General features: G+C 72.3%; 55 protein-coding genes and 2 pseudogenes (1 of these 57 running past the window's edge). 23 read left to right on the top strand and 34 right to left on the bottom strand.

The annotated features are described in order from the left end of the window. Together ACZ7OO_RS12720 and ACZ7OO_RS12715 are read right to left on the bottom strand one after the other, a co-directional pair. Nucleotides 1-1,165: the 5' portion of an IS701 family transposase gene (locus ACZ7OO_RS12720; protein ID WP_471504222.1), read on the bottom strand. The gene continues 2 nt to the left of window position 1, outside the view; 1,165 of the gene's 1,167 nt are visible here — the first part of the coding sequence; the start codon lies at nucleotides 1,163-1,165; the stop codon is cut by the window's left edge — 1 of its three bases falls inside, at nucleotide 1. Nucleotides 1,166-1,446: 281 nt separating this feature from the next. Further along, on the bottom strand, nucleotides 1,447-2,058 hold the full coding sequence (locus tag ACZ7OO_RS12715; protein ID WP_471504221.1) for a TetR family transcriptional regulator: 612 nt from the start codon (nucleotides 2,056-2,058) through the stop codon (nucleotides 1,447-1,449). Between the two features lie 203 nt (nucleotides 2,059-2,261). On the opposite strand from ACZ7OO_RS12715, the gene ACZ7OO_RS12710 reads away from it, so the two are divergent. Continuing rightward, nucleotides 2,262-3,011 carry an SDR family NAD(P)-dependent oxidoreductase gene (locus ACZ7OO_RS12710; protein ID WP_471504219.1) on the top strand — a complete coding sequence of 250 codons (750 nt, stop codon included), beginning with the start codon at nucleotides 2,262-2,264 and terminating at the stop codon, nucleotides 3,009-3,011. Between the two features lie 310 nt (nucleotides 3,012-3,321). On the opposite strand, the gene ACZ7OO_RS12705 is transcribed toward ACZ7OO_RS12710, so the two are convergent. After that, nucleotides 3,322-4,047 carry an HAD family hydrolase gene (locus ACZ7OO_RS12705; RefSeq protein ID WP_471504218.1) on the bottom strand — a complete coding sequence of 242 codons (726 nt, stop codon included), beginning with the start codon at nucleotides 4,045-4,047 and terminating at the stop codon, nucleotides 3,322-3,324. Further along, nucleotides 4,044-4,730, bottom strand: coding sequence for a ScbR family autoregulator-binding transcription factor (locus ACZ7OO_RS12700; protein WP_471504216.1), 687 nt, complete (start codon nucleotides 4,728-4,730; stop codon nucleotides 4,044-4,046). The genes ACZ7OO_RS12705 and ACZ7OO_RS12700 overlap by 4 nt, the downstream gene beginning before the upstream one ends. A 115-nt stretch (nucleotides 4,731-4,845) precedes the next feature. Between ACZ7OO_RS12700 and ACZ7OO_RS12695 the strand changes: the two genes are divergently transcribed. Beyond that, entirely contained in the window at nucleotides 4,846-5,775 is a 930-nt protein-coding gene (locus tag ACZ7OO_RS12695; RefSeq protein WP_471504214.1) for a ScbA/BarX family gamma-butyrolactone biosynthesis protein, read from the top strand. On the opposite strand, the gene ACZ7OO_RS12690 is transcribed toward ACZ7OO_RS12695, so the two are convergent. From ACZ7OO_RS12690 to ACZ7OO_RS12640, 11 genes are all read right to left on the bottom strand, one after another. Continuing rightward, nucleotides 5,735-6,496, bottom strand: coding sequence for an HAD family hydrolase (locus tag ACZ7OO_RS12690; RefSeq protein WP_471504212.1), 762 nt, complete (start codon nucleotides 6,494-6,496; stop codon nucleotides 5,735-5,737). The two genes, ACZ7OO_RS12695 and ACZ7OO_RS12690, sit on opposite strands and share 41 nt — an antisense overlap. 101 nt (nucleotides 6,497-6,597) lie before the next feature. Next, entirely contained in the window at nucleotides 6,598-8,316 is a 1,719-nt protein-coding gene (locus tag ACZ7OO_RS12685; RefSeq protein ID WP_471504210.1) for a 3-hydroxyacyl-CoA dehydrogenase family protein, read from the bottom strand. 35 nt (nucleotides 8,317-8,351) lie between these two features. Further along, complete coding sequence (locus ACZ7OO_RS12680) at nucleotides 8,352-9,317, bottom strand: aldo/keto reductase (protein ID WP_471504208.1); 966 nt, start codon at nucleotides 9,315-9,317, stop codon at nucleotides 8,352-8,354. A gap of 71 nt (nucleotides 9,318-9,388) precedes the next feature. Then, nucleotides 9,389-10,624, bottom strand: a complete 1,236-nt coding sequence (locus tag ACZ7OO_RS12675; RefSeq protein ID WP_471504268.1) for a beta-ketoacyl-[acyl-carrier-protein] synthase family protein — start codon at nucleotides 10,622-10,624, stop codon at nucleotides 9,389-9,391. Between the two features lie 5 nt (nucleotides 10,625-10,629). After that, nucleotides 10,630-10,893: an acyl carrier protein gene (locus tag ACZ7OO_RS12670; protein WP_471504206.1), complete on the bottom strand. Its 264-nt coding sequence runs from the start codon at nucleotides 10,891-10,893 to the stop codon at nucleotides 10,630-10,632. An 88-nt stretch (nucleotides 10,894-10,981) separates the two neighbouring features. After that, a complete protein-coding gene (locus ACZ7OO_RS12665; protein ID WP_471504204.1) occupies nucleotides 10,982-12,001 on the bottom strand; it encodes a beta-ketoacyl-ACP synthase III in 1,020 nt (339 codons plus the stop codon). Continuing rightward, nucleotides 11,998-14,001, bottom strand: a complete 2,004-nt coding sequence (locus ACZ7OO_RS12660) for an FAD-dependent monooxygenase (RefSeq protein ID WP_471504202.1) — start codon at nucleotides 13,999-14,001, stop codon at nucleotides 11,998-12,000. The genes ACZ7OO_RS12665 and ACZ7OO_RS12660 overlap by 4 nt, the downstream gene beginning before the upstream one ends. 127 nt (nucleotides 14,002-14,128) lie before the next feature. Then, nucleotides 14,129-15,169: a 3-oxoacyl-ACP synthase gene (locus ACZ7OO_RS12655; protein ID WP_471504200.1), complete on the bottom strand. Its 1,041-nt coding sequence runs from the start codon at nucleotides 15,167-15,169 to the stop codon at nucleotides 14,129-14,131. Beyond that, complete coding sequence (locus tag ACZ7OO_RS12650; protein ID WP_471504198.1) at nucleotides 15,166-16,215, bottom strand: AfsA-related hotdog domain-containing protein; 1,050 nt, start codon at nucleotides 16,213-16,215, stop codon at nucleotides 15,166-15,168. Before ACZ7OO_RS12650 ends, ACZ7OO_RS12655 begins: the two co-directional genes overlap by 4 nt. 169 nt (nucleotides 16,216-16,384) lie before the next feature. After that, nucleotides 16,385-16,606, bottom strand: a complete 222-nt coding sequence (locus ACZ7OO_RS12645) for an acyl-CoA carboxylase subunit epsilon (RefSeq protein ID WP_471504196.1) — start codon at nucleotides 16,604-16,606, stop codon at nucleotides 16,385-16,387. Further along, nucleotides 16,603-18,147, bottom strand: coding sequence for an acyl-CoA carboxylase subunit beta (locus ACZ7OO_RS12640; RefSeq protein WP_471504266.1), 1,545 nt, complete (start codon nucleotides 18,145-18,147; stop codon nucleotides 16,603-16,605). Before ACZ7OO_RS12640 ends, ACZ7OO_RS12645 begins: the two co-directional genes overlap by 4 nt. A 301-nt stretch (nucleotides 18,148-18,448) precedes the next feature. On the opposite strand from ACZ7OO_RS12640, the gene ACZ7OO_RS12635 reads away from it, so the two are divergent. Next, nucleotides 18,449-19,396, top strand: a complete 948-nt coding sequence (locus tag ACZ7OO_RS12635; RefSeq protein WP_471504195.1) for an ACP S-malonyltransferase — start codon at nucleotides 18,449-18,451, stop codon at nucleotides 19,394-19,396. Between the two features lie 178 nt (nucleotides 19,397-19,574). Here the strand turns inward: ACZ7OO_RS12635 and ACZ7OO_RS12630 are convergent, their stop codons facing one another. Then, entirely contained in the window at nucleotides 19,575-20,531 is a 957-nt protein-coding gene (locus tag ACZ7OO_RS12630; protein WP_471504193.1) for an LLM class F420-dependent oxidoreductase, read from the bottom strand. Between the two features lie 158 nt (nucleotides 20,532-20,689). On the opposite strand from ACZ7OO_RS12630, the gene ACZ7OO_RS12625 reads away from it, so the two are divergent. Then, nucleotides 20,690-21,325 (top strand): diguanylate cyclase, encoded by a 636-nt coding sequence (locus ACZ7OO_RS12625; RefSeq protein ID WP_471504191.1) that lies wholly within the window; start codon nucleotides 20,690-20,692, stop codon nucleotides 21,323-21,325. Nucleotides 21,326-21,350: 25 nt separating this feature from the next. Here the strand turns inward: ACZ7OO_RS12625 and ACZ7OO_RS12620 are convergent. The 4 genes and pseudogenes from ACZ7OO_RS12620 to ACZ7OO_RS12605 all read right to left on the bottom strand — a co-directional run. Next, a pseudogene (locus ACZ7OO_RS12620) lies at nucleotides 21,351-21,617 on the bottom strand (Ppx/GppA family phosphatase); the annotation flags it as partial. Between the two features lie 25 nt (nucleotides 21,618-21,642). Beyond that, nucleotides 21,643-22,665, bottom strand: coding sequence for an iron-containing redox enzyme family protein (locus tag ACZ7OO_RS12615; protein WP_471504189.1), 1,023 nt, complete (start codon nucleotides 22,663-22,665; stop codon nucleotides 21,643-21,645). Beyond that, on the bottom strand, nucleotides 22,662-22,883 hold the full coding sequence (locus tag ACZ7OO_RS12610; protein WP_471504187.1) for a CDGSH iron-sulfur domain-containing protein: 222 nt from the start codon (nucleotides 22,881-22,883) through the stop codon (nucleotides 22,662-22,664). The genes ACZ7OO_RS12615 and ACZ7OO_RS12610 overlap by 4 nt, the downstream gene beginning before the upstream one ends. Next, nucleotides 22,867-23,544, bottom strand: a complete 678-nt coding sequence (locus tag ACZ7OO_RS12605; RefSeq protein WP_471504185.1) for a HemK2/MTQ2 family protein methyltransferase — start codon at nucleotides 23,542-23,544, stop codon at nucleotides 22,867-22,869. Before ACZ7OO_RS12605 ends, ACZ7OO_RS12610 begins: the two co-directional genes overlap by 17 nt. A 335-nt stretch (nucleotides 23,545-23,879) precedes the next feature. Between ACZ7OO_RS12605 and ACZ7OO_RS12600 the strand changes: the two genes are divergently transcribed. From ACZ7OO_RS12600 to ACZ7OO_RS12590, 3 genes are all read left to right on the top strand, one after another. Then, complete coding sequence (locus ACZ7OO_RS12600) at nucleotides 23,880-24,362, top strand: flavin reductase family protein (protein WP_471504184.1); 483 nt, start codon at nucleotides 23,880-23,882, stop codon at nucleotides 24,360-24,362. 117 nt (nucleotides 24,363-24,479) lie between these two features. After that, nucleotides 24,480-25,589 carry an enolase C-terminal domain-like protein gene (locus ACZ7OO_RS12595; RefSeq protein ID WP_471504182.1) on the top strand — a complete coding sequence of 370 codons (1,110 nt, stop codon included), beginning with the start codon at nucleotides 24,480-24,482 and terminating at the stop codon, nucleotides 25,587-25,589. 18 nt (nucleotides 25,590-25,607) lie between these two features. Next, nucleotides 25,608-27,356: a glycoside hydrolase family 15 protein gene (locus ACZ7OO_RS12590; protein WP_471504180.1), complete on the top strand. Its 1,749-nt coding sequence runs from the start codon at nucleotides 25,608-25,610 to the stop codon at nucleotides 27,354-27,356. 46 nt (nucleotides 27,357-27,402) lie between these two features. On the opposite strand, the gene ACZ7OO_RS12585 is transcribed toward ACZ7OO_RS12590, so the two are convergent. Continuing rightward, nucleotides 27,403-27,735: a helix-turn-helix transcriptional regulator gene (locus ACZ7OO_RS12585; RefSeq protein WP_471504178.1), complete on the bottom strand. Its 333-nt coding sequence runs from the start codon at nucleotides 27,733-27,735 to the stop codon at nucleotides 27,403-27,405. A gap of 125 nt (nucleotides 27,736-27,860) precedes the next feature. Here ACZ7OO_RS12585 and ACZ7OO_RS12580 point away from each other — a divergent pair, with 125 nt between their 5' ends. Then, nucleotides 27,861-28,604, top strand: coding sequence for an ANTAR domain-containing protein (locus tag ACZ7OO_RS12580; RefSeq protein WP_471504176.1), 744 nt, complete (start codon nucleotides 27,861-27,863; stop codon nucleotides 28,602-28,604). Nucleotides 28,605-29,103: 499 nt separating this feature from the next. On the opposite strand, the gene ACZ7OO_RS12575 is transcribed toward ACZ7OO_RS12580, so the two are convergent. Continuing rightward, nucleotides 29,104-29,280, bottom strand: coding sequence for a hypothetical protein (locus ACZ7OO_RS12575; RefSeq protein ID WP_471504174.1), 177 nt, complete (start codon nucleotides 29,278-29,280; stop codon nucleotides 29,104-29,106). Between the two features lie 189 nt (nucleotides 29,281-29,469). On the opposite strand from ACZ7OO_RS12575, the pseudogene ACZ7OO_RS12570 reads away from it, so the two are divergent. Continuing rightward, nucleotides 29,470-29,556: pseudogene (locus ACZ7OO_RS12570) on the top strand (nitroreductase); the annotation flags it as partial. Nucleotides 29,557-29,753: 197 nt separating this feature from the next. Beyond that, complete coding sequence (locus ACZ7OO_RS12565; RefSeq protein WP_471504172.1) at nucleotides 29,754-30,545, top strand: COG4705 family protein; 792 nt, start codon at nucleotides 29,754-29,756, stop codon at nucleotides 30,543-30,545. 27 nt (nucleotides 30,546-30,572) lie between these two features. On the opposite strand, the gene ACZ7OO_RS12560 is transcribed toward ACZ7OO_RS12565, so the two are convergent. From ACZ7OO_RS12560 to ACZ7OO_RS12540, 5 genes are read right to left on the bottom strand one after another with little or no spacing between them, the layout of a single operon-like run. Then, nucleotides 30,573-31,952, bottom strand: coding sequence for a sensor histidine kinase (locus ACZ7OO_RS12560; protein WP_471504170.1), 1,380 nt, complete (start codon nucleotides 31,950-31,952; stop codon nucleotides 30,573-30,575). Beyond that, nucleotides 31,949-32,611, bottom strand: coding sequence for a response regulator transcription factor (locus ACZ7OO_RS12555; protein WP_471504168.1), 663 nt, complete (start codon nucleotides 32,609-32,611; stop codon nucleotides 31,949-31,951). The genes ACZ7OO_RS12560 and ACZ7OO_RS12555 overlap by 4 nt, the downstream gene beginning before the upstream one ends. Continuing rightward, on the bottom strand, nucleotides 32,565-33,353 hold the full coding sequence (locus ACZ7OO_RS12550) for a phosphatase PAP2 family protein (RefSeq protein ID WP_471504166.1): 789 nt from the start codon (nucleotides 33,351-33,353) through the stop codon (nucleotides 32,565-32,567). Before ACZ7OO_RS12550 ends, ACZ7OO_RS12555 begins: the two co-directional genes overlap by 47 nt. After that, on the bottom strand, nucleotides 33,350-33,955 hold the full coding sequence (locus ACZ7OO_RS12545; protein ID WP_471504164.1) for a phosphatase PAP2 family protein: 606 nt from the start codon (nucleotides 33,953-33,955) through the stop codon (nucleotides 33,350-33,352). Before ACZ7OO_RS12545 ends, ACZ7OO_RS12550 begins: the two co-directional genes overlap by 4 nt. Beyond that, nucleotides 33,952-34,638 (bottom strand): DedA family protein, encoded by a 687-nt coding sequence (locus tag ACZ7OO_RS12540; RefSeq protein WP_471504162.1) that lies wholly within the window; start codon nucleotides 34,636-34,638, stop codon nucleotides 33,952-33,954. The genes ACZ7OO_RS12545 and ACZ7OO_RS12540 overlap by 4 nt, the downstream gene beginning before the upstream one ends. A 109-nt stretch (nucleotides 34,639-34,747) precedes the next feature. Here ACZ7OO_RS12540 and ACZ7OO_RS12535 point away from each other — a divergent pair, with 109 nt between their 5' ends. Both ACZ7OO_RS12535 and ACZ7OO_RS12530 read left to right on the top strand, forming a co-directional pair. After that, nucleotides 34,748-35,119, top strand: a complete 372-nt coding sequence (locus tag ACZ7OO_RS12535; RefSeq protein ID WP_471504161.1) for a BlaI/MecI/CopY family transcriptional regulator — start codon at nucleotides 34,748-34,750, stop codon at nucleotides 35,117-35,119. After that, nucleotides 35,116-36,045 (top strand): M48 family metalloprotease, encoded by a 930-nt coding sequence (locus ACZ7OO_RS12530; RefSeq protein WP_471504159.1) that lies wholly within the window; start codon nucleotides 35,116-35,118, stop codon nucleotides 36,043-36,045. The genes ACZ7OO_RS12535 and ACZ7OO_RS12530 overlap by 4 nt, the downstream gene beginning before the upstream one ends. A gap of 33 nt (nucleotides 36,046-36,078) precedes the next feature. Here ACZ7OO_RS12530 and ACZ7OO_RS12525 read toward each other — a convergent pair whose 3' ends face one another. Beyond that, nucleotides 36,079-36,816, bottom strand: a complete 738-nt coding sequence (locus tag ACZ7OO_RS12525) for a polysaccharide deacetylase family protein (RefSeq protein ID WP_471504158.1) — start codon at nucleotides 36,814-36,816, stop codon at nucleotides 36,079-36,081. After that, on the bottom strand, nucleotides 36,813-38,207 hold the full coding sequence (locus ACZ7OO_RS12520) for a glycosyltransferase (protein WP_471504156.1): 1,395 nt from the start codon (nucleotides 38,205-38,207) through the stop codon (nucleotides 36,813-36,815). The genes ACZ7OO_RS12525 and ACZ7OO_RS12520 overlap by 4 nt, the downstream gene beginning before the upstream one ends. A 167-nt stretch (nucleotides 38,208-38,374) precedes the next feature. Between ACZ7OO_RS12520 and ACZ7OO_RS12515 the strand changes: the two genes are divergently transcribed. The 7 genes from ACZ7OO_RS12515 to ACZ7OO_RS12485 all read left to right on the top strand — a co-directional run bounded on the left by ACZ7OO_RS12515 (nucleotide 38,375) and on the right by ACZ7OO_RS12485 (nucleotide 43,904). Continuing rightward, nucleotides 38,375-38,788: a BlaI/MecI/CopY family transcriptional regulator gene (locus ACZ7OO_RS12515; protein ID WP_471504154.1), complete on the top strand. Its 414-nt coding sequence runs from the start codon at nucleotides 38,375-38,377 to the stop codon at nucleotides 38,786-38,788. A gap of 4 nt (nucleotides 38,789-38,792) precedes the next feature. Then, a complete protein-coding gene (locus tag ACZ7OO_RS12510; protein ID WP_471504152.1) occupies nucleotides 38,793-39,812 on the top strand; it encodes a M56 family metallopeptidase in 1,020 nt (339 codons plus the stop codon). A 135-nt stretch (nucleotides 39,813-39,947) separates the two neighbouring features. Further along, nucleotides 39,948-40,886 (top strand): ABC transporter ATP-binding protein, encoded by a 939-nt coding sequence (locus ACZ7OO_RS12505; protein ID WP_471504150.1) that lies wholly within the window; start codon nucleotides 39,948-39,950, stop codon nucleotides 40,884-40,886. Next, the gene (locus ACZ7OO_RS12500; RefSeq protein WP_471504148.1) at nucleotides 40,883-41,722 is read left to right on the top strand and encodes an ABC transporter permease; all 840 of its coding nucleotides are present in this window, start codon (nucleotides 40,883-40,885) and stop codon (nucleotides 41,720-41,722) included. The genes ACZ7OO_RS12505 and ACZ7OO_RS12500 overlap by 4 nt, the downstream gene beginning before the upstream one ends. Before the next feature lie 18 nt (nucleotides 41,723-41,740). Next, nucleotides 41,741-43,030, top strand: coding sequence for a sensor histidine kinase (locus ACZ7OO_RS12495; RefSeq protein WP_471504146.1), 1,290 nt, complete (start codon nucleotides 41,741-41,743; stop codon nucleotides 43,028-43,030). Beyond that, a complete protein-coding gene (locus ACZ7OO_RS12490) occupies nucleotides 43,027-43,695 on the top strand; it encodes a response regulator (protein ID WP_471504144.1) in 669 nt (222 codons plus the stop codon). The genes ACZ7OO_RS12495 and ACZ7OO_RS12490 overlap by 4 nt, the downstream gene beginning before the upstream one ends. A 50-nt stretch (nucleotides 43,696-43,745) precedes the next feature. Further along, nucleotides 43,746-43,904 (top strand): hypothetical protein, encoded by a 159-nt coding sequence (locus ACZ7OO_RS12485; RefSeq protein WP_471504142.1) that lies wholly within the window; start codon nucleotides 43,746-43,748, stop codon nucleotides 43,902-43,904. Here the strand turns inward: ACZ7OO_RS12485 and efeB are convergent. The 3 genes from efeB to ACZ7OO_RS12470 all read right to left on the bottom strand — a co-directional run bounded on the left by efeB (nucleotide 43,890) and on the right by ACZ7OO_RS12470 (nucleotide 48,588). Continuing rightward, a complete protein-coding gene (gene efeB, locus ACZ7OO_RS12480) occupies nucleotides 43,890-45,167 on the bottom strand; it encodes an iron uptake transporter deferrochelatase/peroxidase subunit (RefSeq protein WP_471504140.1) in 1,278 nt (425 codons plus the stop codon). The genes ACZ7OO_RS12485 and efeB overlap by 15 nt on opposite strands. A 59-nt stretch (nucleotides 45,168-45,226) precedes the next feature. Further along, entirely contained in the window at nucleotides 45,227-47,251 is a 2,025-nt protein-coding gene (gene efeU / locus ACZ7OO_RS12475; protein WP_471504138.1) for an iron uptake transporter permease EfeU, read from the bottom strand. 491 nt (nucleotides 47,252-47,742) lie between these two features. Beyond that, nucleotides 47,743-48,588, bottom strand: coding sequence for a DUF1206 domain-containing protein (locus tag ACZ7OO_RS12470; protein ID WP_471504136.1), 846 nt, complete (start codon nucleotides 48,586-48,588; stop codon nucleotides 47,743-47,745). A gap of 195 nt (nucleotides 48,589-48,783) precedes the next feature. On the opposite strand from ACZ7OO_RS12470, the gene ACZ7OO_RS12465 reads away from it, so the two are divergent. The 3 genes from ACZ7OO_RS12465 to ACZ7OO_RS12455 all read left to right on the top strand — a co-directional run bounded on the left by ACZ7OO_RS12465 (nucleotide 48,784) and on the right by ACZ7OO_RS12455 (nucleotide 50,603). Then, on the top strand, nucleotides 48,784-49,152 hold the full coding sequence (locus ACZ7OO_RS12465; protein WP_471504134.1) for a DUF6479 family protein: 369 nt from the start codon (nucleotides 48,784-48,786) through the stop codon (nucleotides 49,150-49,152). Nucleotides 49,153-49,318: 166 nt separating this feature from the next. Beyond that, the gene (locus tag ACZ7OO_RS12460; RefSeq protein ID WP_471504132.1) at nucleotides 49,319-49,879 is read left to right on the top strand and encodes a hemerythrin domain-containing protein; all 561 of its coding nucleotides are present in this window, start codon (nucleotides 49,319-49,321) and stop codon (nucleotides 49,877-49,879) included. Nucleotides 49,880-50,090: 211 nt separating this feature from the next. Next, complete coding sequence (locus ACZ7OO_RS12455) at nucleotides 50,091-50,603, top strand: hypothetical protein (protein ID WP_471504130.1); 513 nt, start codon at nucleotides 50,091-50,093, stop codon at nucleotides 50,601-50,603. Nucleotides 50,604-50,630: 27 nt separating this feature from the next. Here the strand turns inward: ACZ7OO_RS12455 and ACZ7OO_RS12450 are convergent, their stop codons facing one another. Beyond that, on the bottom strand, nucleotides 50,631-52,160 hold the full coding sequence (locus tag ACZ7OO_RS12450) for an FAD-dependent oxidoreductase (RefSeq protein ID WP_471504128.1): 1,530 nt from the start codon (nucleotides 52,158-52,160) through the stop codon (nucleotides 50,631-50,633). A 296-nt stretch (nucleotides 52,161-52,456) separates the two neighbouring features. Here ACZ7OO_RS12450 and ACZ7OO_RS12445 point away from each other — a divergent pair, with 296 nt between their 5' ends. Then, entirely contained in the window at nucleotides 52,457-53,035 is a 579-nt protein-coding gene (locus ACZ7OO_RS12445; RefSeq protein ID WP_471504127.1) for a DUF4232 domain-containing protein, read from the top strand. Nucleotides 53,036-53,142: 107 nt separating this feature from the next. On the opposite strand, the gene ACZ7OO_RS12440 is transcribed toward ACZ7OO_RS12445, so the two are convergent. After that, nucleotides 53,143-53,493 carry a MerR family transcriptional regulator gene (locus ACZ7OO_RS12440; RefSeq protein WP_471504125.1) on the bottom strand — a complete coding sequence of 117 codons (351 nt, stop codon included), beginning with the start codon at nucleotides 53,491-53,493 and terminating at the stop codon, nucleotides 53,143-53,145. Between the last annotated feature and the right edge of the window lie 693 nt (nucleotides 53,494-54,186).

Genomic DNA, 54,186 nt, shown 5'->3' with positions numbered 1-54,186 from the left:
AGCCGCCGCCCGGGGCCAGGCACGCCTCGTGCCCGAGCCTGCGGTGCGCCGAGGCGATGGAGACCAGCGTGGCGTGGCGGTGCCAGCCGGGGTAGGACCGGCCCGCGAAGTCGTGCAGGCCCAGCTCGGCCTCCGTGGCTCCGACCGGTGAGGCCGTGGCGGAGCCGATGACCGCGAGGGCGCGGGCGCGCCACGCCGGAGGCAGGTTGGTCAACCAGATCCGGTCGGGCCGTGGGCCTGCGGTGGTCCAGACGCCGACCAGCAGGGCCGGCCGGGACTGAGCCGTCAGCAGCACCCGCACGGTGCCGAGCCGGGGCCGCCCGGGGGCGAGGGAGGTGGCGGCGGCCGGGCGGGCGTGCCGCCGCAGCAGGTCGCCCGCCGTCCGCGCCGGCGGCACATGGCCCGCGTTCCACGGCCCGGCCGTGGGTTCCGGGGCCGCGTGGAGTGCCCCCGCATCGACCGGGTGGGGGTCGGCGGCCGGGGCGAGCGACAGAGGCAGGGTGTCGGGGACGGCCACGATCCAGTCCAGGCCGCGGGCCCCCAGGCCCTCGATCACGGCCACGGCGTCGATGTGACCTTCGGTGTGGACGACCACCGGCGGCATCCCGGGGGTGATCCGGGCCAGTTGGTCGGCGAGGGCGAGGCACAGCTCGGCCGCGGTGGCGTGGCCGGTGACCTCGGGGATGCGGGCCTGGTGCCGCAGCGCGGCGTCCTCGGTCCAGCGCCGCGGCAGGTACAGCCGCCAGTCCACGGAGAGGTCGCCGAGGTCGCCGGAGAGGAACGCGCCGACCGCGAGCTGGCAGTTGACGGTCCGTCCGAAGGCGGGCACGAAGCGCCGGTGGACGCCGGCGGACAGCTCGCCCCGCTTGGGAATGACCACGGGGGAGAGCGTCCAGGCGTGCGCGGCGGTGTGCTCGGCGACCCAGCGGGCGAGTTCGGCGCGGACCGGGCGCCATTGCCAGGCGCTGTCGTTGACGAACTGCTGGAGGGACTGGGGCGCCGTCGGGGACGGCGTCACCGAGGCCGCTATACGCCGCAGCGACTTCTTGCCCTGGGTGGTCAGCAGTCCTTTCAAGTAGACGCCGGCCCACCGCCGTTGGTCGGCCCGCGGCAGCTGGGCGAAGAGCCGCTGGGCCGGCGGGACGTGCTCTGTGGCCGGATGCATGGACGGACTCCTCTCCCCCGGTCAGCCGCAAATATACAGAACATTCTCTATGTTTCCAGCCCGGACTCCGGGGCGACGGCGGCGAGGAAGATCGGGCGACGGCGCACACAAGGGCTCCCAACTGCGGCGGGAGGGGCGCGGCGGGCGGCGGAGCGGGGGCGGAAAATTCCGTACGGGGCAGGAAGCGCGCCGAGCGGCGCGATACGGCCGGTGTGCGGAACGGCGCGTTCAGTGAGGGCGGTTGGGCCGGGACGAGACGTTCCGCCGGGCCCGGGGAACCGTCAGCCCTCGTCCGGACCGGCGCCGGCCGAGGGAGTGAGAAGGGTGCCCAGCGCCTTCAGAGCCTGGGCCAGACTCTCCTCGGGGCCCTCGCCGGTGATGGTGCGCAGTGCGTCCGGGGCGGTTGCGGCGGCTTCGACGCCCAGCAGGACATGGGAGAGAAGGGAGGCGGCCGCCAGCGGGGTCAGCCCGCCGCCCAGGCGCTCCTCGCGCCAGGCCCGCTCCAGCGCCTGGCGCAGGCCGGGGGCCCAGGAGTCGTACCAGCCGTGGTCGGCGGCGTGTCCCTCGCGGGTGAGCCGGGCGGCCGCGCGGATGCTCTGGGTGGTGCGCAGGGCGTCGGCCAGCGTCAGCACCTCGTCGAGCACGCCCTGCAGCCCCGGCGTGGAGGCGGTACCGAGGATCACCTCGCGGGTGGCTGTCGTGCCGGCCTCCTGGACGGCGTCCGCCAGGGCCGACTTGCTGGAGAAGTGGAAGGTCAGCGCGCCCATGGTGACACCGGCCGAGGTGACGATCCGGTGCAGGGAGGTGCCGTCGTAGCCGTGCTCGGCGAATTCCGCGGCCGCGGCCCTGACGATCCGCTGCCGGGTCTGCTCAGCCCTCTCCTGCCTCGCCACCTGTGCTCGCACCTCCTCCCGCTCCCGTGCGCCGCGGCCGGCCCGCGACGGCACCACCATAGGTCAAGGAATTCCCAAGAGATCCGGAAAACGAGCAGCTCGGAACGTTCTTGGCAGGTTGGCCGGTAAGGACTGCCCAATCCGGCTGACGGCCTGCCCGGGCGCCTGTTTGACTGGCCGTCATGATCGAACGAGCGTGCGCAATGAGCGACCGGGTAGTCATGATCACCGGAGCTTCCTCGGGCATCGGCGCGGCGGCGGCACGGCTCTTCGCCGAACACGGCGCGGCCGTCGTGCTCACGGCCCGCCGCGAGGAGCAACTCGCCTCGGTGGCCAAGGAGATCGAGGCCGAGGGTGGCCGGGCGGCGTATGTCCCCGGGGACATACGCCGGGGCGAGGACGTCGCCCGGGTCGTGGACACCGCGGTGGAGCGCTTCGGCCGTCTGGACGCCGCCTTCAACAACGCCGGCCACGCCACGCTCGGCACCGATCTGCACGAGATGTCCGACGACGACTACGACACCGTCATGGACGTCAACGTCCGGGGCGTGTGGAACTGCATGCGCCACCAGATCCGCGCCATGCTCGCCGCCGGTGGCGGCACGATCGTCAACACCGCGAGCGTGGCCGGCCTCATCGCCACGGGCGTGGGCGCGCCCTATGTGGCCGCCAAGCACGCCGTGATCGGCCTGACCAAGGCCGCGGCGGCCTCGTACGGGGACCGGGGCATCCGGGTCAACGCCCTTGCCGTGGGCAGCACGCTCACCGAGATGATGGAGTCGGTCGTCGAGCAGATGCCCGGCGTGGAACAGTCGTTCTTCGCGCGTGCCGTCCAGAAGCGGTTCGCCGCCCCGGTCGAGGTGGCACAGGCGGCGCTGTGGCTGAGCACCGGCGCGTCCTCCTTCGTAACCGGCGCGACCATCCCGGTCGACGGGGGCACACTGGCCGTCTGAGCTGCCGTACGCCCACCCGGGCACGCCGACGGACCCTCGACGCGCCCCGGCGGGCCGGCCACGCACGCCAACGGGCCACCCGGGCTTACCGGCGGGCCGTCCGAGCAGCCAACGGACCATCCGCGCATGCCGGCGGACCGTCCGCGCACGCCGGCGGGCCACCCGGGCTTACCGGGCGGGCCGTCCGAGCAGCCAACGGCCTATAGCCAACGGACCATCCGCGCATGCCGGCGGACCATCCGCGCAAGCCGGAGGACCCGTCCGCGGCCCGCTTCAGCGAGGCGCTCGGGCGGGTCGGGGTGGGCAGGTTCTAACGGGTGGTGGGTGTCAGCTCTCCGGCCATCGCGGGCCACAGCGTGGCGGCTGTCGTTTCCTCGTCCACCGTGCGCAGCAGCGCGTCGTCGATCTCGTCCAGCTTGTTCACGAGATGGCGTGTCCCGGCCTGTCGCATCAGCTCGGCCTGGTGGCTGTGCTCGAACCGGCTGGGGCGGCCGATGAACGGTGCCCCGAGGGCCCTCGCCGCCTCGGCGACCCGGGCCACGTCGTCGATGAAGAGCACCTGGCCGTGCTCCAGCCCGAAGTGCGCGGTGATCTCCCGCAGTCCGGGGCGCACGTCGTTGGTGCAGATGTAGCGGGGAGGGGTGAACAGCCCGGCGTAGGCCCCGAGGTGCTCGTCGAAGTGGGACTTGTCCAGGCCGCCGTAGCAGACCAGGCCGAGCCCGGCGGCGCGCAGCCGCCGCAGCAGCGCCCCGGCTCCCTCGTCGACCTCCACGGGGTGGTCGACGAGGTAGGCGGCGCGCTCCTCGAAGTAGGCGGCCAGGGCCTCCTCGCCGGTCAGTGCCTGCGGTACCGCCGCCGCCATGGCGCGGCCGGCGTCGGCCTGCCGCTGCGAGAAGACACTGCGCTCGACGTCGGCCGAGTAGGTGCCGCCGCGGCGGGTGACGAACCGGTGGATGAGCGGGCTGAAGGTGTCGCTCAGCAGGACGCCGTCGATGTTGACGGCGGCCAGTCTCAGCTTGTTCAGTCGGTCGGTCATGATCGGGTTTCCTCCCCCTGGTCGGGCGCGCTCACGGACGTCCACAGGGACAGAGCGCGCTCCTCGCTGTTCTCGATGACGTCGAGAGCCGAGTCGGTGGCGATGCCGGGCAGCAGCAGGCGCCACATGTTCGCCGTGCGGCGGGGCAGGTCGGTACGCCTGGAGACGACCTGCGCGTACTCCTGCATGCCGGTGCACGCGCCGACGATGAACTCGGCCAGCTCGTCGATGCGTACGTGCTCGCGCAACTCGCCGTGGGCGCGCGCCACTTCCAGACAGTCGGCGAAGCTGCGGGCCCAGACCGTGTACGGCGTGGCGTCCTGCAGGCCGAAGGCGGCCTGCTCGCCGGTGAGCCGGACGCCGGCGCGCAGCATCGGGTCGGCCTGGAGCGAGTGCGACCAGATGAGGGTGATGTCCACCAGGCGCTGCAGGCCGGTCGTGGGCACATGCGGCTCGATGGTGCCGCGCTGGGCGTTCATCACCTCCATCGCGAGGTTCTGCTTGTCCTTGAAGTGGAAGTACAGCGCCCCCGCGGTCACGTCCGCACGCTGCAGGATCTTGTTGATCGCGGCGCCTGCGTAGCCGTACTCGTCGAAGACCTCCGCGGCCGCCTTCAGGAGCTGTTCTCGGGTGTGAATCGCGCGCTCCTGCTTGGGCGCGCGATTCGTGTTCGCTCGTGCCATGGCTGCATCCCGGTCTCGACAAGAAAAAGAACGTCCTCTATGTTACTGGCTGTGGCGCGCCTCCGCCACTACGGGGAGGCAGCGCATGTCGACGCGGGAAATCAGGGGGATTCCAATGAACGACATGGTGACGGCTGCTGTTTCGAGACCGGTCCGGGTCGCGAAGGACCTCGTCCACAAGCACGACGTCGGCCAGGTACTGCTCTCGGGCCTGAAGCGCCTGGCGGAGGACGAGTTCCTGGTCGCGGCGGACTGGACGGACACCGGCGGCCTCATGGCCTGCGGGGACCGCCGCGAGGACAGCGCCGTACTGCTCACGGAAACGATTCGGCAGGCCTTTCCGCTGCTGTCGCACGCCGGTTACGACGTCCCGTTCGGCCACCGTCTGCTGTGGAGCGAGTACCGCTACACGCTGAACCTCAGGACGCTGTGCGAGGAGGGCATCGGCGGCCGGCCCGATCTGCACGTCCGCTGCCACGACGTGGTCCGCCGCCGCGGCCGGGTCTCGGCCCTGTCCCTGGACATCACCGTGCTGCGCGACGGCGACCAACTGGCGACCGCCCACACCCGGTTCACCATCCAGCCGCCCGCCATCTACGAGCGGCTGCGCGGCTCCCACGGCGACGCCCACCGCATGCTGGAACTGGCCCGCAGCCGCCCGCTGCCGCCGCCGGTCTCGGGCGCCGGCGCGGAGTTCCGGAACGCGGTGCTCTCCCCCACCGACGCGAAGGACCGCTGGCAGCTGCGGATCGACACCCACCACCCGATGTACTTCGACCACCCCAGCGACCACGCCCCGGGCATCCTCCTGCTGGAGGCGGCCAAACAGGCCGTGCGCACCCTGCGGCACCCCCGGGTGGGCGTCGCCGAGGCGATGGAGACCGTCTTCCACCGCTACGTCGAACTCGACTCCCCCTGCTGGGTGGACGCCCAGCAGCTGCCGGACGACCAACTCGGCCGAGCACGCTTCCTGGTGACCATGCATCAGGACGGTCAGCTGTGCTTCACCGCGCTGGTGTCGGTCGCCAAGGAGCCGGTCGGCTGATGTTCCCGGCCCGGCCCACCCCCGGCAGCGTGTCTCCGCCCACCCGGGCGACATGGGCGCCGAGCACCATGTCGTCGCCGACGGCGACGGGGCGGCCCACGGAGCGCAGGAGGTCGAGGTCGGAGGCGTGATCGGCGTAGGCGGCGGCGCGTGACGGGGACACCGCGCGCCGCCGCATCAGCGTGCGTGCCAGCCGGCCCTTCTCGACGCCGATGACCGGGTGTTCCACCAGACCCGTGCAGTGACCGCCCACGTACTGCGGCTCGCTGCACAGGATCTCGTCGGCGCCGAGCAGGTCCGCGACCGGCTCCAGACACGGCCGGAACGAGCCCGACACCAGCACGATCAGCGCGCCCTGCGCCCGGTGCCGGTGCAGGGCGGACACCACCGGCGGGTGCAGCAGCGTGCCGCCCGCGAGCTCCGCGTCGAACCAGGCGCGGCCGTGCGCCATCAGCTCCTCGCGCGGACGGTCCGCATAGAGGCGGTAGTACTCGCGGTTGGTGACCAGCCGTGAGACACCCGCCGCCGACCTGCGCCGCAGCGTGCCCGCCGCCTCCTCGTAGGCGGACGGCGGCAAACCGCGCTCGCGGTAGTGGAACTCCAGGAAGCGGAACATGCTCTTCACGGTGATCAGCGTCTCGTCGACGTCGAAGAAGGCGATCTCGACAGGGGCGTTCGGTGCGCCGGGGACAGCGGACATCGCGCCGGGAACAGCGGACATGGGGTACGGCCTTCCGTGCGGGTGACATGGGAGCGGACGGTCGGGACCGGGCGGCGCCCTTCCCCCCTCGGCGAGAGTGGGACGGCCGCCGCCCGGCGGGATCAGACAGCCGCGGGGAGCTGCGCGGCGGCACGGGAGGACAGATAGGTGCGGGTGCCCTTGCCGGGCGTCTTGCGGCCCAGGTGCCCCGCGGCCACCAGCTGCTTCAGCAGCGGGGCCGGCTGCGGTGTCCGGCAGCGCGGGTCGGCGTGCAGACGGCGCTGCACCTCCAGGGCCACATCGGCGCCGACCATGTCGAGCAGCCGTACCGGACCGAGCGGCTGGCCGCCCACGGCCCGCGCGGTCGCATCCAGCGCCGCGGTGGTCGCCTCGTCCGCGTCAAGCAGTTGGAGAGCCTGGTTCAGATACGGGAAGAGCAGCGCATTGACGATGAACCCGGCCCGGTCGCCGCACCGCACGGTCTGCTTGCCGAGCCGTTCGGCCACCGCGCGGGCACGGGCCAGACTGTGCTCGCTTGTGCCCTTCGCCGGGACCAGCTCCACCAGCCGCATCATCGGAGCCGGGTTGAAGAAGTGCAGGCCCAGCACGTCCGCGGGGCGGCCCGCGGGCTCGGTGCACGCGGCGACCGGCAGGCTGGAGGTGGACGTGGCCAGCAGGGTGCGCGGCGCGCAGACCGCACCCAACTCGGCGAAGAGCCGCCGCTTGACCTCCAGGTCCTCCACCACGGCCTCGACGACGATGTCCGCCCCGCCCAGCACCGAGCGGTCCGCGGTCGCCGTGCAGCCGGTCCCGCCGCCCTCCCCGTCCGCGCCGGTGCGCCGCAGTGCGAACTCCACGCGCTCCGCGGCCGCTTGCGCCGCTTCCTCGGTCCGGGCCAGCAGCGTGGTGTCGAAGCCGCCGCGCGCGAAGGACTCCGCGATCCCGGTGGCCATGGTCCCTGAGCCCACGACCACCACCCGGCGGCCGGGCGGGGCGGTCGGCTCCGCCGGGCGGCGCGGCCCCGCGCCCCGGTCGTAGCAGTGGAAGCCGCGGCCCGTCTTGCGGCCGAGGGTGCCCCGGGCGATCAGTTCGTCGAGCACCGGCGCCGGCGCCGCGTGCCCGTCGGCCGTCTCGGCGAGGCGGGAGAGCAGGTCGCGTGCCGTGTCCAGGCCGATCGCGTCCAGCACGGCCAGCGGACCCTCCTGCCAGCCGCAGCCGAGCCGCACCGCGGTGTCGACGTCGGCCGCGGTGGCGTACCCGTCGTGGACCATCCACGCGGCCCGGTTCAGCAGGCCGAGCAGGAGACCGGGGGCGAGCGAGCCGGGCCGGTCCACGACCTGGTGCACGGTGATCCCGGCCGCCGTCAGGATCCGGTCCACCCGCTCGGCCGCGGCGTCGCCGGCGCCGGGAGCGCGGGCGACCTCCGCGGCGTCCAGGCCGTCCGCGCGCAGGAAGCGCAGCGCGAACAGGTCCGGGCCCGCGGCCTCCTCGAGGTCGGCGAGGGGCGTGGTCAGCGCGGTGGTGAGCACCGGGGTGCCGGGCCTCAGACACCGGCGCACCTTGGCCAGCACCAGCCGCTTCAGCGCCGCCGGTTCCGGTACGGCCTCGATGACCAGGTCGGCGTCGGTGACCCCCGCCGGGAAGCGGGTCACCGTGCGGGGGCGCTCGGGCGGGCTCAGCTCCCAGGCGCGGACCAGGGCCGCCGGATCGTCGTCGACGCCGACGACGGTGAGCCCCGCACCGGCCAGCCGGCGCACCAGGGTCAGTCCGGTGCCGCCCAGACCGACGACGGCCACGGTGTACGGGGACGGCACGGGGGTGCCGTCTGGATGATCGGGCATGGTGTGCTCCTGCTTGTCGAGGGGAGGGCGTGCGGTCAGTAGCGGCTGCCGGTGGGGGCGGGGGCGGTGTCCAGGTCCCGTAGGTCCTGTGCGGTCAGGCGCAGGGCGGCCGCGGCCAGGTTGTCCGTCAGATAGCGGGGCTGCTTGGTGCCGGGGACGGGCACGACATGGCCGCCCTGGGCGAGGGTCCAGGCCAGGGCGACCTGGGCGGCGGTGGCGCCGTGCCGGGCGGCGACCTTCTCCACCGTGTGCGTGATGCGCAGGTTGGCGCCGAACGCCGTACCCGTGAAACGGGGGTTGGTGGCCCGGAAGTCGCCGGCCTCGAAGTCGTCGGGCCGGGTGTAGCGGCCGGTGAGGAAACCCCGGCCCAGCGGCGCGAACGGCACGAACGCGGCACCGTGCGCGGCGCACCAACCGGAGATCCCGGTGTCGGGGTCGAGAGGTTCCCGGGTCCACAGGGACAGTTCGGACTGCACCGCCGCCACCGGATGCACACGGTGGGCGGCGTCGGCCTGCTCCCGGGTCACCTCCGACAGCCCGAGGTGGCGCACCTTGCCCGCGCCGACCAGTTCGGACAGCGCGCCCCAGGACTCCTCCAGCGGTACGGCGGGGTCGACGCGGTGCAGGTAGTACAGGTCGATGACGTCGACGCCGAGCCGCCGCAGGGAGGCGTCGGCCGAGCGCCGGATGTGCTCGGGCGAACCGTCCCGGCTCAGGGTGCGGGTGGCGAGGTCGTCCACGACGATGCCGGTCTTGGTCGCGACCACGGCGTCGCCACGGCGGCCGGCGACGGCGCGGCCGACGAGGGTCTCGTTGTGGCCCTCGCCGTAGGCGTCGGCCGTGTCCAGCAGGACCGGCCCGGCGTCCAGGGCCTGCCGGATCACCGCGACCGAGACCGTGTCGTCGCGCTGGGACTCGGCATAGCCCCAGCTCATTCCCATGCACCCGAGGCCGATGGGGTGGACGTCGAGTCCGGTCGGGCCGAGGCTACGCGTGGTCACGTGAACTTCCTTTCTGCAGGAGGGGGATCGGAGGGGACGGAGAGGGCCGGGGTGCGTACACCCCGGCCCCGTCAGGCCGCGGCGGTGAGGACCAGGGCGGCGTTGTGCCCCCCGAACCCGAGGGACGTGCTCGCGGCGACGCTCATCCGCCCGTGCCGCGCCGAGCCGGTGACGACGTCGATGTCGACGTCGATCGCCGGGTCCAGCGACGCCACGTTGGCGGTGGGCGGCACGGCGCCGTGGTACAGCGCCAGCGCGGTGTACGCCGCCTCGACGGCACCCGCAGCGGCGAGGGTGTGGCCGGTGACGCCCTTGGTGGAGGTGACCGCCGCGCGGTCGCCGAGCACCGAGTGCAGGGCACGGGCCTCCGTGAGGTCGTTCATCGGGGTGGAGGTGCCATGCGCGTTGACGTGCTCCACTTCGTCGGGGAGCACTCCGGCGTCGTCAAGGGCGGCCCGCAGCGCCCGTGCCAGGCCCTCACCCTGCGGATGCGGGGCGGTGGCGTGGTGCGCGTCGGACGTGGCGCTGAAGCCGGCGATGTCCGCATAGCGCCGGGCGCCCCGGGCGGTGGCGTCCGCGCACCGTTCGAGTACGAGGATCGCCGCGCCCTCGCCGGCGACGAAGCCGTCCCGGTCCGCCGCGAACGGGCGGGACGCCGCGGCCGGTTCGTCCGTACGGCCCGACAGGGCGCCCATCCGGGACAGCCCGTTGAGCGTGCCGGGGCTGATCGCCGACTCGGTCCCGCCGGCCAGCACCACGTCGCACAGCCCCGACAGCAGCCATTCGCGGGCCGTGCCGATCGCGGACGCCCCCGACGCGCACGCGGTCGCCGTGACCAGGCTGGGGCCGTGGATACGCAGGTCCATCGCGACGTATCCGGCGACCATGTTGACCATGCTCATGGGGATCATCAGCGCCGACACGTCCTCGGGGGTGCCCTCGGAGTACGTGCGCAGCTGCTTCTCCAGGGTGGCCGCGCCGCCCAGGGAGTTGCCGATGACCACACCCACCCGGGTGCAGTCCCAGGATCCGGTGTCCAGGCCGGAGTCGGCGACCGCCTGCCGGGCACCGACCACGGCGAGCTGGGTGAAGCGGTCCAGCTTCCAGGCGGTGCGCCGGCCCAGCTCGGCCGTGGGATCGAAGCCGGGGACCCGGCAGGAGATGTCGACCCTCTCGCCCTTGAGTTCGGGGTCGGTGGCCGCGGCGGAGACGCCGGACAGCACACGTCGCCAGTTCTCCTCCACCCCTATGCCCGCCGGGGTGACCAGGCCCATGCCGGTGATCGCGACTCCGCGACCCCGGGCCACGCCGCTCACGCCTGATCCGCCTTCGCGCGGATCACGGCGACGGCCTCGTCCAGGGTGAAGGAGGACTTCAGCTCGCCCTCCTGCAGCACGATGTCCATCTCCTTGCGCAGTATCAGGCTCAGCTCCACGAGGATCAGGGAGTCGATCTCCAGCTCGTCGAAGGTGGCGCCGGAGAGCAGCTCCGCCTCGTCGAGGCCGAACTTCTCACTGATCAGGGCGGAGACGCGGTGCTTGAGGGACTCCTGGGTCCGGATGACGGGAGTGCTCATGATGGTTTCCTCTCGATTGTTCGTTCTCGGTGATCTCGGTGGTTGGTCCGGGTGGTTCCGGTTGGTTGTCCGGGTGGTTGCGGTGAGGTCAGTCGGTTTCCAGGGCCGGCCAGACGAGCGCGGCCGAGCCCCAGGTGAGGCCGCCGCCGAAGCCGGTGAGGAGCACCCGGTGGCCGGGCTGCAGCCCGCCGTCGGCGGCGGCGTCGCGCAGGGCGAGCGGGATCGAGGCGGCCACGGTGTTGCCGACCCGGTCCAGGTTGGCCACGATCTGCTTGTCCTCGAGGCCGAGTTGCTCACCCACGGCGTTGAGGATGCGGATGTTGGCCTGGTGCGCCACGACCTTGTCCACCTCGGCGGGAGTCCAGCCGACCCGGTCGAGGAGGGTCTGCGAGGAACGGCTCATGTTCAGCACGGCCTGGGTGAACACGGGGCGGCCGTCCATGGTGAAGAAGTGTTCCCCGGTGTCCGGGGGTCCGGGCGTGGAGCGCTGCCGGGAGCCTCCGGCGCGCACGGTGATCAGGTCGGCGCCCGAGCCGTCGCTGCCCAGGTCGAAGCCGAGCAGCGCGCCCGGCTCCCCCGCCTCGCCCGCCCGCAGGACCACGGCTCCGGCCCCGTCGCCGAAGATCGCCCGGGTGGTGCGGTCGGCCGGGTCGAGGATGGTGGAGAAGGTGTCCGCCCCGATCACCAGGGCCCGTTCGGCGACCCCCGCGGTGATCATGGAGGCCGCGGTGGCCAGCGCGTACACGAACCCGGTGCACACGGCGGACACGTCGAAGGCGGGCACCGTCCCGAGCCCGAGCCGGTGGGCGACGTCCGGCGCGGTGGCCGGGCACGGCCGGTCGGGCGTACTGGTGGCCAGCACCACCAGGTCCACACCGGCTGCGGTGTCCCCGCCGGTCCGGCGGGCCGAGTCGAGGGCGTCCTGCCCGGCCGCCACCGCGAGGTCGGAGGTGGCTTCGCCCGGGGCGACGACATGACGCCGGCCGATCCCGGTACGGGTACGGATCCACCGATCGGAGGTGTCGAGCTGCTCCGCCAGCTCCTCGTTGGAGACGGCCGTCGCCGGCAGCGCACCACCCAGACCGCACAGGACCGCGACGCGGCTCACGAGGCCAACTCCTCGACCTCGGGACCGGCCCCACGGGCGGAGGGCACTACCAGGGCCGTCAGCTGGGCGGCCGCGGTGACCGGAACATCCGGGGTGACCGAACCGGCCGGAGTGACCGAACCCGCCGGAGTGACCGAGGCGGCCGGGGCATCCGGGACCGCCAAGGCCCTCGCCACAGCCGGAACATCCGGGGTGACCGAACCCGCCGGAGTGACCGTGGCGGACGGACCCGCCGGGGCATCCGGGACCGCCAAGCCCCTCGCCACAGCCGGGGCACCCGGGGTGCCCGGACCGGCCGGGTGGACCGGCGCGGACGGACCCGCCGGGGCATCCGGGACCACCGAGGCCCTCGCCGCGGTCGGGGCGTCCGGTGTGCCCTCGGCACCCGGTGCACCCGCGGCCGTCGGCGCGGAGTTGCCGTTCGCCCGGAAGCTGCTTCCCGCCCTGCGCAGTGCTGTACGGACGGCCGTCGGCTCAGGGTCGACGATCGCCGCCACATGGCCGTCGGGGCGGAGCACGAGAGCCTTCGGGGTGGTGCCGAGCAGGGGGGTGAAACCCGGCCAGGCAGAGATGTCCCGTACCGGTACACCGTCGGGGACGGCCGTCGAGAGGGACTGGCGGGCGGCCACCCAGGTGGCGTCCTGGCGTTCGCCGGCCCAGAGCAGCAGCGTCATCCGCGCCGGGTCGATCGAGGGCCAGCGTTCGGCGCCCGGCTGGGGGGCGTCGTGTGCGGCGAACACCGGCAGCCGGTCGCCGACGCGGATCCTGCGGGTCAGCCCCGGCAGCGTGTCGCGCAGGGACTCGGCCGGCCGGTAGCTGACGTCGTGCTGCGCCATCAGTGGGGCCCCGAACCGCTGGAGTACCCCGGTCCGGTGGGCCAGCCGTACGGTGGCGTCGCGCAGGGCCAGCTCGTGGCGCCGCTTGAACAGCCCCCAGCTGGTCTGCTTGGCGGTGGTCAGCACGATGCGCTCGGCGGCCAGGTGACGGTCGCTGTCGTAGGTGTCGAGGATGCCCGGTTCGAAGGCGCCCTTGACCACGCCGGCCAGCTTCCAGGCGAGGTTGACCGCGTCCTGGATGCCGGTGTTCATCCCCTGCGCGCCGGCCGCACTGAACACATGGGCGGCGTCGCCCGCGAGGAAGACCCGGCCCGCGCGCATGGTCTCGGCAACCCGGCGCCGCGCGCGGAAGATGGTGGACCAGTCGAGCTCGCCGACGATGCCGGGCCGCGGGGAACGCTCGTCGAGGAACCGCTGGAACAGCTCCGGCGGCGGCCCCTGCTCCTCGCGCCAGTCCGGCACGCTGATGGCGAGCCGGTACTTGCCGCCGCCGAAGGGGGCGATGCCCAGGGCGCCGGAGCGGGAGTAGCAGTACACCAGCGCGTGCTGGTCCAGGTCACCGGCCGCGGGACCGTCGCCGATGGCGAAGAGCACATCGTTGCCGGTGCCCAGCAGCTCGATCCCGGCGAAGCGGCGCACCGCGCTGTGCGCGCCGTCCGCGCCGACCACCCAGTCCGCCTCGATCCGCTCGGCGCGCCCGTCGGCCCGGCGCACCTCGGCGACCGGCCGGGGCCCCGAGGTGTCGAGCCCGGTGAGGGAGCCGAACTCGATCTCGCCGCCGTACGCGGCCAGCCGGGTGCGGATCACCTCTTCGGTGGTGTCCTGCGGGACGACCACGCCGAAGGGGTACGGGGTGTCGGCGAGCCGGCTCATCTCGATGGCGCCGAGGTGCCGCTTGTCGGAGTAGTACTGCACCGAGTCCAGCCGGTTGCCCAGCTCGATCAGCGGCTCGGAGGCGCCGATACGGCCGAGGAGTTCCAGGCTGCGCGGCCAGACGACGCTGGCCCGGGAGTGCTGGACGGGGCCGGCGGCCGAGTGGTCGATCAGCCGGACCGCGACACCCTGCGCGAGCAGTTCGGTGGCGAGTACGAGTCCCACGGGGCCGGCGCCCACGACGAGGACGGGACGCCGCGCACCGGGGCCCTCGCGCTGAGGGAACGTCATGACAGTCCTTTCATCGAGATTCGAGTAAGCGAAGAAGAAGCGAGGGGGAAGCGAAGGGGGAAGCGAAGGGAGGAGCGAGGGGGAAAGCGACCAGAGGGCACAGGGGACGGCGGGCGGGCCCGCGGGGTCAGGTCCGTCGCACCACGACCGCGCTCCAGGTGAACCCGGCGCCCGCGCTCAGCACCGCGGCGTACCCGCCGCGTTCGAGGCGGTGCGGGCCGGTGTCCGCGGCCAGGGCGGCCAGGTTGGACAGCAGGTCGCCGGCGCCGAGGTGGCCGGTGTTCTCGCCCAGGTCGGCCACAGGCGCGTCGGTGACCTCGGCGACCGCGGGGCCGTACACGTCCCGTGCGGTGGCCCCGCCGAGCCGCGGCAGCAGTACGGCGGTCAGCCGCCGATCCCCGGTGCCGATGCCGGCCTCGGCCAGCGCGGCGGCCAGCACGGCCGTGGTCTCCCGGCGCAGCCGGTCCAGGAACCGCGCCTTGCCGTGCTCGCCGAGGAACGCCTTCTTGGTCCTGCGGGCGTCCACGGCCGCGCCGCGGGTGTGCGGTGCCGGGTGGAAGGCGCCGGTGTCACGGTGTGCGCTCTCCAGCTCGGGCGCGGCCCGGGTGTGCAGGGCGCACAGGGCGAGCGCGTCCGCCGGGACGCCGGCGGGTCCGGCGCCGACGACGGCCGCGGTGGCGCCGTCGCCGTACCAGACGCCGTAGTCACCGCTCCAACGGTCGAAGCCCGGCGGTGCGAAACGGTCGGCGGTGGTCACCAGGACCGGGCCGTCGCCGGGCCGCGCGGCGAGCTGGTGCACCGCCGTGCGCAGGGCCGCCGCCGCGCCGTTGCACATCTGCTGGACGCCGGCCGGGATCGCGTCCAGGGCGCCGGTCCGGGCGGCCACATAGTGCGCGGGCGACCAGAAGTCGTGGCCCTGGTAGTACGTCCAGGCGTGCAGGACGGCGGTGAGGTCCCCGGCGGGGACACCGGCCCGGGACAGGGCGTGCCGGGCAGCACGCACCGCCATCTCGGGGGCGGACAGGTCGGGGGAGACGGGCAGTTGCCCGTAGCCCATCGCGTCCGCCTCCTCGGCGGTCACCCGGCCGGCGGCCAGCGCGTCCACCGTCTTCTCGGCGGTCGGCGGCAGCCACTCGGCGGGCGCGAGCCATATGCCGTCGGGGGTCATACGCACTCCTCGCCGTCGAGCAGCGGGACGCCCGTCGACGCGGTGGTGGTGTGCATCTGCCCGGAGGCGATGATGTCGCCGTCCTGCTCGAAGTCGATGTGGAAGGTCCTGAGGTCCGGCAGCATCAGGCTGAGGTTGTCCTCGTGCGCGTACGGCTCGGTCTTGCGGATGTGCACCGTCGTGGGGGCGTCGAGCTCGGCGTAGCGGGTGAAGGAGAACTCGAAGCCGGCGACCGTGCTGCGGCTGACCGACGCGCCCCACAGGTCGGACACGCCGAGCAGGCACAGCTGGCGGGCGGCCTCCATGAGCACCATGCCGGGCACGTGGTCCTGGCCGTGGTCGAACATGCTGCGGTTCTCCAGCGGGACCCGTACGGCCGCGGAGGCGTTGTCGCTGCCCACGGTGGCGGAGCTGAGGACCACGTTCGCCGGGTCGCTGCGGCCGACCAGGTGCGGGGCGACGTACGCGGTCTGGCGCGGCAGGTCCTGGAACGGCACCAGCGGCCGGCCGCGGCCCCGCAGCCGGACCGCGTCGTAGACCTCGGCGGGGATGTAGCCGACGTCCATGCGAACGAAGCCGAGGCAGCGCTGGGCGAGTTTCATGTCGATGCCGAAGGACAGCCGGCGCACGTCGCCGGGGGTGCCGCGGCGGTTGGTCGTGCGGACCGAGATGCGCAGCTCGCCGGGCCGCTCCTGCTGCGGGAGGGTGAGCAGCCCCGGCAGCTCCATCGACCAGTTCCGCAGCAGGAACTTGCTGCTGCGCGAGACCCCGGCGTACTCGTGGCCGCCGTAGGTCTCGGCCTGCCGGCAGCACTCGAGGAGCAGCATCGGGTCCGGGGTGCCGAGCCGGGAGGTGTGCTCGGTGTAGTAGGCGTGCAGCGGGGGCAGTTGGGCGGCGGCGAGATATTCCTCCTCGCCGGTCTTGCGGGCGTCGGTGAGAAACACCTCGGAGAGCGCCCAGCGGTGCAACAGAGAACGGTCCACGGTGCGCATGAATTCGAGGTTCGCGGCACCCGGAAGGCAGGTCTTCTTTTCGGCAGGCGTCATTTTCTTCGTCCTCCTGATGAGGCGCGAGTCGGAGTCAATTCCCTTTTCTCTCGCGTGATTTCATTGTCGAGGCAGGTCGCACATCGCTCACTAAAAGCGAACTCAAAGGGCTCAGAGGGCTCAGAGGGCTCAGAGGGCCCAGAGGGCGGGCGGGCCCGGCAGCCGCCTCCTAGCCAACCCAGGCGAGCGGGCTGCGGTAGCCGTTGCCGGCCCGGTCCCAGGTCGCGCGGGGCGCGCAGGGCTCGGCGGTGTCGTCGGTGGCCTCGGCGCGCGCCCGCAGGGCGGTCAGCACGGCGACCAGTGCGGCCAGTTCGTCCGGGCTCGGCTCGCCGCGCACCACGCGGAAGGCGGCCTCGCGCAGCACGTCGGCCGGGGTCGGTGCGGCCCTCACAGCGGGGTGATCCCGTGCTTGCGCTGCGGCAGCGCCCGGTGCTTGGTGCGCAGCATGGCCAGCGAGCGGGCCAGCACCGCGCGGGTCTCCCCCGGTTCGACGACGTCGTCGACCAGGCCGCGTTCGGCCGCGTAGTAGGGATGCATCAGCTCGGCCTTGTACTCCTGGACCATCCGCGCGCGCATCCCCGCGGGGTCGTCGGCGTCGGCGATCTGCCGGCGGAAGACGACGTTGGCAGCCCCCTCGGCGCCCATCACCGCCACCTCGTTGGTGGGCCAGGCGAAGGACAGGTCGGCGCCGACCGAGCGGGAGTCCATGACGATGTAGGCGCCGCCGTAGGCCTTGCGCAGGATCAGCTGGATGCGGGGGACGGTGGCGTTGCAGTACGCGTACAGCAGCTTCGCGCCGTGCCGGATGATCCCGTTGTGCTCCTGGTCCACGCCGGGCAGGAAGCCGGGCACGTCCAGCATGGTGACCAGCGGAATGTTGAAGGCGTCGCACAGGGAGACGAACCGGGCGGCCTTCTCGCTGGCCTTGATGTCCAGCACTCCGGCGCTGGCGATGGGCTGGTTGGCGATGATGCCCACCACGTGCCCGTCGATCCGGGACAGGGCGCACACGACGTTGACCGCCCAGGTGGGGTGCGTCTCGAAGTACTCGCCGTCATCGACGATCTCCTCGATGACCTCCCGCACGTCGTAGCCGCGCGAGGGGTCGGCCGGGACGAGGTCGGTGAGCCGGTCGGTGCGCCGGTCCGCCGGATCGTCACAGGGCAGCACGGGCGGGGCCTGCCGGTTGTTGGACGGCAGATACGACAGCAGGTGGCGCACGTCCTGAAGACAGGTCGCCTCGTCGTCGTACGCGAACGCGGCCACCCCGGACACCGAGGCGTGCACGTCGGCGCCGCCCAGCTCGTCCATGCTCACCTGCTCGCCGGTGACCGCCCGCACGACGTCCGGGCCGGTGATGAACATCTGGGACACGCCCCGGACCATGAACGTGAAGTCGGTCAGCGCCGGCGAGTAGGCCGCGCCTCCCGCGCACGGGCCGAGGATCACGCTGATCTGCGGGATGACGCCCGAGGCACGGGCGTTGCGGCTGAAGATGCCGCCGTATCCGGCGAGCGCGGTCACTCCTTCCTGGATGCGCGCACCCGCGCCGTCGCAGAGGCTCACCACCGGGGCGCCGGACGCCTCCGCGAGGTCCATCAGCTTGTGGATCTTCGCCGCGTGGGACTCGCCGAGCGCGCCGCCGAAGATACGGAAGTCGTGCGCGTAGACGAAGACCTGACGGCCGTCGACGGCGCCCCAGCCGGTGACGACACCATCGGTGTGCGGCCTGCGGCGCTCCAGTCCGAAGCCGGTCGCGCGGTGCCGGCGCAGTGCCTCCAGCTCGGTGAACGACCCCTCGTCCAGCAGGAGTTCGATGCGCTCGCCGGCGGTGAGCTTGCCTCTCGCGTGCTGCGCCTCGGTCGCCCGCTGTCCGGGGCCGGCGTGCACCTCGGCACGCAGCCGCCGCAACTCCTCCACGCGCACATGCATGCCGTCGGGACGCTCGGGCTCCGACTCGGCAGGCGGCGGCACCGGGCTTTGTGCCACGGGCTTTTCGACCACGGTGGTCATGCCTTGTCCTCCCATCCGGACGCCCTCTGGACCGAGGCCGCCCGAAAGAAGGGTCGGGGGTCACGGACAATGTCTGACTCAAGCCGTGACACAGCCGCCGGTTCCTTTTACGGGCCTTGAGCGAAAGGCGGCCGGGGTGTGAGGCAAACGCGGTCCGGAACTTGAGCGGCCCCCTCGGACGATGGTCCCGACCGTCGTCGGAATATCGAGAGGGCAGATCATGGTCACGCACGTTCACGGGTCCACCGCCGAGCCGCGGTACGCCGTCCTGTTCCCCGGTCAGGGGGTGCAGCGCCCCGGTATGGGTGAGCCGTGGCGGGGGACGCCGTCCTGGGAGCTGGTCGACACCGTCTCCCGGGCCGCCGGCTTCGATGTCGCCGAGCTGCTGCTGACGGCGGACCAGGAGACCCTGTCCCGTACCGACCACGCCCAGATCTCGGTGTTCACCGCGTCCCTGCTGGCCTGGTCGGAGTTCCGCCGGCACGATCCGTCCGCGGATGTGGTGGCGGTCGCCGGGCACAGCCTCGGCGAGTACGCGGCGCTGGTGGCCGCCGGGGTGCTGTCGCCGGCCGACGGCGCCTGGCTGGTGGGCGAGCGGGGCCGGGCCATGGCCGAGGCGGCCCGGCAGCGGCCCGGAGCGATGGCCGCCGTGATGGGCGGCGGCCCGGAGCAGGTCACGGCCCTGGTGGAGGAGGCTCGCCGGGAGGGGGCCGAGCTGTGGGTGGCCAACCACAACAGCCCCCAGCAGACGGTGATCGCGGGCAGTCGTACTGCCGTGGCGGCCACCGCGGCCCGTGCGGCCGGGGCCGGCCTGCGCTTCAGCGTCCTGCCGGTCACCGCCGCCTGCCACAGCCCTTACATGGAGCCGGCGGGCGCGGCCCTGCGCCGGGCCCTGGAACTGACGGGCTTCGCGACCGGGACGGTCCCCGTGGTGGCCAACGTGGACGCCCGCGCCCACCGCGGCGGCGGCCACTGGCGCGACCTGTGCGCCCGTCAGCTGGTCAGCCCGGTCCGCTGGGCGGACACCCTGCATGTCCTCCACGAGGAGCTGGACTCCACCGCGTTCCTGGACATCGGCCCCGGCGCCACCCTCGCCGGCCTGGCGAGGCGCACCCTGCCGGAGATCCCGACCCACCGCTTCAAGGTCCGGGCCCCGCAGACGGTCTGACCTTTCATCAACCTCCGCTGTCGACGAACTCCTATCCGATACACGAGTGGACCTGCTCAAGCTCCACCTGGCGACGGACCACCACTGACACGCTCCACGCTGTGCCTCCAGGGCAACAGGGCAACCCCCAGGCCGCGGGCCTGGGGGTTTTTGGCGAGGTGCCGCCCGTTCCTCGCCGTCAGCCCCGCAGTCGCGGCAGGATCTTGGTGCGGTAGAAGTCGAAGAAGTTCTGCTGGTCCTTGCCGATCTGGCTGACGTACACGGTGTCGAACCCGGCGTCCACGAACGCGGTCAGGGCCTCGATGTGCGTGTCCGGGTCGTCACCGCACGGCACCGCGGAGGCCACCTGGTCCTCCGTGACCAACGTGGACGCCTGCTCGAAGTGGCGCGGTGTGGGGAGTATCTGCGCGAGCTCCCCGGGGAGTTGTTCGTTCGCCCACAGGCGGTGCGCGGTGCGGATCGCCTCCTGCCGGTCCGTGCCCCAGCACACCTTGAGTCCGCCGTAGACCGGCTTGGTGGTACCGCCGGCCCGGCGGAAGCGCTCGACGAGGGCGGTGTCGGGCATCATCGTGATCAGGCCGTCGCCGATCCGTGCCGCGACCTCGGCGGCCTGCGGGCCGAAGGCGGAGACGTCGATGGGTACCGGCTCGTCGGGCAGGGTGTACAGGCGGGCGTTCTCCACCGTGTAGTGCTTGCCGTAGTGGCTGATCGTTTCGCCGGTGAACAGCTGCCGGATGATCTGGAGTGCTTCCTCCAGCATTTCGAGGCGTACCGGCGCCTCGGGCCAGTGTGTGCCGAGGATGTGCTCGTTGAGAGCTTCGCCGGTGCCGACTCCCAGTCGGAACCGGCCGCCCAGCTGGGCGGCGCTGGTGGCGGCCGCCTGGGCGATCACCGCCGGATGGGTGCGCATGATGGGGCAGGTCACGGCTGTTTCGACGGGCAGCGAAACGGCCTGTGACAGGGCGCCGATCACCGTCCACACGAACGGACTCTGGCCCTGGTTGTCGTTCCACGGGTGGTAGTGGTCCGAGATCCAGAGCGAGTCGAAGCCGGCCTGCTCGGCCATGCGGGCCTGTTCGACGAGTTCTGCCGGGCTGTGCTCCTCGCACGACAGGAAGTATCCGAAGTCGGGCATCGCGTTCTCCCAGGTGGAGCGTGGGGTGGCGGGTCTGGCAACGCGTCCGCCGAGTACCCGGTGGTCCGGCTGGCCTAACCAGGGCGTGCGGGGGCCCTGGGCGTGCGGGAGGGTACGGGGAGGCGGGCCGTACGAGGCCGGGCGGACAGGAGGTTGTCATGGGAGCAGCGCGCTTTCTGCCCCGGAAGGTCTGGAGACGGTGGCGGCGGGCCGACGAGTTGCGGGCCGGGCCGCACGCGGCCGCTACGGAGGCCGCCGCTCGGCGTTTTCTGCTGCTCGGGCTCCTGCCTCTGTGGGTGGTGCCCGGCCTCACGGACTGGTGGATGCACCGACGGACGGGCATCGAGCGCACCAGCGGCACGAAGGAGTCCGTGGTCCACGCGCTGATGATGACCGAGGTCGGAGTGCCGGTCCTCATGGGCCTGCTCGCCCGCGTCAACCCCCTGGTGCTCACCACGATGGGCGCCGCTGCCGTGGCGCACGGTGCCACCGCGTTGTACGACGTCTCGCTGGCCACGGGCGAGCGCGAGATCCGCCCGGTCGAGCAGCACATCCACAGCTTCCTCGAGGTCCTGCCGCTCACCGCTCTGGCGTTCACCGCCTGCCTGCATCCCGACCAGGTCCGCTCGACACTGCGTGGCGGCCCGCATCCGCAGGACTGGCGCCTGCTGCCCAAGGAACGGCCGCTGCCCGCCGCGTATCTCGCGGGACTCGCCGGCGTGATCGGGTTGGGGGTCGTCGTTCCGTACGCCGAGGAACTGCGCCGCTGCCTGCGGGCCCGGCCCGGGGTGTAGGGCGGAGCGCAGGGCTCCCCGTGCTTCGGGCGGGACTGGCGTTGCGCACCACCGTCGTCGCGAAGGCCAGCGGCCCGGCGGCCGCCCATCGCTGCGCGGTACTGCCGGCGGCGGCGACCGCCTCGACCAACCTCTCGACCGAGTCGTCGGTGATACGACCGTCCACGTCGACCTGTTCGGAAAGACGCAGCTTCCACTTGGCGGTGTGCACGGGCAGCGGGACTCCGCCCTCCGCGTCCGCCACCACCAACCGGACCGTCTTCGCCCCCACGTCCACCACGCTCAGTCCCATGGCGCCGGAGTACCCCCGCGGGGCATCACCAGTCCGCTGCCCCGCGCAGCACCGTGCCGCCCTCGTGCCAGGCGCCGAGGAGCCTGGCGGCCAGGCTCTCCTCGAGATGGGTGGTCGCGCGGATCCCGAAGACGATGTCCCTCTCCAGGTGCGGTTCGGCCGCCAGGAGTCCGCCGACGACGTCATGGCGTACGACCTGTTCGTGGACCGCGTCCGCTTCCACGTGCTCGGTGTAGAACCGCACGGCCGCAGGACCGGCGCCCACCCGGCGCAGCGCCTCGGCCAGGCGGCGCGAGGCGGGGGACGAGGTCACCTCGACGGCGGCGAAGTGACCGACGAGCGCCCCGCGCAGCGCCCGATGCAGACCGAACAGGGACATCAGGTTGACGGTGGCCAGCGCCTCGGGCGGCGCCGCGTCGACGTAGTACCCGTAACGCGTGTCCAGGCCCAGGTCCGCCATGAGGTCGGCGAACAGCTGCGCGTGGATCTCGTCGGCACGGCCTGCGCCGAACTCGTCGAACTCCACGGCGACCATGGCCGCCTTGGCCCGCCCGTGCAGCCTGGGGATGACCCAGGCGTGCGGGTCCGCTTCCTTCAGGTGGTACAGCGAACGCAGCGCCGCGTATGCGCGCAGCTGGTCGAGGCTGCCGTGGTCCCGGAGGAAGTGCGAGACGCTGCCGGAACCGTCCACCGGTTCGACCTGGAGTTCGTCCAGCGCCTGCCGAGCCGTGTCGGTGGCGTCGATCGGTACGTCCGTGCGAAGCGCGCTCAGGAAGCGGTCCTCGATCGCACCTCGCAAGGCCAGCAGCCGGCTGTCCCACTCCAGGTCCTCGCTCACGCCCTCGAAGCCCTGGTAGTGCAGCTCGTAGAGGATGTAGAGGGCGAGTTGCAGATCTTCGCCGTACGGCGAAGAGCCTGCCGGGGACGGCATGCTGCCGGGATCCGATCCCCGCAGCCGGGCGGTCACGGCGGCGGAGAGCGCGCCGCGCGGCTCGGGCAACGGCGGCGGCCGCAGCCGCGACTGCTGTCGGGGCGGGGAGTGGCTCACCCGGCGCCCCCTTCGCCGGTCCGCCTGTCGCGGCGGCGGTGGCTGGTGTCGCACCAGGGGAAGGTACGGCTGCGCCGGCAGGTGCAGACGGCCACGGTGAAGCGCTTCGAGACGGTCACCTCGCCGTCCTCGCCGACCACTTCGACCGGCCCCTCGATGAGCAGGGGGCCGTCGCGCTGGACGCGGACGCGTCGGGGTCGTTCAGATGGGTTGGGCACGGATCACCACCAGCTCCTCTGTCGTGCCGTCCGCCGTCAGTCCTTGTTCACGCAGCCAGGCGAGCCGGGAGCGCAGTACGCGGCCGAAGGGCAGCCGGGCCCGGTCGACGACCTCCGCGCGCAGACCGGCCTCCGCCAGGCGGGTCAGCGTGGTGCCGGTGCCGCACAGGTGCGAGTGGACCATCAGGAGTGTTCCCGTCGGCCGCAGCACCGTCGGCGCGGTGTCGCAGATGCGGTCGATCAGCAGCCGCCCGTTCGTTCCGGCGTCCCAGGCCCGGGCAGGGCCCCTCGTCGGCAGGGGTCCGGGGGCGGGCACATAGGGCGGGTTGGAGATCACCAGGTCGAAGCGGCGGTCGGGCACGGCAGTCGCCAGATCACCGTGGCGCACGCGCAGGGTCTGCCCGTTCAGAACCGCGTTCAGCCAGGTGGCGGCGACCGCCCGCCAGGAGATGTCGACGGCGGTGACCCGGCCGCCGAGGCGGGCGGCCTCCACCGCGAGCATGCCGCTTCCGGTGCCCAGATCCAGTACCTCTGTCTCCGCGCCGACCCCCTCGCGGCGCATCGCCCGTCCCAGGAGCCGGGTGTCGGTCTGGGGGCGGTAGACGCCCGGGGGTACCCAGCACCGCGGGCCCGGGCCGGGGGTGAGAGCTTCGGCCGTCATGGGGCCGTCCTCGGCCGGGTGTCCGCAACGGCAGCGCGGACGGCGCCCGCGTGACTCCGCCCGGGGCGTCGTCTCCCGGGCCGGACGGGCGAGGCGTATGCCGGGGCGCGGTCGCGGTCGACGGCCCTCTCGATGGGGTGGTTGATGATGAAGAGTTCTTTCACGGTCGCTCCGGGGTCGCAGAACGGGCGCCGCTGCGCGGGAAGGTTCCGGCAGCGGCTCACGAGTACCCCGTGGCCGCAGACGTAACTAGAGGGAACAGCGTCGCCCCTCGGTGGCCGGGTTCATGTGCTGAACTGGTACCGGTGGGACGGACAGGACGGGAGTGAGGGCACGTGGCCGACGTCGAGGGGTTCGTGGGCCGGCTGGATCCCGAGATGTGTGTGGTCACGGCCGCGGCGGGCGAGGAGCGGTCGGGGTGCCTGGTGGGCTTCTTCTCGCAGTGTTCCATCCGGCCGGTGCGGTTCATGGTGTGGCTCTCCACGTCCAACCACACCTACGGGCTCGCCAACGCCGCGGGCCGTCTCGCCGTTCATCTGCTGACCCCTGAGCAGCACGAACTGGCCGCCCTGTTCGGCGGGGAGTGCGGCGAGCAGGTCGACAAGTTCGCGCGCGTGCCGTGGACGCGGGGATACGGCGGCGCGGTCGTCCTGGAGGACGCGGCGGCCTGGTTCGTCGGCACGGTCGAGCGGCAGGTCGAGGGCGGGGATCACGTCGGGTTCGTCGTGGCACCCGTGCAGTGGGGCGAGCGGACCGGCGGCCGGGCGCTGCGGCTCCATGAATGCCTGGACATCACTCCTGGACATCCGGTGGATTGAGCCGGCCCAGGATTGGCCCACCGTCGCCGAGGGCACTCGAAGCGCGCCTCGGGTCCGCACCGAACGGGACGGGGCGACTTCGAACGGAGGTCCCGCAGCCCGCACAGGGAGACGACAATGACTGACACCCCGGTCGTGGAGCGGGTGGACAGCGCCGTCTTCACCGTGCCCACCGACGCGCCCGAGGCGGACGGCACCCTCGCCTGGGACAGCACCACGCTCGTCCTGGCCACCGTCCGCTGCGGCGGAGTCACCGGGCTCGGCTACACCTACGCGCCCGCGGCCGCCGCGCGTGTCGTCGACGACCTGCTCGCCGGCGTGGTCGTGGGCAGCGCGGCATTCGACGTGCCGCGGATCAGCGAGGCCATGCACCGGGCGGTGCGCAACGCGGGACTGCCCGGCGTGGCCGCGCAGGCGATCGCCGCCGTGGACATCGCCCTGTGGGACATGAAGGCACGTCTGCTCGACGTCCCGCTCGTCCGCCTGCTGGGCGCGGCACACGACGATGTGCCGGTCTACGGCAGCGGCGGCTTCACCACGTACGACGCCGAACGCCAGGACCGGCAACTGCGCGGCTGGACCGAGGAGGACGGCATCCCCCGCGTCAAGATCAAGATCGGGGAGTCATGGGGCCGGTGCGAGGAGCGGGACCGGCAGCGGGTCGCCCGGGCGCGGGCCAGCATCGGCGACCGGCCCGAACTGTATGTCGACGCCAACGGCGCCTACGGCGCCAAACAGGCCGTCCGCGTCGCCCGTTCACTCGCCGACGAGGGTGTGACCTGGTTCGAGGAACCGGTCTCCTCCGACCACCTCAGCACCCTCGCGACCGTCCGCGGTCTGGTCACCATGGACGTCACGGCGGGCGAGTACGGCTACACCCTCCCCTACTTCGAGCACATGCTCGCCGCGGGCGCGGTGGACTGCCTGCAGGCCGACGTCACCCGGTGCGGCGGCATCACCGTCTGGCTGCGTACGGCCGCCCTCGCCCAGGCCCGTGGCATCGAGATCTCGGGCCACTGCGCCCCGCACGCCCACGCCCATGTGGCCGCGGCAGTGCCCAACCTGCGCCACCTGGAGTGGTTCCACGACCACGTCCGCATCGAACGCCTCCTCTTCGACGGCGTCCTGGACCCCGCCGACGGCACCATCGCCCCCGGCGCGGACGGAGCGCCGGGGCTGGGCCTGACCCTGAACGCCGAGCGCGCGCGACCGTACCTGGTGGGCTGAGGCAGGAGGCACACACCAATGAGCAGCACGACCTTCCCGCCGCACCCGCTGCACGACTACGCGCTGCTGGCCGACGGGGAGCGCGGCGCGCTGATCGGACCGGACGGCGCCATCGGCTGGCTCTGCACTCCGGCCTGGCACGACGACGCCGTCTTCGCCTCCCTCGTCGGCGGCCGGGGCGTCTACGCCGTGACCCCGCACGGCCGTCACGTCCCCGGTGGCTACTACGAGGAAGGCACCCTGATCTGGCGCAACCGCTGGACCACCAACGAGGGCGTCGTGGAGTGCCGCGACGCCCTCGCCTTCCCCGGCGAGGAGGGCCGCCTGGTCCTGCTGCGGCAGCTGGCCGCCGTGGACGGGCCCGCCCAGGTGCGGGTCGTACTGGACCCGCACGCCGACTACGGCCGCGCCGCGCTGGACTCCGTGCACCGTGATGACGGCGTCTGGCACCTGAACACCGGCCGACATCGGCTGCGCTGGCAGGGCCTCCCGTCCGCGACCGCCGGCCCTGACGGCCTGGTCGCCGATCTGCGGCTGGAGCCCGGCGAGGGCCGCGACCTGGTCCTGGAGTGCTCCGACTCGCCGCTGCCGCACGCGCTCCCGCGCGCCCCGCAGGCATGGGCCGCCACCGAGGACGCGTGGCGGCGGGCGGTGCCCCCGCTGCGGCAGACCATCGCCGTCACCGACGCCAGACGCGCCTACGCCGTGCTGCGCGGGCTGACCGCCCGCGGCGGCGGCATGGTCGCCGCGGCCACCACCAGCCTGCCCGAACGGGCCGAGGAGGGCCGCAACTACGACTACCGGTACGTGTGGATCCGCGACCAGAGCTTCACCGGGCAGGCCGCGGCGGCCGCCGGGGCACCCGAACTGCTGGACGCCGCCGTCCGTTTCGTCACCGAGCGGCTGCACGCGGACGGCCCGGACCTCGCCCCTGCCTACACCGTGCACGGCACGGCCGTACCCGGCCAGTGCGAACTGAACCTGCCCGGCTATCCCGGGGGCTTCGACCGGATCGGCAACCGGGTGCGTGACCAGTTCCAGCTGGACTGCTTCGGCGAGGCACTGCTGCTGTTCGCCGCCGCGGAACGGCACGGCCGGCTGAACGCCGACGCCTGGAAGGCCGCCGACCTCGCCGTGCGGGCCGTCGGCGAACGATGGCGCCAACCGGACGCGGGTATCTGGGAGTTGGGCGCCCGGCGCTGGACCCACAGTCGGCTCACCTGCGTAGCCGGGCTTCGCGCCCTGGCCGACGCGGCACCGCACCGCCCGCTCGCCGGCACCTGCGACCGACTCGCCGACACCCTGCTGACCGCGACCACGGCCACCTGCCTGCACCCCGACGGCCGCTGGCAGCGCGCACCCGACGACCCGAAGGTGGACGCCGCGCTACTGCTTCCGGCCGTGCGCGGCGCCCTGCCCGCCGACGACGTCCGCACCCGGGCCACCCTCGCCGAGTGCCGGCGTGAGCTGGCACAGGACCACTTCGTCTACCGTTTCCGCCACGACGACAGGCCCCTGGAACAGGCCGAGGGAGCGTTCCTGCTGTGCGGCTTCGTGATGGCCCTGGCCGAACACCAGCAGGGTCATACGGTCGCCGCGCACCGCTGGTTCGAACGCAACCGCGGAGCCTGCGGCGCGTCCGGCCTGTATGCCGAGGAGTTCGACATCGCCCAGCGCCAGCTGCGCGGCAACCTGCCCCAGGCTTTCGTCCACGCACTGCTTCTCGAAGCGTCCGCCCGCCTGTCCGAGGCCCCGCACCTGTCCTGAAGGTGTGCCGACACCGGCTCCTGCCGCACCGTCGCGACGGGCAGGCTCATACCCGACGTTTGTCGCACTCGTGGTCGTGCCGGAGGAGGAAGGAGAGCAGTTCGGCGACGGGGAGGCCGCCTTCCGCCGGGTGACGGAGACTGGTGTCCGGCTGGATGCGGTAAATGTTGCTCCGGCCGTCGCGGGTGTGGGTCAGGTACCCGTCGGACTCCAGGTCGGTGATGATCTTCTGGACCGCCCGTTCGGTGAGCCGGCAGCGTGCCGCGATATCGCGGATGCGGGTGGAATGGTTCTCCGCGATGGCGACCAGCACGCGGGCATGGTTGGTGAGAAACGTCCAGCCGATGTGTGGCTCCGGTGCCTCAGCTACTTGCGCCATGCTCCCAGACTAGACGTGTTGTTCGCGCATTCCAAACACTGAAATACCTTTCCGGTATCTCTTGACGTGTAATTGGTCGGTGGGTCAACCTTGTGGAGAGCTTGTACCGTCGTGTGGAGGCAGCCATGCAGCAGCGACGGATCCCGCACAGTGCCGGCGCCGCAGGTGTGAAGGCAGCCGGGACCCTGGCGGTCGCCATGCCATACGAACCCGAAATTCGCACGTGGTCGCACGACGGCACCGTCACCGTCGTGATCCGCGGCGAGCTGGACATCGCCGGCGAGCCAGCGCTGAAGTCCGCGCTGGAGGGCGCCGTGAACCAGTGCCGTGACCACGTGGAACTGGACCTGGGCGGAGTCGGGTTCTGTGACTGTTCCGGGCTGAACGTGCTGCTGGCCGCGCGGCGGCACGCGGCCGGGCAAGGCAAGACCCTCAGCGTGGGAGCGGCTGGCCCCGCTGTGACGAACCTCTTGATCAAGACAGGAACATGGCCGTTGTTGGCGGGTACCTGGGCGGCGAAGGACGCCCGGAGCGGGGAGACGGAGGACGCCCTGAGCGACGACGAGATCGAGGACGCCCTGGGTGCGGAGGACCTTCTGGCAGAGGTCGCTCACCTGCGGCGGGCCATGCGTACGCGACCGGCCATCGACCAGGCCACGGGCGTTCTGATGGCGACGTTCTCCCTCACCGCCGAGGACGCGTTGGCCGTGCTGGTGACGGTCTCCCAGAACACGAACACCAAGCTGCACCACATCGCCGAGGAAGTCCTGGCGGCATTGCAGGGCGACTCACTGCCCGACGCTCTGCAGACCCAGCTGGCCGCCGCGGTGAGAGCGCTCCGCGCCGACGAGGGCAGCCCGTCCGGATGAGCTCCTGACGAGAGGGGCCCGGGCGCGACGGGCGACCGGAGTCCGCGAGGGCCTGCGCGAGATGCACGTCGTCCTCGGACGGGCGTCCCGCGTACCGGCGCAGCAGGGTGAGGACGCCCAGGGGGCTCGTGCAGACCCACCGGGACCGCCTGGACTGCCCCGGGCCTCGGCCATCGCGAGCAGGCTCTGGCAGGCGTGGACCAGGTGCCGGAAGAGGTGCAGCGGGTGGCGGGTAACGGCCGTTCAGGGACCTCCACCGGTGACCGTCCCCGCACCGCGGCGACGAGTTCGTGAGCGACGCGGGCACGCTCGACGTCCGTATCGTCCTCGGCGTCCCACCGCCCAACAGGTCGTCACCGGACATGACCCTCACCTCCCCGAGGCCACATCGCACCACGGCTTGCCCCCGATCTGGCACAGTGCGGCGGAGGTGGCCGTGCCCATGACACCGCCGCACCCCACACGAGGGCGGGTGAGGCGCGTCCGGGGTGACGGCGGCTCAGTCCTCACCCCGTACGACGTTCCAGTCGTCCCCGCCCCGCGTCTGACCCGCCTCGCCATCGATCGTCGCACGCACCCAGGTGCGTATCCCCTGCCCGCGCAGGCGACGCGCCTTCGCCCACCCCGTCTCGGGTCGGCGGACACTGCCCGTCTTCATGACTGCTTCCGTGGTCACGGCATCTCATCTTCTCTCTGCCCCGGGCCGTCCCGGTCCGGTCGGTCGCCCCTGCCCGTCGTCTCCCCCGTCTCCTCACCCCGCCCGAGTCCCCAACCGACCCGGCCGGAAACGCTGGTCCAGACCACTGCCTTCTTGCGCTGAAGCAGGTAAGGAAATGGCTGTCGTCGGACGAGAGGACGAGAAGACGTGGATGTGTACGAAGCCGTGGACAGCCGCCGGGCCGTGCGCGCGTTCAGCGCTGAGCCGGCACCCAGGGAGGTACTCGAACGAGTGCACGACCCGGAGTGACCCCCGACGTACACCGGGAGAGCCATTACCACCGCCCGTACGCCGCTGACCAGCGCATCCGCCACTACGTTCAGGTTGTGTTCAGGTTCGGAGAGACCTCGGGCAACTCCAACCCCAGAAGCCACAAAACTCTGGCAAAGAGGTCTGGGGTACCTCCTGGGCGTCATGCCATCGTCCTTGCCATGACGACTGATCACCTCACGCACAACCGGCCCGCGGGCCACATCCGTCACGCGGCGAGCAAGGTGCCGGAGGTGACCGTCTACTTCTGGATCATCAAGGTGCTGACGACCGGTATGGGAGAGACGGCCTCCGACTTCCTGGCCCATGCGATCGGCCCCATTCCTGCCGTCGGACTCGGTGGCGTCGCCCTGGTGGCGGCCCTGGCGGTGCAGTTCGCCGTCAGGCGGTACGTGGCCTGGGTCTACTGGACGGCGATCGTCATGGTCAGCGTGTTCGGCACGATGGCCGCCGATGTCCTGCACGTCGGCCTCGGGGTGCCCTACACGCTCTCGACGCCGTTCTTCATGGCCGCGCTGGCCGTCGTCTTCGTCCTCTGGTACCGCAGCGAAGGCACGCTGTCCATCCACAGCATCCACACCCGGCGCCGGGAGACCTTCTACTGGGCGACCGTCCTGGCCACGTTCGCGCTGGGCACCGCCGCGGGGGATCTGACCGCCACGATCGGCCTCGGCTATCTGGGTTCCGCCGTTGTGTACGGCCTTGCGATCGCCGTTCCCGCCATCGCGCACCGCTGGGGCAGCCTGAACGCGGTAGCCGCCTTCTGGGCCGCCTACGTCATCACCCGCCCGCTCGGCGCCTCCGTCGCCGACTGGATGGCGCTCGGCCGGAGCCGGGGCGGGCTCGCCCTCGGCCTGGGGCCGGTCACGCTGTCCTGGACGGTGGCCATTCTCGGCTTCGTCGGCTATCTGGCCCTCTCCCGCAAGGACGTCCAGCACGACACCATCGGGTGATACGGCAGACCGCCGAGCGGGTCGTCGTCACCCGGCAGGCAGGCTGACCACGAACCGTGCCCCGGGCGCGTGCCCGGGGTCGGCCGCCACGTCGCCTCCGGCGGAGCGAGCCAGACGTCGCGCCAGCGGCAGCCCCAGGCCCGCCCCGCCGTGCCCGTCGCCGGGATCCGCACGTCGACCGGGCTCGAAGAGCTGTCCGGCGAACGAGGGCGGTACGCCGGGTCCGTCGTCGATGACGTCGACGCGTACGCCGTCGGGCGCGGAGTAGGAACGGACGGCGACGCTGGTGTGTGCGTAGCGGCAGGCGTTGGCGAGGAGCGGGCTGACGATGCGTTCCAGGAGGGCGGGCGGGACTCCGGCCACCAGGGGAGGGCCGTCGGTGGTGAGCGTCACGTGGTCCGGCACGTCCAGGGCTTCGGTGAGGCGGCGCAGCGTGGGCAGGACCTCCACGGTGCCGGGAGCTGTGAGTGTGCCGTTGCGGGCGTCCTCCAGGAGCGTGTCGCAGATGGTGCGCATGGACTCGGCGGCATCCGCGATGACCTGGTGGGTGGCGTGGGTCTGTTCGGCTGTGCGGGGGCGGCCCTGCCACCAGTCGAGTTCGGCGATGATCCGGCTCAGCGGTGTGCGCAGCTCGTGCGAGAGTTCCCCGGTGAGCTGCCGCTCGTGGCGCAGCAGGGTGCGGATACGGTCCAGGATGGCGTCCAACGACGTACCTAGACGGGCGAGTTCGGCGGGGTGGCGCATGCTGCCGAAGCGCTCCTCGGAGGCGACGGCGCTCCACTGGGTGGCCTGGTCGGTCATCGTACGGACGGGGCGCAGCGCGCGGCCGACCGCCAGCCGCGTCAGGGCGTAGGTGCAGGCGAGCATGACGGCGTCCAGGACGAGCGATCCCAGCAGCAGGGTGTCGGCCGAGCTCCGGTAGGGGGAGAGGTCCAGCGCGGCGACCACCGTGGCCTCGCCCCTGGCTCCGGGCACCGGCTGGGAACACAGCCGGAGGGGGCCACGCACGTCGACGGTGACGCACCGTCGGCCGCCGTGCCCGGCGAGCGTGTCGGCGACGCGGGTCAGGGCCCCGGCGGTCGGCGGTGCCTCGAGCAGGCGGCGGCCGGCGTAGATCCACACGTTGGTGTCGAGAAGGTCGTCGTGGGAGGTCTCCAGGACGCGTACGGTCGTGCCGCTGGTGTCGACGGTCGTCGCGACGGCGGCGGCGCGGGTGCGCAGTTCGTCGTCCGCCTGGTGCTGGAGGCGGTGCTGGGCCACGGCATTGAAGGCGACGGTGAGGACCAGCATCAACAGCGTGGCCGTGACCAGGGCCACGAGTGAGAGCCGGCCGCGCAGCGTGCGGGGCGCCAGACGGTGCAGGAGGGCGGTTGCGGCGGCCCGCGGCCGGTGGCGGACCTCGCTCACGACAGGCGGTGGCCGATGCCGCGGGCCGTGCCGATCGTCCGGTCGCTGCCCGCCTCCCGCAGTTTGCGGCGCAGCCTGGTCAGGTACTGGTCGAGGGTGTTGTCGTGGACCTGAGCCCCTTCGGGCCAGCCCGCCCGGACCAGTTCGCGGCGGCGCACGACGGTGCCGGGAGCGGCCATGAGCGCGGCCAGCAGACGGAACTCGGTCGGGGTCAGATCGACCCGGGTGTCCCGTACACCGACCGTGTGCCGTACGGCGTCCAGGACCAGGTCGCCCGCTGTGGCGACCGGCGGCGGCGCGGCCCGTTTGAGAGCTGCCCGCAGGCGGGCCGCGAGTTCGGCGAGATGGAACGGCTTGGGCAGATAGTCGTCGCCTCCGGCCGAGAACCCGGACAGCCGGTCGGCGATCCGGTGGTGGGCGGTCAGGAAGATGACGGGAGCGAGGAACCCGTTGGCGCGCATCGCCTGGCACACGTCGCGCCCGTCCGCGTCGGGCAGCCCGATGTCGAGTACGGCGGCGGAGACGCCGGGGGTGGCCAGCCGCAGGGCGGTGGCGCCGTCCGGCGCGGGGACGGTGTCGAAGTCCTCGTCGCGCAGCCCGCGCACCAGCACGTCACGCAGGGCGTGATCGTCCTCGACGACCAGGATCGTCTGCCGCATGGTCCTCCCTCGGTCCGCGTGTGGTGTCCGGCCGGCCGCCCGCTCCTTCCGTCGGCTCCTCCGCTCCGCGCACCTTGTCTGTCCGCGTGGCGTTCGGCGTCCAACGCCCGGGCGGCCAGCGGGTCACGGCGCCCAGACAGACTCCCAGCCAGCCGAGGGCGAACAGCCAGCCGCCGACCACGTCGGTGAACCAGTGCACCCCGAGGTAGATACGGGTCAGCCCGACCAGCACGCCCCAACAGCCGATGACCAGGGCGAGCGGGGTCCTGCCGCGCGGGCCGCGCACGCAGACCGCGATGATCAGCAGTCCGGCTGTGAGGGCCGATGTGGTGGTGTGTCCGGACGGGAACGCCCATCCCGAGGCATGGGTGGCCCAGTCCGCGTGGGGTGGCCGTGGCCGGGAAACGAGTGTCATCACCCCGTATCGCAGTGCCTGCCCGGCTCCGAGGCAGGCCAGGCAGAGCGCGACGGCGAGCGCACGCTGCCGGAGGGTCCGTCCCGCGATGATTCCGGCGAGCACTGCCAGTGCGTACGGGACGACACCCGTCCCGGTGACGGTCAGCCCGCGGGCGAACGCCACCGCCACGTCCGGCCGGTGGGCGACGGACCATGTGAGCAGGTCGTGGTCCGCGAACAGCGGTCTGCCGTCGTGGCCCCTCACGGCCGCGGCCAGCAGGCCGAACGCGATCCATGCGCCGAGGCCGCAGCTCCCGGCCAGTTCGGCGGCGTCGCCGCGCTTCATGACGTCGCCAGCAGCGGGCGCAGACGGGTAGCCGTGAGCCGCACGGCCAGGGGCCCCGCCCACCTGCGTACGAGGGGCATGGCGGCCATCACGGTGAGCGCGCCCACCATGGCTCCCGCCACCACGTCGTGGGGGTAGTGCACACCCACCCAGACCCGAGAAGCCGCCATCGCACCGGCGGCCACCACGGCGACCGCGCCGAGGCGGCGGACGACGAACAGCAGGGCGACGGCCGCCGCGGCGGCGATGGCCGTGTGGTTACTGGGGAAGGACCAGTCGCCGCGCGCCGGACAAGCCTCCAGGACAGTCACCCTCAGGCTTTGGCAGGGCCGGTTCTCGTGCACGAGCAGCTTCAGCACCGCATCGATTCCGTAGGCCACCACAACGACGAATGGCACCGCGAGCGCCGTCACCGACGCGGTGGCGTCCACCCGCCGCGCACTCCACCAGCCGACGACCATGAGCACCGCGAACACAGCGAGCCCGTACGTCGACCACGCCGACACGGCGTCGTTCAGCCAGGCGGGTGCGTGCTGGGCGAGGCGGACCACGTCGGTATAGGCCGAGCCGTCGATGGACGACCCGCCGAAGGCGAGGATCATCCTTGGGCCTCCTTCGCCTTCGCCTCCCGCCGCGAGCGGTACACCTCGGAGGCGAGCGGAATCAGGGACAGGGCCACGATCACCGCGACCATCGGCAGCAGATACCGGTCCACGTTCGGTACGGAAGAGCCCAGCGCGTAGCCCGCCAGCGTGAGACCCAGGCTCCACGCCAGGCCGCCGACCACCTGCCAGACAGTGAAGGTCCGTACCGGCACCCGCAGGGCGCCCGCCATCGGGTTCAGGACCGTGCGCACCACCGGAACGAAGCGGGCCAGCACGATCGCCTTCGCGTACCCGTAGCGCTCCAGCAGCTCCTCCGCGCGCTTCGCCCCCTCGTGCAGGCGGGCCGAGCGGCTACGGTCGAGCAGGGCGCCGCCCGCTCTGCGGCCCAGGATATATCCGCACTGCGAGCCCGCCAGCGCCCCCACCGCGGCGGCGATCAGGAGCGGGCCGAGCGACAGCTTCAGGCCGCGGTCGGCGGTGCCGGTGCACAGCAGGCCCGCCGTGAAGAGCAGTGAGTCGCCCGGCAGGAAGAAACCGATCAGCAGCCCGGTCTCAGCGAACAGCACCACACCCACGCCCAGCACGCCGAAGGCGGCCAGCAGCGAGCGCGCATCCAGCACATTGACAGCGAGCTGCGACGATAGGTGCATGGCTGTGGTCATCGTCGAGGGTCCCTTCATCGTTCGCCCGGACAGCCGGATGCGCCACGACGGAGGCACCAGGCAAGTGACTACAATCCAGTAGACGGTCTACTCAACTGTAGACGATCGTGGAGTGAGGGACGTTCCCGTGACCGACACGAGCGACGAGAGGCGGCCGGCCGGCGAGCTCGAAGCGGCCGTCATGGCCGCACTGTGGGCCGCCGGGGCCCCGCTCACGCCCGGGCGGGTGCAGACCGAACTCGGCACCGGTCTGGCACGCACGACGGTGGCGACGATCCTGACCCGTCTGCACGAGAAGGGCGTCGTCAGCCGTGAGCGGCAGGGGCGCGGCTTCGCCTACCTCCCGGTCCAGGACGCTCCCGGCCTGACCGCTCGGCGGATGCACACCGAACTCGACCGGGACGCCGACCGGGAGACGGTCCTCGCCCGCTTCGTCGCCCAGCTCAACCCGGGCGACGAGCAGGTCCTGCGCCAGCTCCTGGACGGTGACGAGCGATGACCGCCGTGCTGTTCGTACCGCTGGTCCTGCCCTTCCTCGCGCCGGCGCTGGCCCGCCGGACTCTCGACCGTCTCTCCCCCACCACCGCGCTGTGGGTCCTGGCCGTCTCGGCCCTGGCGCTGGCGGGAGCCTGCGTCGCCGCCCTCGGAGCACTGGTCCTCACCGGACTGCTCAAGCTCCCCGCCCTCGCCGCCCTCGGCCAGCTCATCCACCCCCTGCGCACCCCCTCCGACTACGTCGTCGTTCCCGCGGCGACAGCGGCCACCGGAGTGCTCGCCCTCAGCGTCCTGACCCTCGTGCGGTCGGCCTTCCGGCAGACCCGCGCCTTCCGCACCGCCCGGACCCAGGCCGACCGCCGACCGGCCGCCGGTGACCTCTGCGTCGTCGACTCGCCCCACCCTGACGCCTACGCCCTGCCCGGACGACCCCACCGCATCGTCGTCACCACCGCGATGCTGCGCAGCCTGGGAGCTGCCGAACGCGAGGCCCTCTTCGCCCATGAACGGGCCCACAACCGGGCCGGCCACCACTACTTCCTGGCGATCGCCGAACTCACCGCCCACTGCCACCCGGCCCTGCGCCGAGTGCGCGAGATCATCCGGCTCGCCGCCGAGCGGGACGCCGACGAGGCCGCCGCCACCGCCGTCGGGGACCGGCGTCTGATCGCCACCGCCATCGCACGTGCCGCCCTGGCCGGCCACGCCTTCCCCACCACTCGGCCGAACTTCGCGCCCGCAGCGACGACGGGCCCGGTCTCGCAACGCGTCGCCGCCCTCCTCGGCCCCGCCGGGAAACGCCCGCGAGCCACCCGCACCACCGCGTTCCTCCTCGTGGTCTGCACGCTCCTGTCCGTCGCCGCCGGAACGGCCGGCGTCGTCGACTTCCATCACAAGGTCGAGGTCGCCCAGGGCGAGGTCACTCCCTGACCGACGTGGTCCCGCCGCGGACCCGCCAGTGCGTCAGGCCGCCTGGGGCCGGCCATGGTCGTACAACCGGCCGACCTCGTAGCCCCGTTCCCCGCAGGTGTCGAGGATGAGGGGCAGGGCACCCAGGGCCGAGCGCCAGGCGCCTGGGGCGGAGGTGCAGTCGGAGTCGTGGAGCAGGATGGTGCCGCCGCCGTCCAGGCCGGCCTCCACCGTGCGGTGGACGGACTCCGGTGTGGCGCGGGCGGTCCAGTCCTCGCCCCAGCAGGTCCACAGCACCGGCGTGAGACCGAGGCGGCGGGCGGCCAGATGGGCGGCGGTGGACATCACGCCGTACGGGGGCCGGAAGAGCGTGGGCATGCTTCCCGTGATGTCGGCGACGGTGTCGCGGGCGCGGGCGAAGTCGTCGTACGTGGCGCGCGGGCCGCGCAGCAGCAACGGGCGGTGCCGCCAGCCGTGGACGCCGATCTCGTGTCCCGCCGCGGCGATCTCGCGGACCAGGCCGGGCGAGCGGCGCGCCTCGCTGCCAAGCAGGAAGAACGTCGCCCGGACCCGGTGCTCGGCCAGCAGGCGCAGGAAGTGCGGGGTGGACAGCGGGTCGGGTCCGTCGTCGAAGGTGAGGGCGATGTGGTCCGGGCGGCCCCGGCCCGCCAGGCGCGGCATGGCGCGGTTGCGCAACGGGCCGAAGGTGGAGACCACGGGCGCGGCGTGGGCGGCCACGAGGGCGGGCACAGCGGCGAGGGCGGCGGTGCGCAGCAGGCGGCCGGCGGTCACGAGTGGTGGCCTTCCGAGCCGGCGTGGTCGGGGTGGTCGTCGACCAGGTCGAGGCCGTGCCCGATGGCATGGATCACGCCTGAACCGTCGTACGCGGCGGCGATCCCCGTGCCGACGGCGCAGGCCCACAGTCCGCAGGCCACGACCACGGTGGCGGCGAGCCGGCGGGCGGCGGCCCTGCGCCGACGTGCCGACGGTCGCGGAGGCAGGGGCGGCAGCCCCAGGCGGTGGACGCGCGCTATCTCCGCGGCGGGGCCGCCCTCGGGCTCGTCGGCGAAGAGTGCGAGACCGGCCGTGCGCCGACGCAGGCCCAGCGGGCCGTCGATCAGGTCGCGCAGTACGTCCTTGAGCTGGTCCGGGTCACGGATCCAGACCGCCGCGCCGGCCTCGTCCAGAGCGGCGGCGTTCGTCAGCCCGTGGCCCGGTATGCACCGGTAGCTCGCGACGGGCAGCCCGACGGCGAACGCCTCCAGGGAACTCAGCCCGCCCGCGTTCTGGACCAGGACGTCGGCGGCGTGCATCAGCGCGGGCATGTCGTCGACCCAGCCGTAGGCGTGCTCGATGCCGTCCGCGCGCAGCTGTGCGGCCAGCTCCTCGTTGCGGCCGCAGACGACGACCGGGACGGCTACGCCGCACTCGCGCAGTTCCAGGGCGACCTGACGGACCGGTCCGACGCCCCAGGAACCGGCGACCAGCAGGGCCAGCGGGGCGTCGGCCGGCAGCCCGAAGCGGGCCCGGGCCGCCTCGCGCTCCCGCGCGCCGCCGGGACGGAACCGCGGATTCACCACCGGACCGCACACCCGGACGTCCCGCGCCCCGGCGGCTTGCGCCTGGGCGGCGGGCACGGCGTGCGCGGCGAGGTGCACGTCGACACCGTCCGCCACCCACAGCGGGTGCACGGAGAAGTCGGTGAGATACGTGAGGACGGGCGCCGCCAGCCGTCCCCTCAGCCGCAGGCTGCCCAGGACACGGCTGGCTCCCGGGTAGGTGGAGACGACCGCGCCGGTGCCGGGATGCAGCGCCCGCAGCATGCGCTCCTCCGCGGTGCGCAGCAGCGCCCTCGCCAACGGCCCGCCGCCACCGGCGCGTTCGGTGCTGCGGTAGACCCGCTGGTAGGCCCAGGGGGCCCGGACGAGCATGCGGTGGTATCCGTCCCGGACGAGCCGTCCCAGCCGGGCGGGCAGCAGGTCCAGCAGGTCGAACCGGTCGACGACGATGCCGTGGGCCGTGAGCCGTCGGGCCAGTTCGGCGGCGGCGCCGTCGTGGCCGGCGCCGATGCTCGCCGAGACGATCGCGACGCGCTCGGCCTGGGCCGTGGGCGGCGCCGGCTCGGGGCGCAGGGCGCCGGCCGCCAGGGCGCGCAGATGCACCGTACTTCCGAGGTAGGGCATGGGATGGTTCCTCCGCGAGTGGAGTGGGCGGCCGAACTCTACAACATGTAGTAGATAAGCTCGTACGAGATGTAGTAGTTCCGTCGGCGGTGGCCCTGTGCCGTGTTCTACAGGCCGTAGTAGCCCCCCGGGTAGGCTGGTCCGCCGAGCGGGAAGGTTGGTGGACGGTGCACGACCACAAGAGCGACGAAAGCAGCGGAGCGAGCGGCAGGAGGGCACGCGGCGAGCTGGAGAGCGGCGTTCTCGCCGCCCTGTGGGCCGCCGACCAGCCGCTGACCGCGCGGCAGGTCCTGGAGCGGCTGCCCGGGGACCTCGCCTACACGACGGTGCTGACGATCCTGTCCCGTCTGCACGACAAGGGCATGCTCGTACGGCACCCCGAGGGCCGTGGCTACGCCTACGCGCCCGTCCGGGACGAGGCCTCCCAGACCGCCGTGCAGATGCACAGCCTGCTGAAGCGCGGCTCGGACCGGGAGGCGGTGCTGTCCCGTTTCGTGTCCGAACTCTCCCAGGAGGACGAGCAGTTGCTGCACCGCCTACTGGGCGGGCAGGACGCCGGACACGGCGACGACGGGCCGTGAGCCGGTGACGATCAGCGTCTACATCCCGCTCCTCGTCACCGTGGTCCTCGCGGTGCTCGCCCCCCGCGCCGCCCGGCGCCCGGCGCCGCGGCCTGCCGCCTGGGCCCTGGCCTGCACCGCGCTGGTGACCGCGGTCGGCTGGCTCGGCTCACTGGCCCTGCTGGCGTTCATGGGGTTCGCGCAGATCCCCGAGGTCGCGGAGGAGGGCCACTGGTCGGTGGCGGCGCTGCGTACCGAGGACCCGGTCTCCCTGTCCGTCGCGGCCGTCAGCGCCCTGGCCCTGGCGGCGGGGCTGACGTCGCTGGGCGTGGCCGCCGTACGGCAGTTCCGCCATGTCGTGTGGGCGCGGCGGGAATGCGGCCGGATGCCCGGAGACACCGAGCTGGCGGTGGTCGACGACGAGGTTCCGCAGGCGTTCGCGCTGCCCGGCGCCCCGGGACGGATCGTGGTCTCCAGTGGGATGCTGCGCTGCCTCGGTGACGTGGAGCGGGAGGCGCTGCTGGCGCACGAGCGGGCCCATCTCCGCGGCCGCCACCACCTCTTCCAGGCGGTGTGGCGGCTCACGGCCGCCGCCAACCCGCTGCTGCGCCCCCTCGCCGAGGCAGGTGGCTTCGTCCTGGAGCGCTGGGCCGACGAGGAAGCCGCCGCCCGCGTCGGCAGCCGTACGGTCGTCGCCCGCGCCGTCGGACGGGCCGCACTCGCCTCCGCCGGCGCGGCGCGCCCCGCCGCCCTGGCCGCGACCGGCGGGGCCGTGCCGCAGCGGGTGCGGGCCCTGCTGGACCCGCCTCCCCCGCGCCGCACCCTGCCCTTCGTGGCGGGCGCCCTCCTGCTCACCCTGTGCTGCGCCGGCCTCGCCAACGCCGCCTCTGACAGCGAGAACCTGGTCGACAGCGCGGTACGGGCCCAGTGCGCGGCGGACGCCGGAACGCCGGGCGCGGCGTGGGCGGCGCACCGTCCGCAGCGGCCGGACGACGCCTGCTGCGACCACCACGGAGCCGACGGCCACGCACCGCGCCGCAGGTAGGGGCGTAGTACCGCGGTACCACGCGGCCGACCCGGTTCGGGCTTCCGGTACCACGGGATCGGCTGAGGTGAGTCTTAGCGTGGCCTGTGAGGCGTAGAAAGCGACCGACGCCCGAGCCCAACAGGGAGAACGCGGATGATCGAGGCACGGCAGCTGACCAAGAGGTACGGCGACAAGACGGCCGTCGACGGGCTGGACTTCATCGTGAAGCCGGGCACGGTGACCGGCTTTCTGGGACCCAACGGCGCGGGCAAGTCCACGACGATGCGCATGATCGTCGGCCTGGACGCCCCGACGACCGGCTCCGTCACCGTCAACGGACAGCACTACGCCCGCCACCAGGCCCCCCTCCAGGAGGTCGGCGCCCTGCTGGAGGCGAAGTCGATCCACCCGGGCCGCTCGGCCTACAACCACCTCCGAGCCCTCGCGCTGACCCACGGCATTCCGAGCCGCCGGGTCGACGAGGTCATCGAACTCGCCGGCATCGGCAGCGTCGCGAACAAGCGGGCCGGCGCCTTCTCCCTCGGGATGGGCCAGCGGCTCGGCATCGCGGCGGCTCTGCTGGGCGATCCGCAGACGGTGATGCTGGACGAGCCGGTCAACGGGCTGGACCCGGAGGGCGTGCTCTGGATCCGTAATCTGCTGAAGGCGCTCGCCGACGAGGGCCGGACGGTCTTCGTCTCCTCGCACCTGATGAGCGAGATGGCTCTGGTCGCGGACCACCTGATCATCGTGGGGCGCGGGCGGCTGCTGGCCGACACGACCGTGGGCGACCTGATCCGCGAGGCGGGCGGCGACACGGTGAAGGTGGCGACGCAGGACCCGGCGCGGTTGCGGGACGTGCTGGCCGGGCCGGGCGTCGACGTCACCGGCCGGATCGGCTCCGAGGAGCTCCAGGTGACCGGGCTGAGTGCCCGCGAGATCGGCCTGAAGGCGGCGGAGCACGGGATCGCGCTGTTCGAGCTGAGCGCGCGGACGGTGTCATTGGAGGAGGCGTTCATGGACCTGACCAGGGACGCCGTGGAGTACCACGGCTCCACGACCGGGATCGAGACCCTCGGGAGGCCCGCATGAGCACCCTCACCGCAACCGTCGAGGAACCCAGGACCGCCCCGGACCGCCCCGCCTACCGGGTGACGGGACGGCGGGTCCTCGCCTCCGAGTGGGCGAAGCTGTGGTCCCTGCGCTCGACCTGGATCACCCTGGGCCTCGCCCTGCTGTTCATGGTGGCGTTCGGCCTGATCGCCGCGAGCCGCTACAAGTCGGGGATCAACTCCGGCCACCTCGACCATGACTTCGCCGACCAGACGGCCGTCAGCCTGTCCCTCTTCGGTACGAACTTCGCCCAGCTGGCCCTCGGCGTGCTCGGCGTGCTGGTCACGGCCGGTGAGTACTCGACCGGCATGATCCGCTCGACCCTCGCCGCGGTGCCCCGGCGGCTGCCGGTGCTGTGGTCCAAGGCGGCCGTGTTCGGGCTGGTCGCGCTGGCCGTGGCAACCGTCGGTGCCTTCGTCACCTTCCTGATCGGGAGCGGGATCGTCTCGGGCACGCCCGCGGCCATGGGCCTCTCGCACGCGGGTGTCCTGCGCAGCCTGCTCGGCGCCGGGCTCTATCTCGGCCTGGTCGGGGTGATCGGCACCGCCCTGGGCGCGCTGCTGCGATCGGTGGCCGGCGGGATCTCGGTCCTGGTGGCCGCCCTGATGCTGATCCCGGGACTGATCTCCCTGCTGCCCAGCTCCTGGCAGGGCAACATCAGCCCCTACCTGCCCTCCAACGCGGGGGAGTCGATGTTCGCCCTGACCCACGACTCCACAACCCTGTCACCGGGCGCGGGACTGCTGGTCTTCCTCTGCTGGACGGCGCTGGCACTGGCCGGAGCGGCGTACCGGCTCACGCGCAGCGACGTGTGACGACCGCATCATGGACAGGTGACGTCCGTGAGCACCGATGACCTCAGCGGGATGGGACCGCTGGTCGCCCGGCTGTCCCGGGGCGGCCAGCGGTTGCGGCATGCCGACCAGGCGCATCCGTGGGTGCTGGACACCGCGGTCGTGGCCCTGGTCTTCCTGATGTTCTGCCTGCCCGACCTGCTCCCCCACGGCGGCGGCGACGGCGGCGACGGCCGGCATTTCCGGCTCGCCTTCACCCAGCTGCCCGTCGCGGGAGTGCTGGCGCTGCAGGCCGGACTCGTGCTGCCCCTGCTGTGGCGGCGGAGGAGGCCCGTGGCGGCCTTCGGTGTCATCGCCGCGGTGTTCGTCCTCCAGTGGTCCCTGGGCGCCGCGCTGCGCGCGGACGTCGCCCTCTTCGTCGCCCTGTACAGCCTGGCCCTGCACGGAAAGTGGCGGCAGCTGCCGTGGGCCTGCGCCGCCACGGCGGGTGCCATGGTGCTGGTCGCCGTGCGCGCGTCCGCCGCGGTGTCCGTCTGGGACGCGCTGTTCTTCCTGCTCAGCACGGCGACCGCGGCCCTCGCGCTCGGCCTGATGGTAAGGATCCGACGCGCCCAGCTCGCCGGACTGCGCGACCGGGCCGCCCGGCTGGAGATCGAGCGCGACCAGCGCAGCAGACTGGCCACGGCCACCGAACGCACCCGCGTCGCCCGCGAGATGCACGACATCGTCGGCCACAACCTGTCCGTCATCATCACGCTCGCCGACGCCGGCGCCTACGCCACCGACCTCGCACCCGAACGCGGCAAGGAAGCCCTCCGGCTCATCGGGGACACCGGCCGCCAGGCCCTCGGCGAACTGCGCCGCGTCCTCGGCGTGCTGCGCGAGCCGGCGGACGGTTCCCGGGGCGGCCCCGAACTCAGCCCGCAGCCCGGCATCGCGGACATCGACGCGCTGTGCGCCAAGGTGCGCGCCGCCGGTCTTGAGGTCGTCTACCGGACCTCCGGCGACGTGGAAGCCCTGGACAGCGGGGTGCAGCTGACGGTGTACCGCATCGTCCAGGAAGCCCTCACCAACACCCTCAAGCACGCCGACACCGACGCCCGGGTGCACCTGGCGATCATCGAGACGGACACCCGGCTGACCATCCGGGTCCAGGACACCGGCCCGGCCGTCACACTGCCCGGGCCGCACGAGGAAGGACACGGCCTGGTGGGCATGCGGGAACGAGCGGCTCTGTACGGCGGTACCGTCAGCGCCGGTCCGGTGGGCGGCGGAGGATGGAGCGTCGAGGCCGTCCTCGACCTGACCCCGGAAGGCGGTGCCCGGTGACGACCGTGCTCATCGTGGACGACCAGCCGCTGCAGCGGTACGGCTTCCGCATGCTGCTGGACTCCATCCCCGAGACCGAGGTCGTGGGGGAGGCCGCCCACGGGACCGAGGCCGTGCGCAAGACGGCCGAACTGCGTCCGGACGTGGTCCTGATGGACGTACGCATGCCCGGCATGGACGGCATCGAGGCCACCCGCCGTATCGCCGCCGCCGGTGAGCGTTCCCGTGTCCTCGTGCTCACCACCTTCGACCTCGACGAGTACGTCCACGCCGCGCTCCGCGCCGGTGCCAGCGGTTTCCTGCTGAAGGACGTGCGCCCCGACGAACTCCTCGCGGGCATCCGGGCCGTCGCCGCCGGCGACGCCGTCATCGCCCCGGCGCTCACCCGCCGCCTCCTGGACGAGTTCGCGCGCTATGTCCCCGCCCGCCGCGGGGAAGCCGGCGAGGACCCCAGGCTCGGCTCCCTCACCGACCGCGAACGCGAGATCCTCGTCGCCATCGGCAAGGGCTGGACCAACGGCGAGATCGCCACCCGCTTCGTCCTGTCCGAGTCCACCGTCAAGACCCACGTCGGCCGCGTCCTCGCCAAGATCGGCGCCCGCGACCGCATCCAGGCCGTGATCTTCGCCTACGACCACGGCCTCGCCAGGCCCAACGCCGACTGAGAGCGAGCGTTGGCCGGCTATGCCACCGCGAGTCGTTCTACCGGCTGACCGTGCTGTTCACGTTCCCCCTCGGCACCGCCGCCGGCGAGCTGGTCTCCGAGCGCATGGACCTCGGCCACGGGCTGTCCGCGGTACTCGGGACGCGCCCCATGGCAGGCGGCCCGAACGGCTTGGGCGGGCCCAAGGTCGCGGGGTCAGGTGGCGAGTAGCCCGCGGCCCAGCCAGTCCTTGCTGTCGCGGACGCCGGGCAGGGCGAAGAAGTAGCCGCCGCCGGTGGGTGAGATGTAGTCGACGAGGGGTTCGTCGATCAGGCGGGTCTGGGTGGCCTCGAACTGCCGCTTGACGTCCTGCTGGTAGCAGCAGAAGACCAGGCCCATGTCGAGGTTGCCGACGTCGTCGATCCCACGGTCGTAGTTGTAGCCGCGGCGCAGGATGCGGGTGCTGTCGGTCTTGGCGGTGCGTGGGTTGGCGAGGCGGATGTGGGCGTCCAGCGGGATCGCGTTGCCCTGCGGGTCCTTTGCGTAGTTGGGGATGTCGGTCTCCTTGGCCCCGTCGAGCGGGGCGCCGGTGTCCTTGCGGCGGCCGAACATCTTCTCCTGCTCGGTGAGCGAGACGCGGTCCCAGAACTCCACCAGCATGCGGATGATGCGGATCACCTGGTAGCTGCCGCCCGCGGCCCAGGCGGGCTCGCCGTCGCCCGCCCAGACGAGGCGGTTGGTCTCGCGAGCGGAAGTGACGTCGGGATTGGCGATGCCGTCCTTGAACCCGAGCAGGTTGCGCTGCGCGCCGGTGGGCCGCGGGGTGTTCTGGAAACCGTCGACACGCCACTTGATCTGCAGGGCGCCGCGGGTGTGCTTGGCGATGTCGCGCAGCGCGTGCAGAACGGTGTCCTGCCGGTGGGCGCAGATCTGCAGGGACAGGTCACCGTGACACTCGGCGGCCTTCAGGTTGTCGTTGGGGAAGGTCCGCATCGGGGTCAGGCTGCGGGGCCTGGCCTTCGCGAGGCCGTAGCGGTCGTCGAACAGGGAGGCGCCGACGCCGACCGTGACGGTGAGGCCGTCGGCGGGGACGGTCGGGCCGAGGATGCCGTTGTCGGCGGGCGGGGCGCCGACGCCGAGGTCGGCGGGGGTGCCGCCGGAGGTCAGGAAGCGGGCGCGGCTGGTGATCGTCCTCAGCAGATCGGCCAGTGCGTCGCGGTCGTCGGCGATCACGTCGAAGGAGACGAAGGTGGCCGCCGTGGGGGCGGGGGTGATGATGCCGGCCTGGTGGGTGCCGTGGAAGGGGACCCTGGCGGCGTTCTCCGTCTGCGTAGCCGCGTCGGCGGTGCCGCCACCGCTCTCCGCGAGCGCGAGGCCGCCGCCGGCCAGGACCGCTCCGGCGGCTCCGGCGCCGAGGGCCGTCTTCACGAACGAGCGGCGGCCGGTACCGGCGGGGCAGCCGCCCTGCGGGGCGGTGGATTCGGCGGACGGCATGGGGGCGTTCCCTTCCCTGGGTGCGGGGTCGACGCTGTGGCGGGGTGCGGGGGTGGGCATCAGGCGGACTTCCGGATCTCCAGCAGGTCCGGCACCGGGGAGAGGTCTTCCAGGAGCTGGCCGGTGGCTCCGTCGACACGCGCCCGGGCGGTCGCGTCGAGGCCGCTGACAGGGGTCCAGGAGCCGCCGTGGTGGGCGGCGTCGAGAAGCTTCTGCAGCCGGGCGATGTCCGAGTCGAGGGTCGGCAGCAGGTGCGGGGCGTGGGTGGTCAGCAGCGGTTCGAGTACGGCGAGCAGCTCGCGGGTGCCGGCGAGGTTGGCGTCGGCGGTGGCGAGGTTGGTGCCGCTGCCCTCGTCGGTGTCGCCGGTCAGCTCGAACTGCAGGGTGTTCTCGAGGATTTCGTGGGCCCGCAGCGGCAGGTCGGAGGGGTCGAAGTCCTGGCGCGGAAAGGCTTCGCGCAACCCCGCGACATCGGCGGCGAGTTGCTGGGCCGGGCCCGTGAGAGCGGCCGCGGACTCACCGTGCCACAAGCCGTACTCGAGGCGGTGGAAGCCGGTGAAGTCCTTGTCGTGAACGCCGCCGGGCAGTCCGTCGGCCCTGCCGTTGATCTTCTGGTCGAAGTCCTCGAACGTGCCGTAGGCGGCGCCGAGGGAGGCGTAGGTGCGGTGGGCGGTGAGCCAGTCGGTGCGGGCCCGGTCGAGGTGGCCGCCCTTGATGTCGTCGGAAAGCGAGCGGGTCTGGGCGACGAGAGTGGCCAGGCCCTGGTCGACGTACGCCCTGTACTGCTTGAGGGGTGTGGCCAGGTCCCGCGCGGAGACCGGCACGACCGCCTTCGCCGCTCCCCCACCGGCGACACGGACGGCCTTGGAGGTGACCGCGGTGCCCCCGGTGGGGACACACCGCCAGGCGTACGTGCCGCCGGCCACGGTGGCGACCAGGGCACGGGTGGTGCCGGGGGCCAGGCCCTCGATCTCGCCGTAGACCGCGTTGGTGTCCGGGTCGACGAGATACACCTCGGAGGTCTTGTCGCCGGTGTTGTGCATCTGGAAGGTCTGCCGACCCGGCTTCGGCGCGGAGAAGCCGTTGCCGCACTCCTTCTCGGAGACGGCGACGGTCTGCGCCGCGGCGGGCTTGGGCCTGCCGAAGGCGACGGCGAGGCCCGCGATCACGGCGGGGACGGTGACGACGGCGACGGGGACCACCCAGCCGGGGCGGCGCACCGACGGGGCGCCCTGTGCGGAGACCGTCTTCCGGGCGGCGGGCTCTGCTGCCGGGGCACGCACTCCGCGGACGAACAGCGTCATCACCGTGGCGAGGTAACCGACGTAGCCGGCGACCTGCAGCCAGGTCATGGTCGGCGTCAGGTTGAACACGCCCTGGACCAGGGTGCTGTACCAGGAGCCGGCGTCGACGCTGCCGCTCAGGTCGACCGCGTAGGCCGTCCTGCCGGGCAGCACACCGCCCTCTTGCAGATCGCGCAGGCCGTAGCCGAGGACGCCGGCCGCGATGACGATCAGGACGGCACCGGTGGCGGTGAAGAACCTCGTCAGGTTGATCTTCAGGACCCGCCGGTAGAGAGCCCAGCACAGGGCCGCCGACAGGACCAGGCCGACCGCGGCGCCGGTCAGGGGGCCGGCCGACTCGCCGGCCGCCTGGGCGGTGGTCCACAGGAACAACGCGGTCTCCAGGCCCTCCCGGCCCACGGCGAGGAAGGAGGTGAGGATCAGGACCCCCGCGCCCATGGTCAGCGCCCCGGTGACCCTCTCCTTGATCTCGCCGGACAGAGTGCGGGCGGAGCGGCGCATCCAGAACACCATCGCGGTGACGAACGCGACCGCGATCACACTGAGTGTGCCGCCGAACGTCTCCTGAGCGGTCGCGGACAGGGACGCGGCGGTGAAGGTGAGGACCGCACCGAAGCTCATCGCGAGCGCGATCGCCGCGAGCACGCCCGTCCACACCTGCGGCAGACGGGAGCGGGCGTCGGCCCTGACGAGAGTGGCCACGAGGATGGAGACGACGAGTCCGGCTTCGAGTCCTTCCCGCAGTCCGATCAGGAAGCTCGGAAACGCGTCATCCCACATGCGGCTCTCCCTGCCCGACCTCCGCCACTGACAGCTTCATTAGCGTAGGCATACCTAACCAAGAACCGATCCATCATGACTACAGGTATGTAGTCATTCGGTCATGGGGAGGTAATGTCGAGGTAAAACCGTCGGGCGGCGCGGGCCGGTGCGCCGGTCAGCGGCGCGCCGTCGCGGTGGTCGTCGACTACCAGGGGGTGCGTCGCCGCGAGGGCGGCCGAGGGGAACAGGGGCGATCCCACAACTCGCGCCAAGGTGCCCGCCGCCGGGGCGTAGTGCGGTACAGCGGAACCTGGACGCACAAGGCCGTGAACTACCGGCGCCCGGAACCGCACCGGCGACCTCTCGGGCTTCACCGCGAAGGTGCGGCGAGACCAGCTCACCAAGGTCAAGGTCCAGGTCGGCCAGGCCCCGCCGGAGACGAGAGGATCCGTCACCTCCGCGTCTTCCCCGTCCTGTACTCGTCGTGTGCCGCGTTCTACCGGCGGCTGTCAGACGTTGCGCCAGCGTGCGTTGGCCCAGGAGAAGACCCCGAAGGCCACGAGGCCGACCGCTATCAGCGCCAGCAGCCAGGGGCCCGCAGGGGTGTCGGCGAAGGTACGCAGCGTGTCGTCCATGCCCTTGGCCTTGCCGGGCTCGTGTTGGACGGCCGCGGCGATGGCGAAACAGCCCGCGGTGGCGAAGACGATGCCCCGGGCCGCGCCGCCGAACATACCGAAGTAGGCCACGAACTTACGCGTCCTCTGCGACATCTCCGACATCCTCAGGTGCTTCTCGAACTTGCGCATCAGGGCCCGGACGGCGATCCAGACGCCGGCAGCGGTCACCGCGGCACCCGCGACGCCGACGATCCACTGCCCTCCGGGCCAGTCCAACGCCTTCGCCGTGACGTCCTGGGAGTTCTTGTCGGAACTGCCGCTGCCGCTGCCCTTGTCCCCGGCGGCGTAGGAGAGCACGGAGTATGCGACGAATCCGTAGAAGCAGAAACGGCCCGCGGCCATCGCCCTCCTGCTCGGCTTCGCGCCGTCGGGACCCGCCAGCCCGAAGGCGGCCTCGGACAGCCGCCACAGGGCCATCCCGGCCAGGGCTATTCCGAGCAGCCACAACAGCACGGTACCGAAGGGCTTTTGGGCGATTTCGGCGATCGCGCCGCCCCGGTCGGCCTGCTGGCCCCCTCCGGAGAAGGCGATCCGCAGTGAGAGAACGCCGATGAGTGCGTAGAGGACCCCACGGGCGACGAAGCCTGCACGGGCCGCTGCCGCGACCGCTTTGCTGTTCGCCGCACGTTGAGCCTGGCCGAGTCCGCGTCCGCGCGCCGTTGCCGATCCAGTAGCCATGCCCTACCGGATGCCCCGGAAGGACGAGGCAATCCCGGAGTCGACTCTCCACTTTGTCTGGCGACGCACAACGGCACGGCCGATACACGGAACTTTGTCCAGTCCGTGCGACGCTACCGATGCCCCGGTGCACGCCACGTCAGCCATGACTCTTCGCCCTGGCATTCGCTGCGGGACAGCGGGTACCCGGCGCCCATGCACACGACCCATGAGCAACTGGCCGCCGCCGGCTCGGTAGCAGGGGCGGTGGTCATCATCGTCTGCGGTCTCCTCCTCACGGCCGCACTGGTGGGCGCCGTACGCTTCGGAATCGGCGCCCGGCGCAAGGAGTCCCCGCCACCGCGTCGCGGGGACCACCCCACACCGCCGCCCTCGGGGCCGGTGCGGGAGGAACAGAACATGCGCGAGCCGAACGAAGTGCCCCGGGCGACCGGCGACGGCGACCGCCTCACCCCGCACCAGCTCGGAAACGCCCCCAGCAGGCCCGGCGAGAACCAGACCCGCCCGCGCTGGAAGTCCGGCTCCAGCGGGTCCTTCGGCAGCGGAGGCGGCGGCGCCGAATAAACCGGCCCTTCCACGTGCGACGGTCACCGAGTGCCGAGGTGATGGCCGAGGCGTCCGACCGGGTGGACCTCGCCCTGGGCTGTGCCGGGTCCGGCCGGAACGGGAACCAGTGACAGCTGGGCGGGATCGTCCCGGCCGAGCATGACCAGCGAGAGGTGGACAGACGATGGGGCATGGCGGAGACGCGCTTGCGGAACTGATGGCCGACCACCGGGAGGTCGAGAAGATGTTCGCCCGGATCCAGATGATGCCGGGCGGCGGGCAGGAACTCCGTGACCTCGTGGACGAGGTCACCATCGAACTGGTACGGCACTCGATCGCCGAGGAGGAGTACCTGTACCCGGCGGTACGCGAGCACATCGATGGCGGCGACCGGATCGCGGACAAGGAGATCGCGGACCACAGCCGCGTCGAGAAGATCCTCAAGCAGCTGGAGAAGACGGACACCGAGGACTCCCGGATGAGCCCGCTGCTGCAGCAGCTCATGGACGAGGTCGCCGCCCACGTCCAGGACGAGGAGGACAACCTCTTCCCGATGATGCGGCAGGCTTGCTCTCCCGAGGCGCTGAACGACCTCGGAGACAAGATCCGCCGGGCCAAGTCCCTGGCCCCGACCCGCCCGCACCCCGCGGCCCCGAACACTCCGCCCGCGAACAAGCTCCTCGCCCCGGGCGCCGGTCTGGTGGACCGGGCCCGCGACTTCATCACCGGCCGCGGCAGGTCCTGACCCACCCCCGCAGGGGCAGGCGGCACACGTCCGGGTTCCTGATCGGGAACCCGGACATGTGACCTCCTGTGATGTGGCTCATTCCCTGTTCGGGTCCGGCTGCCTACGCTGGTGGGTCACGAGCGGGGCAGCGTGGCTCCGCGAAACAGCTCGCGGGACCGATCTGCCGGACACGTCCACAGGCGAGCACGTTCCCAAGGGACCCGCCGCCGTGACCGACGATCTGACACCTGTCATAACCGCTTCCACCCGCTGGCTCCTCGCCGCCTATCCCGCCCTCGGCGGCGCGCTCAGCCGGGCGCTGGCCGAGGCCCAGGCCCGCCAGGCCGTCGCCCTCGCCGCCACCCTGCGGTTCCCCACCGACCTCGACGTGCAGCTGCTCCACCTGCTCGCACCCAGCGGATCCCATCGCCTGGACTGGCTCACCGGATGCGAGCCGCAGCCCGACGACACCGCCTGGCGGACCTGGATCGACGAGACCGTCGTCAGCTGGGCTGCCTGCCTCCTGGCCGACCCCGCCCTGGCCACCCACGCCGCCCGCCAGGCCCACTCCGTGAGCGACCACGAGTCCGTCGACGGCCTGCGGCGGCTGACCGACCCCGGGCAGTGGGACACCGAAGCCGCCGCTCTGCTGCGCCATCCCGACCTGCTCGAGGACATCGCCGGCCTCCACCGGCCCCAGCTCATGGAACTGCTCAGCCTCGACAGCGCGGAACTGCCCTGATCCAGGCGCCCGGGACCCCCGTGCGCCTCACAGATCTCGCTTCTCCAGCGGCTTCACGGCGGGCCCCTGGAGGATCCGGCCGTCCGGGGCGAAGCGGGAACCGTGACACGGGCATTCCCACGCCTGCTCGGCACGGTTGAAGGCGACGAGACAGCCGAGGTGGGTACAGGCGGCGGACACGGCCTGGAGCTGCCCGCTCTCGTCGCGGTGAACGGCGCACGGATGCCCGCCGAGCCGCACCACGGCGCCGTCGCCCGGGACGATGTCCTCCGGCCGCGTTCCGGTCAGCGTCGGCAGCCGGTCGCCGATGAAGTGCCGGGCGACCTGAGCCTGGTGCTTCAGGAACGACACCCCCTCGCGGACCACCGGGCCCAGGCGCCGGGGGTCGTACAAACCGGCCCACTCGACCTCACGTCCGCCGACGAGGTCGCTGATCAGGCGGCCCGCCATGATGCCGCCGCTCAGACCCCAGCCGCCGAAACCGGTGGCCACGTAGGTGTGGCGGCTGCCGGGGTGGAGCGGCCCGACCAGGGGCACGGAGTCGGTGGAGTCGTTGTCCTGGGTGGCCCAGCGGTGGGTGAACGTCAGCCCGGGGAAGTGCTTGTCGGCCCAGTCGGAGAGCCGGGCGAAACGCTGCTCGACGTCGGCGGAGCCGGGCGTGAAGTGTTCGCCGGTGACGATCAGCAGGCGTTTGCCGTCCCCCTTGGGTGCACTGCGCACGGACCGGGTGCCCTGCTCCGGCGTGATGTACATGTCGCGCGGGGCCCGGTCCTCGTCGATGGTCCCGGCCACGACCAGCTCCCGGCGCGGGGAGAGCCGGGTGAACAGCAGGGCCCGGTCGAAGACGGGATAGTGGGTGGCGACCACGACCGTGTCGGCGCGCACCGACACCCCCGCGTCCGTCTCCAGCACACAGGGCTCGCCCTCGGTGAGGCCCACGACCCGTGTCCCCTCGTACACCGTGCCGCCGCGCCGGCGCAGGTCGTCCGCCACTGCCAGCAGGTACTTGCGGGGATGGAACTGGGCCTGCCCGCTCACCCGGACCGCCCCGGCCACCTCGAAGGGCAGGTCCGTCTCCGTGACGAACTCGGCGGGCAGCCCGGCCTCCCGCGCCGCCCGAGCTTCGGCGCGTAGTTCCTCCACCCGCGTGGGGTTCTGCGCGTACGTGAAAGCCGCCGCTTCCTCCCACTCACAGTCGATGCCCAGCTCGGTCACGATCCCGGCGGCATGCCGGATCGCCTCGCTCTGCGACAGCGCGTAGAGGCGCGCGCCCTCGGGGCCGCGGGTCCGGCGCAGGTGGTCGTAGATCAGGGTGTGCAGGGCGGTCAGCTTGGCCGTGGTGTGCCCGGTCACCCCGGCGGCCAGCCGGTCCGCCTCCAGCACCGCCACCTCACGCCCCTGCCGGACCAGCTCCCAGGCCGTACTGAGCCCGGCGATGCCACCGCCGACCACGGCGACCTCCACAGAAAGGTCACCGGCCGGCGGGGGCGCGGGTTCGACGGGCGGCGCCGTCTCGAGCCAGTACGACCCCCGGATCCCACTCTCGGCGTCTTTCATGGCCGCACCCCTGTCTCAGTGTTCATGGCCGCCGGGTTCCCGCCACGGTGACATGACACCCGGCACCGGGTCAGAAGCCGCAGGACGGTGACCCCTACCGGCAGGGAGCGGCGCTCGACCTCCCCAGGCGATGCGCCGCTCCCCCACCAGCCCGCGTCGACTACCCCCGGACGCTCGCCGTACACCCGCAACGCACCAATCGCCTCACGCGGTGCCGCGGCAGCGGTTCACACCCCGTTCCGGGGGCCCTTCTGACCTTCTGAGCGGAGGGTGCCCTTCTCGCGCTGATATCCGCCGTGTGTCACGGCATCGTCGACTTCGCGGGCGGCATCCTGTCCCGCCGTGTGGCCTTCACCGCCGTCACCCTCCTCGGTCAGTTCGGCGGGCTGCTGCTCGCTGGGGTGGCCGCCCTCCTCGTCCCGGCCTCCTCGCTCCGCCGTGCGATGGGTCGTCAGCCGCCGCCACAGTCCCGCATTCCATCCGGCATCCCAGGAAGGCCATGTTCCCGCCCGATCAACCACCTGCTGCTCAAGGCCACCAACACGGGCACCAAGCCCTGCTACGCCTACATCGCCCCCTACCTGAGGGCCGGCGCCGACGCCCAGGCCCCGCTGCCGTGGGCCGAGGAGACCACGCCGCAGGCCGTGGTGACGCTCAAGCCGGGCCAGTCCGCGTACGCGGGCATCACGACGTCCACCCCCGACGGCGAAGGCGGAGCCAAGGAGAAGACCCTGGGCGTGTTCTTCGCCGACAGGAAGGGCAACGCGATCAACAAGGAAAGGACCCTGAAGCTGCCGAAGGGCGGCGTCTTCTTCAACAGCGCTGCCACCGTCACCTACTGGCAGGACAACGCGAAGGACGCACTCGCCTGGTAGCCGCCCTGAAGCACGTTGGAGCGGGTGACGAGATCAAGCTCGCGCTCCGCCTGGCTTTCAGATCGGTCGTAGGGCGGGCTCGAGCCGGCCCGCCCGCGCCCGCACGATCAGCTCGAACCGGGACTGGAACTGCCGGACGCCTCGTTCGCGGTACGGCGGTACTCGGCGTTGATGCGCTGAGCTTCCTCGAGCTGGTCCTCGAGGATGACGATGCGGCAAGCAGCCTCGATCGGGGTTCCCCTGTCGACGAGTTCGCGGGCGCGGGCGGCGATCCGCAGTTGGTAGCGGGAGTACCGGCGATGACCGCCCTCCGAACGGAGCGGAGTGATCAGACGAGCCTCACCGATGGCTCTGAGGAAGCCAGGGGTGGTGCCGAGCATTTCGGCGGCCCGGCCCATGGTGTATGCGGGGTAGTCGTCGTCATCCAGACGATCGCCGAGTGGAGTATCTGCTGCCATGTCACCTCGTTGTACAACGCGTCGAGGGGCCCTGGTGCCGTACGGCACCAGGGCCCCGAAGGAAATTGAACACCATCTGTCGGCCCTATTGCTGCGCCGACCTTCTGTTTCCGCTACCCGGCCCGGTAAGGGGAGGGGTGCGAGGATCGCGGCTGCGTGACCGGGGACCACCTTCCATTCCGGGTCGTCTTGCGGTACCCGGGCCGAGAGCTTCTCGGGCCGGGCGATCCTGATGGCGTCTAACTCCTCCGTCCTTCCTCTGAACCAACCACCTGATGAACGGGTACTGCGGTACTGCTCGGTGATGCTGTTGGCAGCCCCTTGACCTGCGGGCTGCCCAGTGCGGCTCTCAGCCCCGTCACCGTTGTGCAAACGCTTTGGCTCCGGAGCTCCAGATCCACACTGACCTGCAACTTCAGGTACTACTACCCGGCAGTTCGTGTCTGCCGGGTCTCACTTGACCGTGTCGACGAGAAGAAGACTAACTATCCCAGGATCCAATGTCTACTCTGACAAGCATAGATTTTCGCACGCAGGGGTCACCGGCAGTCGCCCCTTGCCGCCCCCGGACACGGAGAGACGGCATACGGCGGTGAGGGGCCTGTCTGCGGGGGGCCGGAGGGGCCTCGCCGGATTTCCGGTGGGGGGTTTTCTCCTATCGTTGAATGCGGGCTCCACCCTTCTCTCCCGCCC

This window comes from Streptomyces sp. NPDC111744 (assembly GCF_055634995.1).
This window is presented reverse-complemented; position numbering and strand designations above follow the sequence as displayed.

Excerpts from the sequence above, each read along its gene's own strand:
- ACZ7OO_RS12650 (WP_471504198.1), bottom strand. The coding sequence starts at position 16,215 with ATGACGCCTGCCGAAAAGAAGACCTGCCTTCCGGGTGCCGCGAACCTC.
- ACZ7OO_RS12660 (WP_471504202.1), bottom strand. The coding sequence starts at position 14,001 with ATGACGTTCCCTCAGCGCGAGGGCCCCGGTGCGCGGCGTCCCGTCCTC.
- ACZ7OO_RS12550 (WP_471504166.1), bottom strand. The coding sequence starts at position 33,353 with ATGAAGCGCGGCGACGCCGCCGAACTGGCCGGGAGCTGCGGCCTCGGC.
- ACZ7OO_RS12710 (WP_471504219.1), top strand. The coding sequence starts at position 2,262 with ATGAGCGACCGGGTAGTCATGATCACCGGAGCTTCCTCGGGCATCGGC.
- ACZ7OO_RS12635 (WP_471504195.1), top strand. The coding sequence starts at position 18,449 with ATGGTCACGCACGTTCACGGGTCCACCGCCGAGCCGCGGTACGCCGTC.
- ACZ7OO_RS12580 (WP_471504176.1), top strand. The coding sequence starts at position 27,861 with ATGCAGCAGCGACGGATCCCGCACAGTGCCGGCGCCGCAGGTGTGAAG.
- ACZ7OO_RS12630 (WP_471504193.1), bottom strand. The coding sequence starts at position 20,531 with ATGCCCGACTTCGGATACTTCCTGTCGTGCGAGGAGCACAGCCCGGCA.
- ACZ7OO_RS12555 (WP_471504168.1), bottom strand. The coding sequence starts at position 32,611 with ATGCGGCAGACGATCCTGGTCGTCGAGGACGATCACGCCCTGCGTGAC.
- ACZ7OO_RS12530 (WP_471504159.1), top strand. The coding sequence starts at position 35,116 with ATGACCGCCGTGCTGTTCGTACCGCTGGTCCTGCCCTTCCTCGCGCCG.
- ACZ7OO_RS12500 (WP_471504148.1), top strand. The coding sequence starts at position 40,883 with ATGAGCACCCTCACCGCAACCGTCGAGGAACCCAGGACCGCCCCGGAC.
- ACZ7OO_RS12625 (WP_471504191.1), top strand. The coding sequence starts at position 20,690 with ATGGGAGCAGCGCGCTTTCTGCCCCGGAAGGTCTGGAGACGGTGGCGG.
- ACZ7OO_RS12545 (WP_471504164.1), bottom strand. The coding sequence starts at position 33,955 with ATGATCCTCGCCTTCGGCGGGTCGTCCATCGACGGCTCGGCCTATACC.
- ACZ7OO_RS12695 (WP_471504214.1), top strand. The coding sequence starts at position 4,846 with ATGAACGACATGGTGACGGCTGCTGTTTCGAGACCGGTCCGGGTCGCG.
- ACZ7OO_RS12460 (WP_471504132.1), top strand. The coding sequence starts at position 49,319 with ATGGGGCATGGCGGAGACGCGCTTGCGGAACTGATGGCCGACCACCGG.
- ACZ7OO_RS12605 (WP_471504185.1), bottom strand. The coding sequence starts at position 23,544 with ATGACGGCCGAAGCTCTCACCCCCGGCCCGGGCCCGCGGTGCTGGGTA.
- ACZ7OO_RS12505 (WP_471504150.1), top strand. The coding sequence starts at position 39,948 with ATGATCGAGGCACGGCAGCTGACCAAGAGGTACGGCGACAAGACGGCC.
- efeU (WP_471504138.1), bottom strand. The coding sequence starts at position 47,251 with ATGTGGGATGACGCGTTTCCGAGCTTCCTGATCGGACTGCGGGAAGGA.
- efeB (WP_471504140.1), bottom strand. The coding sequence starts at position 45,167 with ATGCCGTCCGCCGAATCCACCGCCCCGCAGGGCGGCTGCCCCGCCGGT.
- ACZ7OO_RS12585 (WP_471504178.1), bottom strand. The coding sequence starts at position 27,735 with ATGGCGCAAGTAGCTGAGGCACCGGAGCCACACATCGGCTGGACGTTT.
- ACZ7OO_RS12705 (WP_471504218.1), bottom strand. The coding sequence starts at position 4,047 with ATGACCGACCGACTGAACAAGCTGAGACTGGCCGCCGTCAACATCGAC.
- ACZ7OO_RS12640 (WP_471504266.1), bottom strand. The coding sequence starts at position 18,147 with ATGCATGTGCGCGTGGAGGAGTTGCGGCGGCTGCGTGCCGAGGTGCAC.
- ACZ7OO_RS12520 (WP_471504156.1), bottom strand. The coding sequence starts at position 38,207 with ATGCCCTACCTCGGAAGTACGGTGCATCTGCGCGCCCTGGCGGCCGGC.
- ACZ7OO_RS12450 (WP_471504128.1), bottom strand. The coding sequence starts at position 52,160 with ATGAAAGACGCCGAGAGTGGGATCCGGGGGTCGTACTGGCTCGAGACG.
- ACZ7OO_RS12685 (WP_471504210.1), bottom strand. The coding sequence starts at position 8,316 with ATGCCCGATCATCCAGACGGCACCCCCGTGCCGTCCCCGTACACCGTG.
- ACZ7OO_RS12670 (WP_471504206.1), bottom strand. The coding sequence starts at position 10,893 with ATGAGCACTCCCGTCATCCGGACCCAGGAGTCCCTCAAGCACCGCGTC.
- ACZ7OO_RS12590 (WP_471504180.1), top strand. The coding sequence starts at position 25,608 with ATGAGCAGCACGACCTTCCCGCCGCACCCGCTGCACGACTACGCGCTG.
- ACZ7OO_RS12465 (WP_471504134.1), top strand. The coding sequence starts at position 48,784 with ATGCACACGACCCATGAGCAACTGGCCGCCGCCGGCTCGGTAGCAGGG.
- ACZ7OO_RS12700 (WP_471504216.1), bottom strand. The coding sequence starts at position 4,730 with ATGGCACGAGCGAACACGAATCGCGCGCCCAAGCAGGAGCGCGCGATT.
- ACZ7OO_RS12595 (WP_471504182.1), top strand. The coding sequence starts at position 24,480 with ATGACTGACACCCCGGTCGTGGAGCGGGTGGACAGCGCCGTCTTCACC.
- ACZ7OO_RS12690 (WP_471504212.1), bottom strand. The coding sequence starts at position 6,496 with ATGTCCGCTGTTCCCGGCGCGATGTCCGCTGTCCCCGGCGCACCGAAC.
- ACZ7OO_RS12655 (WP_471504200.1), bottom strand. The coding sequence starts at position 15,169 with ATGACCCCCGACGGCATATGGCTCGCGCCCGCCGAGTGGCTGCCGCCG.
- ACZ7OO_RS12540 (WP_471504162.1), bottom strand. The coding sequence starts at position 34,638 with ATGAAGGGACCCTCGACGATGACCACAGCCATGCACCTATCGTCGCAG.
- ACZ7OO_RS12440 (WP_471504125.1), bottom strand. The coding sequence starts at position 53,493 with ATGGCAGCAGATACTCCACTCGGCGATCGTCTGGATGACGACGACTAC.
- ACZ7OO_RS12565 (WP_471504172.1), top strand. The coding sequence starts at position 29,754 with ATGACGACTGATCACCTCACGCACAACCGGCCCGCGGGCCACATCCGT.
- ACZ7OO_RS12470 (WP_471504136.1), bottom strand. The coding sequence starts at position 48,588 with ATGGCTACTGGATCGGCAACGGCGCGCGGACGCGGACTCGGCCAGGCT.